The following is a 57671-nucleotide window of genomic DNA, read 5'->3' on the forward strand; positions in this document are numbered from 1 at the left end:
TTTTCTGCTTTGTTACTTCATCTTTCTGATAGTCGCGGTAGAAAAATACCACGTCTTTTCCTCCATTGAGGTATTGTGAAAAGAGATAATCGCTGTTTACCCATTTTGATTTTTCTTTTTCAAAGACCTGTACATTTTTTACTTTGAAGTCTTTATCTGTATAGATATAAACAAGGTCCGTGGTTTTAGGAGCATTATATTGTCCTGCAGGTTTATATTTTTCAGACAGGATACCCACACTTCCATCGTTCATGAAGTACATGTCTTTGGTCTGAAGCATGTAACCACTTTCTACCATACCATTTCTATTGAGTTTTGGAAGGAAAGCTGAAATATTCGGCTCATAATTGATTGTTTTGGTATCTGCAGTAAAGTTTTTTTTGTCTACCAGCATTCTTGCAAATCCTACTGATTCAGAATCATCATAGTTTCTTCCCAGCAGAACCACTTTATCATCAAAATTTTTATCATTATCAATCTTTCTGTAATTGGAGTAGAAAGATTCAATATTGTCTATGGTATCATCAGATAATCCGGTTACCGGCTTGTTGGACGTTTCTTTTCCGGTTTTCATATCAAGAACCAGGAGACTGAATGATTTCTGCTTTTCATTCACTTTCTTCATGATGCAGTACATGTAATTCTCATCTCTTTCCAGAACAGATAGGGTAGAATAAATTTTCTTACTTCCGTCAGTATTGTATTTATATCTCCAAACCTCCTTTTTGTTTTCATCAAATCTCATGAGGCTGTTGTTATTTTCATACTTTCCGTAATCTTTATACTCCACGGCAAAGTAGCCGCCTTCTTTCAGCTCACCTACGGCAGAAACGTAGTTGTACCCTTTATCTTTTTTCTCATCACGGTTTTCCTTACGCTGTTCTTTCCAGCTCTTCGGTTCGTTGATTTCTTTGAAAGTACCGTTTTCCAGATAGTCATAATATATTTTTCTGGTAATAGAGTTTGTTTTAGGATCAATCACCATAGAAACAGGAGTAAATACTTCCCGGCTTTTTACCAGAGAATAATCCATCATCGAAGGTTTTAAAATAATCTGTCCTTTAAAATCGACATACCCTAAATAAGATGCAGCAGTGATATCACCTTCAAACTCTTTATTGGCAACAGGGTTGAGGTTTTTGTCCAGAATCACATATTCAAATTTTTTGGTCTTATCACCGGATTTTCCGTAAGAATATAGAGAAACGTAGCCGTAAAGATTGTCTTTATCATCGAATAAAGCATTCATTCCAACGTGATCCCCAGCGGCAAGTGTTGTCAGATCCTGGGTTTGGGAAAATGCAAATGTCTGGATCAGTCCAAACACTATGAGTGTTATTTTTTTCATGGTTAAAATTTGAGGGATAAAAATAATAAATTAACCCATATGTTGATAAAAATAAAAAAGCCCTGAACAGGGCTTTTTTTATTATAATTGAGAAAGTAAATTTCTGAAGTTCGTTTTTTCATCAATGATTCGTCTCAACTCTGAAACAGGAACTCTTTCCTGCTGCATTGTATCTCTGTCTCTGATGGTTACGGTATGATCAGTAAGAGAGTCGTGGTCAATAGTGATACAGTATGGAGTACCGATGGCATCCTGTCTTCTGTAACGCTTTCCGATAGCATCTTTTTCTTCGTAGAACAGATTGAAATCATATTTCAGATCATTGAAGATCTTTTCTGCATATTCTGCTAAACCGTCTCTCTTCATCAAAGGAAGAATGGCTGCTTTAATTGGTGCCAATGCCGGAGGTAAAGATAAAACTGTTCTTTCTGAACCATCTTCCAGTACTTCGTCTCTTAAGCAGTGAGAGAATATAGAAAGGAATAACCTGTCTAAACCTACTGAAGTTTCCACTACATAAGGAACATAGTTTTCGTTTCTTTCAGGATCAAAGAACTGAAGCTTTCTTCCTGAGAATTCTTCATGCGCCTTTAAGTCGAAATCTGTTCTTGAGTGAATACCTTCCAACTCTTTAAATCCAAATGGGAAGTTAAATTCAATATCCGCGGCAGCATTTGCATAGTGAGCCAGTTTCTCATGATCATGGAATCTGTAATTATCATTTCCTAGACCTAAAGCCAAGTGCCAGTTCAGACGTTTTTGCTTCCATTGCTCATAGAATTCAAGTTCTGTTCCCGGAGCCACGAAGAACTGCATTTCCATCTGTTCAAATTCACGCATTCTGAAGATAAACTGTCTTGCAACAATCTCGTTTCTGAATGCTTTACCAATCTGCGCAATACCGAAAGGAAGTTTATGACGTGACGTTTTCTGTACGTTTAAGAAATTAACGAAAATACCCTGAGCCGTTTCCGGTCTAAGGTAAAGATCCATAGCACTGTCTGCAGAAGCTCCCAGTTTTGTTCCGAACATCAGGTTGAACTGTCTTACTTCCGTCCAGTTTTTAGAACCTGTATCAGGATCTGCAATTTCAAGCTCCTCAATCAAAGCTTTTACATCAGCAAGATCTTCATTTTCCAGAGATTTTGCCAGTCTTGAAAGAATAGTTTCCCTTTTCGCTCTGTATTCCAGAATTTTTGGATTTGTGGCAACAAACTGATCTTTATCGAAAGCATCTCCGAATCTTTTCGCTGCTTTTTCGATTTCTTTGTTCTCTTTATCTTCAATTTTAGCGCAGTAGTCTTCCACCAAAACGTCTGCTCTGAAACGTTTCTTGGAATCTTTATTATCAATCAATGGATCGTTGAAAGCGTCTACGTGGCCTGATGCCTTCCATGTTGTCGGGTGCATCAAAATCGCCGAATCAATACCCACAATATTCTCGTTAAGCTGTACCATAGCTTTCCACCAGTATTGTTTGATATTATTTTTAAGTTCGGCCCCGTTCTGTCCATAATCATACACAGCGGATAAACCATCATAGATCTCACTCGATGGGAAAATAAAACCATATTCTTTAGCGTGAGAAATCACTTTCTTGAAAACATCTTCTTGCTTTGCCATAATTTTTACATCTGATGTGCAAAAATAATGTTTTTTATTGGGAAAATATTAATACCTGTAAGATCCTACATTAGAGATGGTCATTAAGAAGCATCCTCCTATACCAATAATAAATAAAATACCTGCAATAACAAACAGTAATATCTTTGCTATCCTGTATTTTTTTAAGGGTACAAAAAGAATTGTAGCAATCGTTATAAGAACAGCGATTACGATCAATTTTACAAAAAAACCAAAATAGTCTGTCATTTTAAAAAAAATTAAGGTAAAACCTTTTACTAATATAAACCTTTTATTTGAAATTTAATAGCGGAGCCGGGAACCTGCTTTTGCTACTCGCTTTTCTGGATTTTGCGGCGGCGAAGCCGCCGCAAAATCCAGAAAAGAGCTCAAACATACCGCTCAATCAGGGCTAAATCGGTCGAAAATTTCTACTTTTGCACCATGTTAGAAATTCTGTATCGCGACGAGCATATTATTGCCATCAACAAACCCAGCGGACTATTGGTTCATAAATCTTTCTATGCGGGAGAAGCAGATGCATATGCTATTCAGGAGTTGAAGAAACAAATTGGACAAAAAGTGTTTCCTGTACATCGGTTAGACCGGAAAACTTCGGGGGTGCTGCTGTTTACTTTAGATAAAGATACGCTTAGAATCATGAGCGAACAGTTTGCATCACGCGAAGTGGAGAAGAAATATCTGGCAATTCTCCGGGGTTGGGCAAAAGAAGAAGAGACGATTGATTATGATTTAATTAATGAAAATGAAGTTAAGCAAAATGCAGTTACATACTATCGCCGTTTGCAAACTTCGGAAATAGATTTGCCTTTTTTAAAACATCAGACTTCGAGATATTGTTTGGTAGAAGCAATCCCTGAAACGGGAAGATTTCATCAGTTGAGAAAACATTTTAAACATATTCTGCATCCCATTTTAGGCTGCAGAAAACATGGCTGCAATAAACAAAATAAGCTGTGGCTTCAAACATTTGAGATCAATAAAATGACGCTTCACGCTCATCAATTGATTTTTAACCATCCTATCTCTAACGAAAGAATTACGGTAAATGCGACTATAGATGAAGAGTTCAAAAGCATAGGGGACATCCTGAATTTTGATCTGAGTGCATACTCTTAGTTTAAAAATAAACTATTAAATCTACTAATTTCACCTGATCTCACTCCATTCAGTAATAGCGGAGATATTTCTCCACTCATTTTTTAACGCAATGTTCGCAAAGTTTAACTAATACTTGTTTTCTATTTCCGATTGCAAAGGTGCTTCGTTCAGCAAAGACTGTTGCGCGCACTTCGCTAAATGAAATGCCCTTACAAACAAAATGTTTTCAGGATGATCGGAACTTTTGCGATCATGGCGTTTTAAAAATTTATTTTACCGGTATTTTATTCTTATAGATATCGTATATCAAACATTTTGATAAAATATCATACATCAATCGAGCATTAATTTTAAAATGAGTAATTTTGTAAAACTTTTTTTCAATGTACAAATCGCTCATTCGTCCGATTCTTTTCAAATTTGATCCTGAAGATGTTCATCACTTTACATTTTCAATGCTTAAGAATTTTGGATTTCTCACTAAATTATTTTTCCCAAAACCTATTGAAGACAAACGTCTGGAAAGAGAAGTTTTCGGATTGAAATTTAAAAATCCTGTCGGATTGGCAGCTGGTTTCGATAAAAATGCAGTGTTGTTCAACGAATTGGGAGACTTAGGTTTCGGGTTTGTAGAAATTGGAACGGTAACCCCAAGAGCACAGGCCGGAAATCCTAGAAAAAGATTGTTCCGTCTTATTGAAGATGGAGGAATTATCAACAGAATGGGATTCAACAATGATGGTCTCGAAGCGGCAATTGAAAAACTGAAGTCCAACAAAGGAAAAATAATCATCGGGGGGAACATCGGAAAAAATACAGATACAAGCCCGGAAAACTATACTCAGGATTATCTGGACTGTTTTGAAGGTCTTCATCCTCACGTAGATTACTTTGTACTCAACGTAAGCTGTCCGAATGTAGGAAGCCACGCCAAACTTGAAGATGTAGAATATCTGAGAGAGCTGATCACAGAAGTGAAGAAAATAAACCTGTCAAAATCTGTACAGAAACCCATCTTACTGAAAATTGCACCGGATCTTAACAATAATCAATTAGATGAAATCATTGAACTGATCGCGGAAACAAAGATTGATGGTATTGTAGTGTCCAATACCTCAGTGAACAGAGAAGGTCTGAAAACCTCCCCGGAAGTTCTAGAACAGATAGGAAACGGAGGATTAAGCGGAAAACCTATTCGTGAAAGAAGTACAAAAATGATTAAGTACCTTTCTGATAAAAGTAACAGAGCATTCCCAATCATTGGAGTAGGAGGAATACATTCGGCAAAAGACGCTATGGAAAAAATAGATGCAGGAGCCACATTGGTTCAGTTATACACCGGATTTATTTATGAAGGCCCGGAACTGATCAACGAAATCAATCAGGAAATTCTGAAAAGAGCCAGCAGATTACCAAGATAAAAATATAGAGAGAGTTATTGTGACTCTCTTTTTTATTTTGACTTTACCACGGATGCGTTTTTGATATCTACAGTAAGTGTGTGGGCAGGGCTGCTTTCTGACTTGCCTATTTTATATTGTATTGTCTGTCGGTCTTTAGATTTTGTTTTGGTAACATCATAAATATTTTCCAGGCAGCTTTCAATTAGAAATTCCTCATAATTTTTATAATTCCAGTCTTTTGTGAAATAAAGGACTCTGTAGCCTTTTTCTCCTTCACTTGCTCCACATCTTCCGCAGGCATTGAGGTTGGATGAATGCTCAAAATACAGTAATATCCGGTTTCTGCTTTCACCTGATGAATAGGAAATCAATTCATTTCCTCCATGCTGATTAATAAAATCAAAGGTATTGATCTTTTTATGATTGGGTAATATCAGATAATTGTTATAGCGGTAGATCATATCATTTCCGGTAAAAAGCTTTGCAGGCTGCTTTTTTTTATCCAGATAAAAATTTCCCTGAATTGTGGTTTCTTTGGTGTCATTTTGATTGAAAATGATTGATTCTTTGGGAGCTAACGATTGTGCTGTTTCATTTGCTTTTTCTACGGTTTGTGGCGATGTGATTTGCTCTTTCAATATTTTTGAATTCATTTTTTGCTTAGTGCCGAAGTTATATAAGGACAATTTCCCATAATCATAAACTCCCGTAACAGCAATTTTCTTCTGATACTTATCATAGTAATACCATCCGTCTACAAAATACTGATAGAGACTGCAGTCAGCGATTCCTGAAAACTGAAGCTGCATGGTAATGGGAACACCTGCAATTTCTCCTTTGAAAATTTGCGAAGAATCTGTTATTTTCTTTAATTCTACTTTCTGACCGAGAAAAAATGTGAGAAAAAAGAAAAAGAATACAGCAAAAATTTTTTTCATGGTTGGGGTATTGTGGATTTTAGTTTTTTAAATGAAAAAGTGAGCAATGGTGTAGATGATCAGTCCCACCAGGCCCCCTACCAGTGTTCCATTGACCCGGATAAACTGCAGATCTTTTCCCACTTCCAGTTCCAATTTTTCACTGAGTTCTTTTCCCTGCCAGTTTCCAACGGTCGTACTGATGAGGTTGCCGAATTGGTGGGTGTTTTTCAGAATGTATTTATAAGCCGTTACCCGAACCCAATGGTCAATTTTGTTCTGAAGATTTTCATCTGTCTTTAAGTTTTGTGCAAACTCATTCAGGTTTTTAGAAAGATAGTTTTTTAATGCAGAATGCTCTTCCTGAAGCTCTTTCATCAGTGTTTTTTTGATAGAAACCCAGATGTCATTGGAATACTCATCCAGTTTATCATTTTTCAGAAGTCCGTTTTTGATCGTTTTAAACTCTTCATCCCATTTTGGATCTTCTTTCAGATCAACGGAAAATTCATAAATTTTCTGTGTAATCAATTCTCTTACTTCATGCTGAGGATCTTCTTCTATTTCTTTAAAAAAATCAGAAAGTCCGTCGGTAATTTTATCCGCAATTTTATTATCTACAAAAGATGGAATGAATGAATAACTGCCTTTCTTTACACGTTCCTGAATCATTTCATCATTTTCAATGATATATTCTTTGATTTGTTTTGAAAGATTGGTGATGATTCTCTGATGATCGTTTTTTTCCAGAATATAACCTATTCCGTTTCCAACTACTTTATTAAGCTTAATATCATCGGTCATTTCAGACACCTTTTTGCTGATGAACTGGCTTACCGTGGAGTTATCCAGTTTATTGAGAATATCAAGAACAATATCTGAAAGGTTTTTAATCAAAATTTCCTGGCTTTTTTCCTTTGCCAGCCATTCTCCTACAAAATTGGAAACTTTAAGCTTTTGGATGTAAGGACGTATATTTTGAGGAGAGAGGAAGTTACCGACTACAAAACTTCCAAGATTGTCTCCCAGTCTCTGTTTACTGTTTTCAATCAGATTGGTGTGAGGAATAGGAAGCCCCAGAGGATGACGGAATAATGCAGTTACTGCAAACCAGTCCGCAAGTGCACCTACCATAGCAGCTTCAGCAAAGGCTCGCACATAACCGATCCAATGAGAGTTATTAGACTTCTGTAAAATAGTGGTAACAATGAAAATAACGGCCATCAGAACAAATAATCCGGTGGCAAATGCTTTATATTTTCTCAGTTGTTTTCTTTTTGCTTCGTCATTCATATTCTCAAATTTACTAAATTTGGTTATGAAACCGTTTAATCTTAATAAAAGCTTTTAAACCTCAAAACTTTTGGGATTAAAGAATGAAATTTACGATGAAATTTTTAGTTTCAATCACCTTATTATTTTTTCTGCAGGCTTGTACGCAGAAATACGAACCTATTAAAACCTCCTCTATGGAAAATACAGAAGCAAAAAACAATCCATACTATTCCAGAACTGATACTGCAAAACTTAATATTTCCAACGAAGAATGGAAAAAAATCCTTGCGCCGGATTTATATGCAATTGCCAGGGAAGCAGCAACAGAAAGAGCTTTTACAGGAAAATATAACGAATTTGATGAGATAGGAGAATATTATTGTGCCGTTTGTGGAAATCACCTGTTCCGTTCTACATCAAAATTTTCCAGCAGCTGCGGCTGGCCAAGTTTTTTTGAAGCGGATAAAGAAGGAGTCTATTATATAAGAGATCAGTCTTATGGAATGGATCGGGTAGAAGTGCTTTGTAAAAGATGCGATTCCCATCTGGGACACGTTTTCGATGACGGTCCAAAACCTACAGGATTAAGATACTGTATGAATTCCGTAAGCCTTGAGTTTGTAGCTGATTCTAAGAAGTAAACATGAAATGAAAGAACCGGAGTTGTTTGAGGAACGTAAACTTGTATGGCTGGCGCTTTCTGATTTATATCTGGATACAGAACTTCAGGAATGGCAATTTCAGTATATGACCGGAATTTTTCTTAAAAGTCCTTTTAGTTTTGAAAAGATTAAAAAGATAGATCAATATGAAATTTTTCCCGTTCTTTTTTCTAATCTGCTGAATCCGGCTGGCGAATGGGCTGGCTTTGAAGAAAAAAGATTAGTTAAAAATATTATGAACTGGATGGAATCCCGAAGTGAGCTGGATATTCTTGCTATCAAATGTATTTATCCAATATATGAACAGGTAAATAGAGATTATTGGAAAAGACTTGAAGAAATCTATAATCAGATAGGTTTCTGACTTTCCAATGGAAGGAAACCTTGAGTGTTTATGAGCCTTGATGTATTTCGAATTCTCAAAAATGAGTGCTTTAATTCAAAGAATCAGGACGTTAAAGTTTCTTAAATAGCGTTAAACTTTTTAGAGTTATAACCCCTTGGTAATTATGTTTTTATAATTTTGCCCCACTAATTTGGATTTATATAGTATTGAATGAAAGGATTTTATAGCGTATTAGGCCTTGTTTACATGGTGACGACTTCATTCTACATTTCCCCAAGAGTAGCGGCGAAAAGTGAGAATGTAAAAACAACGAAAACTGAAAAAGTAGCTGAAACGAAATCTGAGAAGAGCACAACAGCTGTATCTTCATCAGAAGCACTGTACCAATCAATTGCATTTGACCCTGAACACGAATTGAATTATGAAGTGTTCTCTAAAGCATTGACTGGCTATGAAAATTTAAAAAAAGCAGGATTGCTTACCCAAGATTCGCATTTATTAACCATCTGCGATTTTTCTATGTCTTCTAATACAAAAAGACTTTGGATCATTGATCTGGAAGACAAAAAAGTTCTGTTCAACTCTTTAGTAGCACACGGAAAAAATACAGGCGAAGAATTTGCGACGAATTTTTCTAACAAGGAAAGTTCGCTGCAGAGCAGTCTGGGATTTTATATCACGGATGCAACATATCAGGGTGATAACGGATACTCTCTTAAGTTATTGGGAATGGATAAGGGCTTTAATGATGCTGCATACAGAAGAGCAATTGTAATGCATGGTGCGGATTATGTAAGTGATACATTTGCTACGATGCACAAAAGAATCGGAAGAAGCTGGGGATGCCCTGCCGTCCCAAGAGAGCTGACGCAGTCTATAATCAATACGATTAAAGGAAAAAATTGTCTGTTCATCTATTATCCTGATCAGAATTATCTTTCTTCCTCAGAATGGTTGAAAGCATAAAAATAGAATCGGCTGTCTCGCTTTTGAGACAGCCGATCCTATTTTAAGGCTGCGTACAATTACTCCCTACAAGCGGAGTGTATGTTGTCTGGGATTGTGTGGTATGAAATTTAAAATAACATCCATTATAATAAACCCCCTCCATATATCCCTGCAGATAATTATTGGCATGAGATATATCTAGATCTACCACTTTTGTTTCGTACAGCAGAGTAATCGTATTATTAAGAATTGTATGGCCAATAAAAGCCCGTTCAGCATTTAAAGCAGTAAGGATCGAATTTACCTGTGTTTGTGTAAGTGCCTGCTGAGCCATACCACGGTACCAGTATAAGCCATAAGTACTGCTGGTTGCTGTTTTGCAGTCTGGCGATGTACACATTTTGTTGATAACAGGATTTACATAGGTATTGAGTGTGGTGACAGACTGATTGAGTGCTATCACTTCCGGACTTATTCCAGCATGCAGAAATAGAGTGTTCCCGGCACGTTCAATCATATTTTTGCTGCGAAGCCATTTGCCCAGCTCACTGTTTGCATCATATAAAGTGGTTAGTGTTTCTCCTAGCACAAGAGTGTTGGCAGAGTATTTAGGATTTACATACTTGAAATTACCAATTAAATTCATAATATCATGGTTGCCAAGTATAAAATGTACTTTTCCTCCTGCTGCCATGGCTTCCTGCTCCAGCTTGTAAATCAGCCAGAGACACTGTGAAACATACTGTCCACGGTCGAAAACGTCTCCCATAATAAAAAGGTGGCCACCGCCATAGCTCCACTTATAGTTATCATTAATGATACCGGCTTTTCTAAGCATCAATATAAAGCCCATTATCCCCCCTTCAATATCAGAGGTGGCAAAATATTTAGCTGGCAGAGTAGGGTATTCGGCTTGTTCACGGTTGACTAACTGCGGCTGCAGGCTTACAGGGAAAGAATTTCCGTCAGGTAGCTGTATATTTAGGGCAACCTGGTTACGCATAGGAAATGTCTGGGTGATAAATCCCTGTGTAGGATCAATACTTTTTACGATATAACTGTTGTTCCGGAAAAATACATAGGGTCCGTCTGGATCCTGTTGCACGCTTTCACTGATCTTACAATCAAACGAAACATCACTACTGCTGGCATTTTGGTTATGTACTTCTATGGCAATGACATTGTCGCCGGTGTTAAAATAAGACGATGGGATGTTATAATTAAAGAAGTTATTTTCCTGCGCTGTAGGTAGAAATTCACTGGTGCCGGTGGTGTAAGTGATGGTTCCCGACTGTGGTAGCAGCATTGTTCGCAAAACTTCTGTTCCATTGATATATACAACAGCTCCATCATCATGAATCATTGATAAGATCACCGATTGTGGAAGCGCATTAACATCTGGAATAGTAATGTGTTTTCTGAAATAATAGGTAATATGTCCTGATTGCAGTTCAGTAGCCTCATCTCCATCACCAAAACCAAACTGTCCGGAACCGGTGGCCCAGCTGGCGTCATTAAAAGTTGTTGTACGCCAGGCTATGCCTTGGTCTGATCCATTATCAAGATATTTCCAGCTGGAATTCGGCATTAATAACTGATTGTTAGTTGTTTGCTTTATTAGGCTTCCGGAAGTTGTATCGTCCGTAGTTTCCGGGGCTGCGGGATTTAAAATACCGTTCTGACAACTAATTATCAGAAATAATAGTATAATAAAGTTACCTTGGATTATTTTTTTCATATTGGGTGTGGATTTGATTGATTGAATATTTATGAAGTCTAAGTATTTTTTTATTACTGATTGGGCTTATGTTTTTTGTTTGATATCCATTTTTCAAAATGAAATGGAGACTTTTATGATGAATAAAAATAATGTAATTTAATGTTAAAATGCTGTTTAAGTAAAAAATAAACAATATTTTACATTTACAAATGTGTATATGTTATTAAATATTGGTTTTAATTAATTTTTTCAATATTAATTGACTGAGTTAAGATACCAATCTAAAGATGATAGGGTGATTTTTGTGCATAATAATACAAGAGAAAAGCAAAGTTTGCAAAATCTGGCTGATTAGTAAAAATAAAAACCCCTGTACTGTGCAGTACAGAGGTTCAAATTTATATCATTTAAATGCTATCTAAATTTCTTGAAAATTAAAGTCGCATTATGCCCTCCAAAGCCAAAAGCATTACTTAAAGCATAGGTAATATCTTTTTCTTTCGCTTCTCCAAAGACAATATTGATATCTTGTGGAATATTCTGGTCAATACTGTGAAGATTGATCGTTGGCGGAATAATTCCGTTTTGAATCGCTTTAATAGAAATTATGGCTTCCACAGCTCCCGCAGCTCCCAACAGGTGGCCTGTCATGGATTTTGTTGCGCTGATATCAAGATTTTTACTTCCTTTAAATAATTTATTAATTCCATTGAGTTCCACGAGATCTCCAAGCGGAGTAGAAGTGGCATGAGGATTAATATAATCAATATCATCTGCATTGATTTCTGCTTCGTTAAGAGCCAATTGCATTGCTTTGATTGCTCCGACACCATCAGGATGTGGCGCCGTCATGTGATAAGCATCCGCTGTCATGGCTGCTCCTACCAGTTCTGCATAGATTTTTGCCCCTCTTGCCTTAGCATGTTCATATTCTTCAAGAATCAATGTTCCCGAACCTTCACCCATCACGAAACCGTCTCTCTCTGCATCATAAGGACGGCTGGCGGTCGCAAAATCATCATTTCTTGTAGACATGGCTTTCATAATGGAAAATCCTCCGATTGAAGCCGGAGAAATAGCCGCTTCAGAACCACCGCTTACAATCACTTTTGCTTTTCCAAGACGGATATAGTTGAAGGCATCCATCAATGCTGTATTTCCGGTTGCACATGCTGAAACAGTAGTATAATTGATTCCCTGAAGACCATATTTCATAGAAATCATTCCCGATGCCATATTGGCAATGAATTTCGGGACAAAGAAAGGGTTGAATCTTGGTGTTCCGTCACCAGCTGCGAAGTTCATGACCTCGCTTTCGAAAGTCCACATTCCGCCTTGTCCGGTTCCCCAGATGACACCCACATCAAATGGATCCATATTTTCAAGCTCAAGACCGGAATCTTTTAGAGCTTCCGCGGTGGAATACATGGCATATTGTGAAAATAAATCACTTCTTTTGATTTCGTTGTGTGCTAAATGTACCTTTGGATCAAAATTTTTAACCTCACAAGCAAAATGTACTTTAAACTTTTCTGTGTCAAAATGGGTGATTGTATTTGCTCCACTCACTCCATTGATGCTGTTTTGCCAAAATTCTTCGACATTATTTCCCAAAGGCGTCACCGCGCCAAGACCTGTAATGACAACTCTTTTCATACTTAGTTATTGATTTTGAATAAATTCGAGGTTCCTCTTGCGATTAAGCGTGTTTTGTCTGCATTCCATATTTCGCATTGTGCATTTACGAATTGCTTACCTCTTTTAATGATTTTAGTTTCAGCTACAATATTATCATTTTCTTTTGCAGTTGAAAAATAATCTATGACATTATTTATGGTAGTAATGAAAGAATTTTCATTTAAAGAAAACATGGTGGCGCCAATGATATCATCTACAATCGCTGCGGTAACTCCGCCGTGAAGATTTCCTATAGGATTCAGCCACTCTGCTCTTACTGTATATTGAAATTCCAGCTGGCCTTCTTCCACAGAAAGAACAATAGGATTGAGCCATTTCATAAAAGGAGATGGTGACTGGTCAAATTCCTTGCCGACGAACTGTTGTAATTGTGCTAATCTATCCATACTTTCAATTTTTATTTCTCTAAAATCATGGTTACTCCCTGTCCGCGGGCTGCACAGATGGATATGAATCCTTTTCCATTGCCTTTTTCATCAAGTAATTTTGCCAAGGTAGCGATAATTCTTCCTCCTGTTGCTGCAAAAGGATGTGCGGCTGCAAGGCTTCCTCCCTTTACATTCAGCTTACTTCTGTCAATCTTGCCAAGCGCCTTTTCCAATCCGAATTTTTTAGCAAGCTCTTCATTTTCCCAGATTTTTATGGTGGCTAAAACCTGTGCCGCAAATGCTTCATGGATTTCATAATAATCAAAGTCTGAGAGATTCATACCTGCTTTCTTCAGCATCCTCTCTGCTGCGAAAACCGGGGCAAGAAGAAGATCCTGTTTATTTTCTACATATTCTATTCCTGCCAGTTCAGAAAAGCTTATATAAGCCAAAATTGGAAGGTTGTTAGCTTTTGCCCATTCTTCACTCGCCAGCAAAACGGCAGAAGCTCCGTCTGTAAAAGGGGTGGAATTTCCAGCGGTTAAAGTTCCGTTCTGTTTATCAAAAGCGGGTCTTAGCTGTGATAGTTTTTCAATGCTGCTGTCACGTCGCAGATTATTATCTTTATCTAAACCAAAAGCCGGAGTGATCATATCATCAAAAAAACCTTCATCATACGCTTTGGCCATGTTCTGATGGCTTTTTAAAGCGAGTTCGTCCTGTTCTTCTCTTGATATTTTATAATATTTGGCAGTGATTTCTGTATGTTCTCCCATGACAAGCCCGGTTTGAGGTTCCTGACCTTTGTAAGGAATGGGCATCCAGTCTTTCAGTTTCGGATTTAGCAGTTGTTTTAATTTTCCAAATGCTGATTTTTCTTTATTGGCCTTTAACAGGGCTTTTCTTAATCTTGGAGAAGATTCAAACGGAATGTTGCTCATGGCTTCCACTCCGCATGCAATTCCGCATTCTATCTGGCCTAACGCAATTTTATTTCCTATATAAATAGCTGCTTCAATACCCGTGTCGCATGCCTGTTGAAGATCACATGCAGGAGTTGCGGGGTCAAGAGTCGTATTCATCACGGTTTCTCTGATGAGGTTGCTTTCTGAAATATGTTTTATCACTGCACCGCCGGCAACTTCTCCGAGCCGTTTTCCTTTAAGGTGATAACGATCTATCAATCCGTTTAGTGAAGCGAGCAGCAGATTCTGATTGCCCTGCTCCGAATAAGCGGTATTCATTCTGGCGAAAGGAATTCTGTTGTATCCTACAATAGCCACTTTTTTTGTTTCCATATGGTATAATTTATGATGGAAGAATATTGAGTTCATGATCAATCATGTGAGTGATTTTATCTAATGCATGGTTTAGAAAGCTTTGATCACCCATGGTTTTTGAGAGCAGAATCCCACCTTCAATAAGCATGATGAATAGGGATGCATATTGCTCAGCATTTACTCTTTTATCAATTTCACCTTTCTTTTGCCCTTCCAGAATAGCAGTCGATATTTTTGACATCCATAGTTCAAAAGACTTTTTAACCTGGTTTTTTAAAGCAGGGAAAGAGTCATCCGCTTCCGTTGCTGCATTCATGATGGGGCAGCCTCCGTTTGAGAAGACAAACTTCCAGTTTTTCCGGTAAAAATCTACAAAAGCATGAAGTTTATCCAGGGCTTTAGGATATTCATCGCTAAAAGAGCGGCTGAGTGTCTTGCCCAGCAATCCGGCATTGTATTTATAGACTTCAATGGCTACTTCATCTTTGTTTTCAAAATTTCCATAAATACTTCCTTTCGTTAATCCGGTTGCTTGTGTAATGTCGGACAGCGATGTGGAAATATACCCTTTCGTATTAAAAAGAGTTGCTGTTTTCTCTATGATATGCTGTTTTGTTTTTTCGGCCTTCGACATTATAAATGTTTAATGATATGCAAATATACAAAAATATACCACTCGGTATATTTTATTTAAAAATTTACCGACTACAGATGTTAGGAGGTTTAAGTTTTGGCTAAAGCCAATGGAATTATTTTAAAAAAGAAAACGGGCTAAAGCCCGTTTCTATTGATATTGATATGCATTCTTTGATTCTTAGTTTTCTAAGGTTGCACTCAAAGTAATCTCAAAATTGAATGCAGCGCTTACCGGGCACCCTTCTTCAGCAATCTTAGCAAACTTCTGGAATTCTTCTTCTGAGATTCCCGGAACTTTAGCAGTTAAAGTCAGTTCAGATTTTGTAATCTTACCAATATTTGGATCAAGAGTAATTACAGAAGTTGTTTTTAATTCTTCAGGATTGTAGCCTGCCTGTGATAATTCCGCATCAAGTTTCATAGTGAAACATCCAGCGTGGGCTGCTGCTAGTAATTCCTCAGGGTTCGTCCCTACACCATCCGCAAATCGGCTGTTGAAAGAATATTGAGTCTGATTTAAAGTTGTACTTTGAGTAGTTAAGTGCCCTTTCCCTTCTTTGATGGTACCGTTCCAAACGGCTGTTGCGTTACGTCTCATAATGTTTGTTTTTGTATTTAATGTTGTTTGATTTTGATATTACAAAGGTATGTCGGTTATAGAGTGTATTCAATAGATAAAAAGACTTAAATATTGTACTTTTTTCCCGACGAGTAATTTTTTTTAAAATTGGAAGGAGTGCTTCCTGTTTTATTGGTGAACAGCCGGTTAAAATAAGCCGGATCTTCATATCCCAGATTGTAGGCAATTTCTTTCACGGGTTTATCTGTGTAGAAAAGTAATCTTTTTGCTTCTAATAAAATTCTGTTGATGATAAACTGATTAGGAGAATCGAGATTTAAATTTTTAAACTTATGAGTCAAAGTTTTCGGAGCCATATGAAGTAATTCGGCGTAATCTGTTACATTATGTTTTTCTCTGAAATGAATTTCCAGATGTCTGCTGAAATCTCTGAAGATATCAAGTTCGGTGCCGGGTATTTTTAGTGTTTCATTATCTATATTCTGTTTTTTCCATTTTCGGGTAGCCCTGATGATGATTTGTTTTACATAGGTCCTGATCATTTCCTCAGCAGACGAATCCTTCCATTCAAGTTCATCCTGAATATTCTGAAACAGACCTTTTATAAGAGTCGTTTCCGATGTGTCAAGCTCTACGAAAGGAATTTCAAATACATTATGAAAGAGAAGTCCATCACAGGCTACTTCTTTATCATGAATCTGGATACAGTAGAAATCACGGTTGTAGAAAAGAAGGATCGATTCATCTTTTCCTTTTTCTATGTTTAAATGTTGGTTGGTCAAAAAAAACAGTGAAGGTTTTTTTGTTTTGTAATGATTAAAGTCTACTGAAAGTTCGTATCCTGAAGGAATGAAAAATACTTTAATATCAGTTCTGAAACGATTCCCATTGAAGTTTTCGAGATTTTCTGCTGAAAATACTTCGAGTCCGAGTCTTTTATAGTGATCTTCAAAAATAAGCTGTTGCGGCATACTTTAACTTTAGTTTAAAGATACAAAAAAGCATGATTTGAACTGGATTAAATTATTGAAACCCAAATTTCTGGTGTCAGACATATAGAATTAGAATAAAATAAATCGGAAATATGTTTTTACATTGATATTATTTTATCATTTTTACAAAGATTTGTACTGCGACCTAAATTATTAAACTTTTTTTAAACTGCCTGCATGAGCGAATTAGAAAATATTCTGAGAGAAATAACTCCACTATCTCCTGAGGACAGTTTTCTCGTGTTTGACAGGATTAAAGCGTCATTCGACTTTCCGTATCATTATCATCCGGAAATTGAAATCAACTTTATCTACAAAGGAAAAGGATACCGCAGAATGGTTGGAGATCACACCGGAGAAATAGGAAATATAGAACTGGTTCTGGTAGGGCCTAATTTACCGCATTGCTGGGCCAATTACAGATGCAAAAACAGGAAAACCCACGAAATCACGATACAGTTTAATCAGGATTTCTTTCAACAGTCACTGATGGAGAAAAATATTCTGAAACCCATCAACAATCTGATGAAAGATTCTATCAGAGGAATTCTTTTTTCTTCAGAAACTGCTGAGAAACTAAAAGATTCGTTTCTCAATCTTTCAAAGATGAGCAGCTTTGAATCATTCATAGAAATTATGAAAATTCTGAATGAACTGGCTGTTGCAGAAAACAAGACACTTTTGTCTTCCTATAGTATTGAGCTTGAAACCTTTGCTGATAATGATAAAATGAAGGTAGTTCATGATTTTGTACATAAGAATTTTGAAAATAAAATAACGCTGGACAAAGTAGCCTCCTTGGTGAATATGAGCAATGTAACCTTCAACAGATTTATTAAAAAAAGAACCGGAAAGACTTTCATTAATTATCTGAATGAAATAAGAATCAGCTATGCTGCACGCTGGCTGATGGAAAAGAACCTTACCGTTTTTGAGATCGCTTTTGAAGCAGGGTTTAACAATATTGCGAACTTCAATAAGGTATTTAAGTCAATTAAAAAAACAACTCCCACTGAATTTAAAGAACAATTCAAAGGAGTGAAAAAAATCGAATAATATTCATTTTTTCTGCATTATCAGTTCAAAATAAGACACAAAACCGGGTAGTTATATTCGGTTTTATTTTTATTATAAACGACGATAAATCCTCTTTTTTTAATAGAAATTAATAAGGTGTATTTTGTTGATATATAAAGGTTTAATAGCTTTTAAATAAAATTGCTGAAAAAATAATATCGTTTTATGATAAAATAGTATTATATCAGACTGGCTACAAAATTTAGATTTGTGAATGTGAATTAAATCTTAACAAAACTTTAAATAATTTAATACATAAACGACAAAGTTTTGCTGAAAAAACAATAATTGTTTTTGTATTGAAAAATAAAGCAATGTCATTGATTCTCAATTAAATCTAACGAATCTAAACCTTATGAGAAAAGCAGTTATACCTGTTCTGTTCGTTTTTTCACTTTCTGCGAATGCACAGGAGAAAAAATCGGCCGACACTACGAAGACAAACAGTATTGAGGAGGTCGTAGTCACCTCTTTGGGGATAAAAAGGCAGGCCCGCTCTTTGACGTATTCCAGTCAGCAGATTGGTGGGGATGAGCTTACAGAAGTGAAAACTCCCAATCTATTAAATTCGATCAATGGAAAAGTATCCAACGTACAGATCAACAGAACCAATGGTGTAGGTAGCTCCGTAAGGGTGATTATGAGAGGTAACAAGTCTGTGAACAATACACAGCCATTGTATGTAATTGATGGTATTCCTATTATCAACGGAACAGGGAAATCTGCAGATATAGGACAATATTCCAATATGCCGGATCCGGGAGATGTACTGAGCTCCATCAACCCTGATGATATCGAAAGCATCAACTTCCTGAAAGGCGCGTCTGCTTCTGCATTGTACGGTTCTGCCGGAGGTAACGGAGCTATTTTGATTACCACCAGAAAAGGACGTGCAGGGAAAAGTTCAATTACTTACAGTTCCAGTCTTACCGTAGACAGAGCCTATAGCCTTCCAAAACTGCAGCACAGCTATTTGTCTTACGATCCGTCTGTAGCAGGATCACAACCTGGCCAGGCTGTAGACAGCTGGGGTGCAAAAGGGTCTTCTAAGGATTATCTGAAAGACTTTCTGCAAAACGGAACGACATGGGTAAACAGCCTTTCTTTCCAGTCCGGAAATGAAAGATCAACCAGCTATTTCTCTATTGGGAATACCACCAATAAAGGAGTGATTCCAATGTCGTATTTTGATCAGTATAATGTGTCTTTTAGAAATTCAAGTAAATTTTTGGATGATAAACTGACATTGGACGCGAACTTCATTGGATCATTACAGGAAAGTAAAAACAGACAGACTCCGGGAGCTTCTTTTTCTCCTTTAACGAGTTTATATTGGCTACCGAGAGGGGTAGATTTTGACCAATATGGAGAGAATAATTATTCTTATTTAGATAAAACAAGATTTTTGCCGGCTCAAAACTGGTGGGAAGTAAATCCAGACGGAAGCTTCAAAGGAAATCCGGTGACACAGAATCCTTACTGGATTTTAAACAGAAATCCTGTTACAGTCAGCAACAAAAATACATACGGAGCTCTTTCATTATCTTATCAAATTAATCCTTGGTTAACGGCAAGAGTAAGAGGAAATTATAGCTGGAATATTTCAGACAGCCAGCGTGATATTGCCGCTTTCTCAGCACCAAGTTTATTGGCAAACGGGACTAATGGTAGAATGCTTAAAAATACCTACGAAAACACGTCTACTTATGGTGATGTTTTGTTAATCGGTAGTCCTAAAATTAGTGAGACCATCTCATTAGATTTTACCGTTGGAGGAAGTATCAATACGACAAGAAATAAAATAGGACAGATTGATAACGCTTATCTGGCGAATCCTAACCTTTTCACGATGAACAACCTTCAGTGGAATATCAACAGATCACCGGGAGACGGATATCATAATACCTATACCAATATGAAAAAGCAGGTACAGTCTGTATTTGCAAGTGCTTCAGTAGGGTATAAGAACATGTTTTATGTAGATATGACGTTCAGAAATGACTGGGATTCTACTTTAGCATTAACAGGAAGAACTGGATTCGACTATGAATCTGTTGGGGCTAATGCTATTTTATCATCTATCTTCAAGCTTCCGGAAGTGATTAATTTCTGGAAAATAAGAGGTTCATATGCTACTGTAGGGTTAGGATTACCTACCAATATTTCCAATGCAATGCTTGAATACAATAAAGGTTATACCTATGGAGTAGATGCAGGAACTATTGTATATCCTAAGAGTTCTTTTGCTACAGGGGCAGGTTTTGAAGCCCTGCTTCCAAGACCGGAATTGAATAAAACATTTGAAGCAGGTACAGAGTTGAGGTTGTTAAATAACAGATTAAACTTTGATATTACTTATTATAACTCGAATACAAGTAACCAATTATTAGAAACAACCGTGTTTTCAAACTTAGGAGGTTTAGCGCCGGGATCTTATTACCTGAATGCAGGGAAAATCCGAAATACAGGTTTTGAATCTTCACTTTCTTACAAGATTTTTGGAGGAGAAAAATTCGGATGGACGGCTACTTTGAACGCTTCTGCCAACAAAAATAGAATTGTTGAGCTATTCCCGCCAAGCTTGAGTATTCCACAAGATCAGCTTTTCTCATTAACCGGAGGTGGAGATTATACAAGACTTAAACTGGGAGGTTCTTTTGGAGATCTTTACGGAATTAAATTCAAAAGAGATGATCAGGGACGTATTTTAGTGAATGAAAAAGGAGTTCCTTTAGCTGAAAATACCCCTTCTTATTTAGGAAATCCGAATCCTAAATTTATTCTTGGATTTAATAACGTATTCAATATCGGTAAATTGGGAATCTCTTTCCTTATTGACGGTAAATTCGGAGGAAAAGTTCTTTCTCTTACAGAAAAAGCAAATGACCTGTATGGGGTAAGCCAGGCTACTGCTGATGCAAGAGATGCTGGTGGTGTAGCCATTCCAAATGCAGTATATGCACCGGGAACTCCAAATGCAGGACAGGCTTATACAGGTTTAACGAACGCAAAAGATTACTATAAAGGAGTAGGAACTACTGAAGGATACGGAAAAGGAGTAGACGAAGCTTATCTGTACAGTGCTACCACTGTACGTTTACGTCAGGCATCCGTTTCTTATACCTTTGATGTGGATTCAAAATATCTGAAAAATGCAACGGTAAGTTTAGTAGGAACCAATCTGTTTTTCTTCTACAAAAAAGCACCGTTTGATCCTGAGCAGGTATCAGGAAATACACCTGGTGGGGTTGGGGTAGATTCATTCGGACTGCCAGTTACCAGATCTATCGGATTATCATTAAAAGCTAACTTCTAACTTTTACAATTACGAAAATGAAAATCAATACTATAAAAACATTGGTATTCGGAGCTGCAGTGCTGTTTTCCGCATCAGGATGTACCAATGACTTTGATCAATATAATCAGGAAAAGCTGGGAGGCCCTGAAAACTTTTACGCAGATTTTATTGCGGTTGTAAACCCTATGAAATCTATTCAGAGAGGGCTGCAGTCAGATTATCAGCTATATCCTAACCTGAGTGCAGATATGTACAGTGGAATGTTCAGTACAGCAACACCATTCAATGGAGGAGTCAATAATCTTACGTACTCTATGATGGACGGATGGAACAACAGAATTATTGCCAGACAACAGGACATCTTCAACTATTCTATCATTATTGATAACGCTGCTAAAAACAACTATCAAGGCATAGATTTTACAGGTACATTTGCCGTGAAAAAAATCCTTAAAGTGATTACGGCAGCAAGAGTGTCAGACAACCATGGTCCTGTAGTATATAGTAAATATGAAACCCCAAATCCTAACGGAGTTACAGATTTCGATTCTCAGCAGGATGCCTACAACTATTTTATTGCCGATCTTTCTGCGGCTATTACAGATTTGCAGAAAGTCATTGCAATGCCGGCAACAAAGAATGTGGAGGACAGATCTTCCCTGAAAAATGCTGATTTAGTATACGGTGGAAATATGGCTCAATGGGCAAAATTTGCCAATTCATTAAAACTGAGGTTAGCCATGAGAATGAGCTATGCAGATCCTGCAAAATCAAAACAATATGCAGAAGAGGCTTTGGCTTCATCAGCAGGTTTGATTACTGACAACGCTGACAATGCTTTGATCAGTGTAGGACAGTCAGAATTGAGCTTCATCATTTATTCATGGGGAGACTGTTTGATCGGTGCACCTTTGATGGCTTATATGAACGGTTATAATGATCCAAGACTTCCGGCATATGCTATTCCTGCATCTGACCCAGGTCTTCAAGGAAAATATATAGGAATACGCCAGGGAATTGATTTATTAAATGGTAAATCAACATACGGAGGATTCTCACAGCCACAGGCAAAATCTGCCAACGGAGATTATTTCTCAGGAACTGATGGTAAAATGAAATTATTCACGGCTGCAGAAACATGGTTCCTGAAAGCTGAAGCTGCTTTGAGAGGATATGCCGGAGCAGGTGATATTCAGACCAACTATACAACCGGGGTTCAGCAGTCTTTCGGAGAATGGGGGAAAAGTGCCAATGTTGCCACTTATCTTGCTGATACAACTTCTACAGAAGCACCTTATCTTGATCCGAAAAATGCGGACAATAACATCCTTGCCGGAAACCCTCAGTTAAGTACCATCACTATCGCATGGAATAATGGGGATACCAATGAAAGAAAATTAGAAAGAATTATTACCCAAAAATGGCTTTCCCTTTATCCAAACGGACCGGAAGCGTGGGCTGAGCAGAGAAGAACTGGCTATCCGATTCTTTTTAAAGTAAGAAAAAATGACAGTGGTGGAGCAATCAGTACAGAAGCTATGATCAGAAGAATTCCTTTCACTATTGATACCAAAACTTCATTATACAATTACCAGCAGGCATCTCAAATGTTAAACGGTCCTGATACCGGAGGTACAAAGCTTTGGTGGGATAAGAAATAAAAAATATTCAGAATCACTCATTAATAAAGAGACATCTCAACATCAGATTTTATCTGACACATTCATTGAGGCGGGAGAATAGAGTAGAATCTCCAAAAAGTTTATAGTTTCGTTTTTTTTAGCCTGAATGAATCTTTGAGATGTTCTCTTTTATTTGGAATCTTATTTTTAAATATGGGAAAAAACAACTCCGGAATCCGTCGGATCCAGCCAATTCTCTGGATTTCCACATTATACTTTGCAATGGGAGTTCCCTTTGTAACCATTAATGCGGTTTCAGGAATCATGTATAAAGATATGGGTGTTTCGGATTCACAGATCACATTCTGGACAGCCCTTATCCTGTTCTCCTGGACATTAAAGCCACTTTGGAGCCCGTTTCTGGAGATCTATAAAACAAAAAAATTCTTTGTTGTTTCTACTCAGTTTGCTATAGGAATTCTGTTTGCTTTGGTGGCCTTAAGTCTGCCAATGCATGATTTTTTCAAGTACAGTATTGCACTTTTTGCAGTAATCGCATTTTGTGGAGCTACCCATGATGTGGTAGCAGACGGAACGTATATTGGTTTTCTTACCAATAAAGAACAGGCGAAATATATTGGCTGGCAGGGCGCTTTTTACAATCTTGCCAAGATTATCAGCAGTGGAGCATTAGTTTATTTTGCTGGTTTTTTAGAAAAAACAAAAGGAGTTACTCATGCCTGGATGATCATTATGGTGATCTATGCACTCCTGTTTTTTGTATTGGCTATTTACCACTATTTCATTCTTCCAAAAGAAAACAAAGAAGAACAGAAAGATGAGAAAACGGCCGGAAATGTTCGTAAGGAATTGTTGGAAGTGATTACCTCTTTCTTTACCAAAAAGAAGATTCTATGGTGTATCCTTTTCATTATTCTTTACCGTTTCGCAGAAGGATTTGCGATCAAAATAGCACCATTGTTTTTTAAAGCTCCAAGAATATCAGGAGGATTAGGATTATCAACTTCTGATATCGGACTTATTTATGGAACATACGGTTCTGCAGCATTTATCTTGGGATCCGTACTGGCAGGATATTTTATCTCAGCCCGCGGACTAAAGAAATCTTTGATCTGGCTATGCTGTGCATTTAATATTCCATTTGTGGTCTATGCATTATTAGCTCATTATCAGCCTTCAGATCTATTGCCTGTAGGAATTGCGGTGGTAGTGGAATATTTCGGCTATGGATTTGGTTTTGTAGGGTTAATGCTCTACATGATGCAGCAGATTGCTCCAGGAAAACACAAAACAGCGCATTACGCATTTGCAACAGGAATTATGAATCTTGGTGTGATGATTCCCGGAATGTTCAGCGGGATGATCAGTGACTGGATTGGCTACAAAATGTTCTTTATCTGGGTGTTAATTGCTACCATTCCTGCATTCTTGGCCACTTTATTCGTTCCTTTCCCTTATCCGGAAAACCAGAAAGAACAACAAATCAATTCATAATAATTAAAAATAAAAAGTAAAAAATACTTTATGACAGCTCAATCAGTAATGATCCCTTGGCAGGATCGCCCGGAAGATTGCAATGATATCATGTGGAGGTTTTCCGAAAACCCGATCATTAACAGATATGCGATACCAACATCCAACAGTATATTCAACAGTGCAGTAATTCCTTTTGAGGATGGATTTGCAGGAGTATTCCGTTGTGATAACAAGGCAGTACAGATGAATATTTTTGCTGGTTTCAGTAAAGATGGAATCAACTGGGACATCAATCATGATCCTATTGAAATGCAGGCAGGAAATACGGAGATGATTGAATCCGATTACAAATATGATCCCCGCGTAACGTTTATAGAAGACCGCTACTGGATTACATGGTGCAACGGATACAACGGTCCAACCATCGGAATTGGATATACTTTTGATTTTAAAGAATTTTTTCAGTGCGAAAATGCATTCCTTCCATTCAACAGAAACGGAGTTTTGTTTCCTGAAAAAATCAACGGTAAATATGCCATGCTGAGCCGTCCGAGTGATAACGGACACACGCCTTTCGGAGATATTTATATCAGCTATAGCCCTGATATGAAGTACTGGGGAGAGCACCGCTGCGTGATGAAAGTAACGCCTTTCGAAGACAGTGCATGGCAATGTACAAAAATAGGAGGAGGACCCGTTCCTATCAAAACAGAAGAAGGATGGCTGCTTTTCTATCATGGAGTGATCAATACCTGCAGAGGATTCAGATATTCAATGGGAGCAGCTTTGCTGGACCTTGAAGATCCTACAAAAGTATTGTACAGAACGAAGCCTTATCTGTTGGCTCCGGCTGAATTGTATGAACTGACAGGAGATGTACCGAATGTGGTTTTCCCTTGTGCAGCGCTCACGGAAGGAGACAAAGTAACAGTATATTATGGTGCCGCTGATACTGTAGTTGCTATTGCCTTTGGATATATCTCAGAAATCATTGATTTTATGAAAAAGAATTCAATTTAATACAGTAATATAAAGTTTAGGAAAATAGGTTAATCATCTTAATTTTCCCTTTTTCTGGGAATTTTATAATGGTTTTCCTATTTTTAAACCAACTTTTAAACAAAAAAATCTCCGATACCTCTCTTATCATGAAAAAAGAACTGTTAATCTGCTTTTTTACCACCCTGATTTCTGTAGCTAATGCCCAGCAAAATAAAAATGATGTTTTATCCTGGGTAGACCCTTTCATAGGCACAGGAGGACATGGGCATACATTTCCGGGGGCAACTACACCATTCGGGATGATACAGCTGAGTCCGGATCAGAATACAAAAAGTGGCGACTGGGACTGGTGTTCCGGATACCACTACAGCAGCAAAACGATCATGGGATTCAGTCATAACCACCTTAGCGGAACAGGATGGGCAGACCTTGGAGATATTCTGGTAATGCCTACCGTAGGACAGGTGAAAATGTTGCCGGGATCAGAAGAAAATCCTGAAACAGGTTACCGTTCAAAGTTTACGCATGATAAAGAAGTAGCGTCTCCGGGATATTATTCTGTAATGCTGGACAGCTATGGAATTAAAGCAGAGCTTACTGCTTCCCCAAGGGTCGGATTTCATAAATATACTTTCCCAAAGAGTAATGAGGCCAATATCATTATTGATCCTACTAATAAAATCTTCGGTAATATCTACCATACTTTAGTAAGTGTGGAAGGCAATAATAAAATCAAAGGTTACTGTTACAGCAACGGCTGGGGAGGTAAACGATTTGCTTACTTCGTGATGGAGTTTTCCAAACCGTTTAAGTCTTACGGCGTGTATGCTGACGGAAAAATCAAAAATGATGAAAAAATTGCCCTTGCCAAGGATGCTAAAGCTTTTGTAAGATTCTCAACAGAAGATCAGGAAAGCATTGAAGTAAAAGTTTCTTTATCCCCGGTGAGTACAGAAAATGCACAGGAAAACTTTGATACTGAAGCAACAAATGTTGACTTTGCAAAAGCAAAAGAGACTGCACAGAAGACATGGAGAGATCTGATCGGCAGATTCCAGGTAACAGGAGGAACCGACAGCCAGAGAAAAATTTTCTATACAGGCGTTTATCATACTTTCATTGCACCGAACCTTTATATGGATGTGAATGGAGACTATGTTGCCGCTCAGGAAAATATGAATACGAAATGGTTCACGAACTACAGTACATATTCTTACTGGGACGGATTCAGAGCAACGCACCCGCTTTTGACCATTATGGATCAGAAACATACAAAAGAATTTGCCAATTCCTTAATCAGCAGATATACAGACCGTAAAGATCATATGCCGATCTGGGAACTTTGCGGATATGATAACTTCTGCATGTTGGGTTATCACAGTGCTTCGGTAATCTGGGATGCCATTTCAAAAGGAGTTCCGGGTATTGATGCTGAAAAAGCATTTGCTGCGATGAAAGATGCTTCTTTAACGGATAAAATGAGCAGCAGCGATGGTGGTGGAGGTCTTAATGATTATATCAAGTTAGGCTACACTCCATCAGAAAACGGAGCTTCAGTTTCTGCAACATTAGAATATTCATATGACGACTGGTGTATCCAGAAGCTTGCTGAAAAATTAGGAAAAAAAGAAGAATCAGAAGTGTATAAAAAACGTTCTATGAACTTTCTGAATACCTTCAATAAAGAAAATAATCACTTCTGGCCAAGACAGAAAGACGGAAAATTCTTAGCAGATTTCAAGCTTAATGACTGGAAAAAACTTCAGCCCCACTGGGTTTCCGGAAACATCTGGGCGTATGATTTCTTTGTGCCGCATCAAATTGACGAAATGATGAATCTGTACGGAGGAAAAAAAGGATTTGAAGAAAAACTGGATAAAACCTTTACAGAAGCGCTTCATATGGAAGGAGAGCAGCACGTAGATATCTCAGGATTTATCGGATCTTTAGGATTCGGAGATGAACCGGGGCATCATGTTCCATACCTGTACAATTATGCAGGAAGTCCTTACAAGACTCAGAAAATGATAAAATATATTCGCGACAATATGTACGCTGCCAAACCTGATGGAATTGTCAATAACGAAGACTGCGGTCAAATGTCAGCATGGTATATTTTTTCATCACTAGGATTCTATCCCGTAACACCGGGGAAACCTGTTTACGCCATCGGAGCACCACAATTCCCGAAAGCTTCTTTAAAACTGGAGAACGGGAAGACTTTCACAGTGATTGCAGACAAGATATCTGATAAGAATATCTACGTACAGAAAATGTTTCTGAACGGTAAAGAATACAAAAGCTGGGAGCTGAATCACAGCGATATCATGAAAGGTGGCGAGCTTAGATTCGTCATGGGAAGCAAACCGGTAAAATAAGACTCATAAAAATAAACGAAACAAAAGTATCAATGGAAAGGAGAAATTTTATTAAAACAAGTGCACTGGCAGGAGCCGGATTGCTGTTCACTCAGAATGTTTTTGCTAAAAATTTAGTGCTGGATGATTTTCCTGTTGTCCGTGTTCCTAAAGATAAAAGACATTTTACCAGCGAATCCGTAGAAAATGCTATCGCTGCTTTTAAAAAGAAAGTAAAGAACAAAGAGCTAAGCTGGCTTTTTGAAAACAGCTTTCCCAATACATTAGATACTACTGTTTTCTATAATGAAATCAACGGAACACCGGATACATACGTAATCACAGGGGATATTGATGCCATGTGGCTTCGTGACAGTTCCGCACAGGTTTTCCCTTATTTGCAGTTTTCGAAAAAAGATGAAAAACTACACAAGCTTATCTCAGGAGTGATTCATAAACAGACGACATTCATCCTGAAAGATCCTTATGCGAATGCTTTCTATAACGACGATCAGAAGATCAGTAAGTGGAAAGAATACGACCATACTGATATGAAGCCGGGAACCCATGAAAGAAAATGGGAAATCGACTCGCTTTGCTATCCTATCCGTCTGGCCTATCACTTCTGGAAAACAACAGGAGATACAAAACCTTTCGATGCCAACTGGCTGAAAGGTATTAAACTTACCCTGCAGACTTTTACAGAACAGCAGAGAAAAAATGATCTGGGACCTTACAAATTTGAGCGTACAACAGCTTGGGCAACAGATGGAGTTCCTATGGGAGGATATGGTTATCCGACGAAACCTGTAGGGCTTATCAGCTCTATGTTCCGTCCAAGTGATGATGCTACCATCTATGGATTCCTGATTCCTTCCAACTTATTTGCAGTAGTAAGCTTACGTCAGGCTGCGGAAATGGTTGCTCAGATTAAAAATGAAAAAACACTGGCTCAACAGCTGAACAGCCTTGCTGATGAGGTAGAGACGGCCATCAAAAAATACGGAATTTACAATCATCCTGAATTTGGAAAAATCTATGCTTTTGAAGTGAATGGCTTTGGAAGCTACAACCTGATGGATGATGCAAACTGTCCAAGCCTGTTGGGACTGCCTTATCTGGATGCGGTGAAAGCTGACGACCCTGTGTATTTGAATACAAGAAAATTTGTGTGGTCAGAAAACAACCCGTTCTTCTTCAAAGGAAAACTGGCAGAAGGGATAGGAGGTCCGCATATCGGACTTGACATGATCTGGCCAATGAGTATCATAGTGAAGGCACTCACTACCAATGACAAAAGTGAGATCAGATGGTGTATAGATACCTTACAGAAAACGCACGGAGGAACAGGCTTTATGCATGAATCCTTCCATAAAGACGATGCCAAAAAGTTCACCAGAGAATGGTTTGCATGGGCAAATACCCTGTTTGGCGAATTGTTATGGAAAACCTTTAACGAAAACCCGGAACTACTGACATAGCCAACCTTTTTATATGGTTTATTCATCTGAGATTCCTTCCCGAAAAAGAAGGTGTCAGGGGAATGCTATATAAAATTCAGACACCAAAACACCTTAAAAAAATTATACAATGAAAAAAAAATCCATCTTTACCGCACTGATTGCCATGATGCTTCAGTCTGGTTCTCTGATTAGCGCGCAACAGCTTAGTCCTACCGGAATATGCTACGTGGAAGTGAATAACAACAACCTCCTGAATGCAGGAGCGTACAAACTGCAGACATCGAACAGCTATCTGTTCAATGTTGTGAATATTTTTGCGGCTAATATTAATTATGATACCAGCCGTGGAAGAGCCTATCTGTATTCCAATAATAACGTTACCAAAGTGCTTACGAATGCAGATACCTACATAAAGCCACTTCAGCAAAAAGGAATGAAAGTAGTACTGACTATTTTGGGAAATCACCAGGGAGCAGGAATCTGTAATTTTCCTACCCGTGAAGCCGCAAAAGACTTTGCATTACAGCTTGCCAATACAGTGAACACCTATGGTCTTGATGGAATTGATTTTGATGATGAATATTCAGAATATGGAAACAACGGAACAGGGCAGCCTAATGACAGCTCTTTTGTAATGCTTGTTCAGGAGCTCAGAGCATTATTACCGGATAAAATTATTTCATTCTATTATTATGGACCTGCAGCTTCAAGACTTTCCTGGAACGGAGCCAGAGTAGGAGACAACGTTAACTATAGCTGGAATGCCATGTACGGAACATTCTCTGCCCCAAATGTACCTCCTCTTACCAAAGCGCAAATTTCTCCTGCAGCCGTATGGATGGGAAATACTTCCAATTCTACAACCACGAGTCTGGCCACCCAAACCAAAAATGGAGGGTATGGAGTATTCATGTGGTATGATTTACACGGAACTAATGAAACATCCCAGCTTTCAGCAGGAACTCAGACATTATATGGGGAGCCGACAGTTCTAAGCGGTACTTTACAATCATGGACACAAGGAACCAATTGTGATGCACCTATTGGTTTATACACAAGCAATCTTACAGGAACAAGTGCAAAACTAAACTGGTCAGCCGTAGGAACTAATACTTACGATATTGATTATAAGCCAGCTTCTTCAACAACATGGACGAATGCGGTGTCAGCGACCAGCTCAACTTCCATAACCGTTTCCGGATTAACAGCCAATACGGAATATGACTGGAGAATCAGAACAAACTGCAGTGTGAAAAGCGCCTATATGTTTGCGCCAAGATTTACCAGCACTTCAGGAACAACTCCGACAGGTTCCTATGCATTATCTTTAGATGGAAGCACAGAATCAGGAGCTGCCGGAAGTATGAATCTGAGTGGTTCTGCCTTATCTTTTGAAGGATGGATCAAACCTTCATCATTTAAATCAGCATCTCCGTATATCTCTTCCATTATGGGAACGGAGGTAAGCGACAGCAATTCTGCATTCTTAAGATTAGGAGATGCCGGCCTGGCGAATAATAAGCTTCAGTTTGTGGTAAGTATTAATAATGTACAGCAAAAACTGGCTTCTGCAACTGCTTTGAATGCCAATACATGGTATCATGTGGCTGCGACCTATGATGGTGCCAATATGAAATTGTATATCAATGGTGTTCTGAATGCAACTAAAGCACAGACCGGAAATGTAAATTCAACAGGAGCATTTAATGTAGGATATTTATATAACACATCAAGAAACTTCAATGGAAAAATAGATGAGGTAAGAGTATGGAAACGTGCATTAAGCCAGACAGAAATCAGTCAGAATATGTGTAATATATCCGTTCCGGCTACTTCATTGGCTGCTTACTGGAAGTTTAATGAGGGAAGTGGTTCTACTGTTCAGGATACTTCAGGAAATGGTGTGACTTTAACGTTAACAGGGGTAGATGCTTCCAATTGGGGAACAGATCTGCCATGTGCGGCTGGGAGTTCACTGGCAGCAAGAAATGCTTCGGGTCAAAAGGCAGTAGATGCAGGACAGATAAGCATTAAAAATCAGATAAAATTATATCCTAATCCGGCAAGCAAATCTTCATCACTTACAGTATCTGTTCCTGATGAATACAGTAAAGGAAAATTAACAGTTTATGATCTTAATGGAAGAATCATAGATACAAAATCACTGAACTCCGGAAATAACCCTTATGAATTGACCAGGCTGTCAGCAGGAAACTATATCCTTCAGTTTGAATCTCATGATGGAAGCTTAAAACAATCCGAAAAACTAATTGTAAAATAATAACCCCAGTCATTGGGCTTCGGCCCAATGATTTTCTACTACAAAATTGATATACTATGAGAAAAAAATCCTTTTTTATTCCCCTGATGGCCCTGATGCTTCAGACAGCTCCGTTGCTCAAAGCACAGCAGCTTGATCCTTTAGGAGTCTGCTATGTGGAAGTGAACAACAATAATATGCTGAACGCAGGTTCATATACTCTGCAGAATACCAACAGGCAGCTTTTTGATGTTGCCATTATTTTTGCAGCGAATATCAACTATGATGTTTCCAAAAACAGAGCTTATATTTCAAACAATAACAATGTCACCAAAGTTCTGAATGATGTCAATACCTACGTAAAACCTTTACAGCAAAAAGGAATGAAAGTGTTGCTGGATCTTTTAGGAAATCACCAGGGAGCAGGAATTTCTAATTTTCCTAACCGTGAAGCAGCAAAAGATTTCGCTCTGCAGGTAGCTCATACTGTTTATACTTACGGTTTGGACGGAGTAGACCTTGATGATGAATATGCAGGCTATGGAAACAACGGAACGGGACAGCCCAATAACAGCTCTTTTGTAATGCTTTTACAGGAATTGAAAGCAGCAATGCCGGATAAACTGATTACATTCTATTACTACGGTCCGGCTACTACAAGACAAGCTTATAATGGAGATTTAGCAGGAAATTATATAGACTATACATGGAATGCGATGTACAGCACATACAATGCACCTGTGGTTCCCCCACTTAATAAATCCAAAATCTCAGCTGCAGCAACCTGGATACAAAACTCGAATCCAAGTTCTACGTCTGCAACTACACTGGCAAGCTTAGCGACCAGCACAAAAAATGACCAATACGGCGTTTTCATGTGGTACGACCTGGCAGGAACAAATGTTGCCAGCTATCTGAGTACAGGATCTAATATTCTTTACAACGAAAATACGCTCTTAAGCGGTCAATTATATTCCTGGTCTCAGGGACAAACCTGTGATCCCCCATTAGGACTTGATGTTTCAAATGTGACAGGAGCTTCAGCAAAACTGAACTGGACTTCCAATGCTTCCCAGTCTTATAATATTGATTACAAACCAGCCAATTCTACAGTATGGACGAATGTGGCCAATAACTATTCAGGAAATAACATTATCATCAACAACCTTACCCTGAATACAGATTACGATTGGAGAATACAGTCGAACTGTTCTCCAACATTAACAAGTACTTATATTTTTGCACCAAGGTTTAACTCCGGAAGTGGCTGCACTACGCCATCAGGATTAACTTCCGGAAGTTTCCTTGGTAATAATGCCCAGCTATCATGGGATGCAGGAAATGCAACTTCATATACTCTGCAATACAAAACAGCGGCGGCAGCAACATGGTCTGAGATTCCTAATATTGCAACCAATTCCTACGCACTTCAAAATCTTACCCCCAATACAAACTATGTATGGAAAGTACAGGCTTCATGTGCGGGAGGAACTACAAGCACCTATTCAGGAGAAGGATCATTCAACAGTGGTTTCGCTCCTGTTACAAGTCCTGGTGCCAGATCTCTTTCTTTCAATGGAAGCACACATTATCTTAACGCAGGACAATTTAACCTGAGCGGAAATGCGATGACATTTGAAGGATGGGTAAAAGTAAATGCTTTCAAAACAGGATTCCCTTATATTTCATCAGTAATGGGAGTAGAAGTAGGAGATAATAACTCCGCAATGCTTAGATTTGGGGACGGAAACCTGGCGAATAACAAAATTCAGTTTATCCTGAGCTTCGGTTCATCACAGGTGAAACTGAATACGAATACAGCATTCAATACCAATACATGGTATCATGTAGCAGCCACTTATGATGGTGCAGCAATGAAAATTTATGTCAACGGTAACCTTGATGCAACCTTTGCAGTAACCGGTAACTTTACAGCAAACGGAATCCTTTATCTGGGCAGAAATTATGACAATTCCCGTACAATCAATGGGTTCCTTGATGAATTCAGAGTGTGGAAAAGGGCTCTGACTCCTCAGGAAATATTGAGTAACAGCTGTAATGTTCCTGCCAATTCTACTGGTCTTGAAGCAAACTGGAAAATGGATGAAGGGAGCGGTTCTGGTGCATTAGATGCTACGGCAAACACTCATTTTGCAACCCTGATCAATATGACAGATGCCAACTGGAGAACAGATGTTGCGTGCGCCTCATCTCTTGCTGTAAAAGATATTGAATCCGTAAAAGACAACAGCGCTGTGTATCCAAACCCTGTGAAAAGAGGAAATGACATTCACTTTTCGATTAGTGATAGCTCAGCAGGTGAAGTGGCATTGTATGATGTTTCAGGAAAATTAGTCAAAAAACAGGATATTCATCAAAATAATAATGCAGTCAATACACAGGATTTAATCAGTGGTACTTATATTTACAAAATTACATCCGCAAACAATAAAGTAATATCCACAGGTAAAATTATCGTGAAATAAGATTCAGATAATAAAATAGTTAATGGAATTCATAAAATAAAGTCTGAAATACAAAGGCAGACAGACGGAGGTATACTTTCGTTTGTCTGTTTTTTCAGTCACAGGGATGTCTAGAATTTAAAATAAAAAATAATGCAGAATATAGTAGGAATAGATATCGGAGGGTCGCACATTACACTGGCTCAGGTAGATCCGGAAAAACGTGAAATCATTTCATCAACCTATGTGAGAGAACATGTAGATGCTTTTGAAAGTAAAGAAGTTATTTTTACCGCATGGGTGTCAGCTATTGAAAAAGTGGCTCATCATCTCATAAAAGAAGATCTTCTAATCGGTGTTGCAATGCCTGGACCTTTCGATTATGAAAACGGAATATCGCTGATGCAGCAGGGAAAATTTATTGATATCTATCAGGTTAATATTAAAGAGGAACTGGCGAAAAGACTGGATATTTCTCGGGAACAGATTCATTTTGTAAATGATGCGGCAGCATTCATGGAGGGAGAAGTATTCGGAGGTTGTGCCCAGGGATTCAACAGTGCTTTTGGAGTCACTCTCGGCACAGGATTGGGGACAACCTTCTTCAACGGAGAATTTGCTGCCGATGAAGACTTATGGGATTCTCCTTTCAGAGATTCCATCAGTGAAGATTATCTGGCAACACGCTGGTTTGTGAATCATTATAAAGAACTGACAGGAGAGGAAATTTCCGGAACCAAAGATTTGCTGGATAAACCCATAGAAATACAAACCAGAATGTTTGATGAATATGCAGACTCTTTTTCAGAATTCATCATGAAATATGTAGCTCATTACAAACCGGAAGTTTTAGTTATAGGGGGTAATATTGCCAAAGCATATCCTTATTTTGAGCAAAGATTTATTCAGAATTTAACAAAGAATAATATTAACTTGCAGGTGAAAATTTCGGCCATATTCGAAGATGCGGCCATTCTTGGAGCTGCCAGCTATGCATTAAAAAAGCTTATATAAATTAATAAACGAAAAGATACAATGAAGTTTATATTTTCTACCTGCTTACTGCTATTACAGGCCTGGGCATTGGGTCAGAACATATCTCCCGTAGATTATGTGAATCCTTTGATGGGAACTCAGTCCAAGCCCTCCCTATCCAACGGAAATACCTATCCGGCAGTCGGACTTCCTTGGGGAATGAATATCTGGACTCCACAGACCGGTAAGATGGGCGACGGATGGGCATACACCTACGATGCAGATAAAATAAAAGGATTCAAACAAACCCATCAGCCCTCTCCATGGATGAATGATTATGGCGCTTTTGCCATCATGCCGGGAGTAGGAAAAATGAAATTTAAAGAAGACGAAAGAGCAAGCTGGTTCAGCCATAAAGCTGAGGTTACAACGCCTTATTTCTATAGTGTCTACTTGGCTGACATCAATGTTACAACAGAATTTACCCCTACAGAAAGAGCATCATATTTTAAATTTGATTTTCCTAAAACAGACAGTGCTTACATAGTTGTGGATGCTTTGAACAAAGGTTCCTATATTAAAATTTTACCCAAAGAAAGAAAAATCCTCGGCTATACAACGAGATATTCTACCGGGAAATATGAAAATTTTAAAAACTATTTTGTCATTCAGTTTGATAAAGATTTTGAACTGACAAAAACCTGGAAAGACGATAAACTGGTGAATGATCAGTTAGAAATTACCAGTGATCATACAGGTGCTGTAGTAGGGTTTAAGCTTAAAAATAAAGAAACGGTTTATGCAAAAGTAGCCTCTTCATTCATCAGCTTTGAACAGGCAGAACTGAATCTTAAAAGAGAAATCGGAACCAAAAACTTTGAACAGGTAAAAACGGATGCTAAAAATATCTGGAACAAGACCTTAGGGAAAATAGAGGTAAAAGGAGGAACAGATCAACAGATGAGAACCTTTTATTCCTCTTTGTACAGGACTTTATTTTTCCCACAAAAGTTATATGAAATAGATGCTCAGAACAAAATAAAACACTGGAGCCCTTACAATGGTAAAATTGCAGAAGGAAGAATGTTTGCAGGCACAGGTTTCTGGGATACTTTCCGTGCTTTATATCCTTTCCTGAATCTTGTTTATCCAGGTATCAATGTAGAAATGCAGGAAGGACTGGCCAATGCTTACAAAAAAGGAGGATTCTTACCGGAGTGGAGCAGTCCGGGATATTCTGATATTATGATCGGAAACAATTCTGCATCTGTCGTGGCTGATGCTTACATTAAAGGACTTCGCGGATATGATACAGAAGCGCTTTGGCAGGCTGTAAAACACGGAGCCAATAATGAAGGTCCTATAGAAGCTGTAGGCCGTGCAGGAGTACAATATTACAATACATTGGGCTATGTGCCTTACGATGTAAAAATCAATGAAAATGCTGCAAGAACCCTGGAGTATGCTTATGATGACTTTTCGATCTATCAGCTAGGGAAGGCACTGGGTAAACCCGCTTCTGAGATTGATATCTATAAGAAAAGAGCTTATAATTACAAAAATGTATTTGATAAGGAAACAGGTTTGATGCGTGGTAAAAATAAAGACGGCAATTTCCAGAAACCTTTCAATCCTTTCAAATGGGGAGATGCTTTCACAGAAGGAAACAGCTGGCACTACACATGGTCTGTTTTCCAGGATATTGATGGTCTGGCTGAACTGATGGGCGGGAAAAAGAAATTTGAAGCCAAATTAGATGAAGTATTCTCATTGCCTCCGGTTTTTGATGACAGCTATTATGGCGGCGTAATTCACGAGATCAGAGAAATGCAGATCATGAATATGGGACAGTATGCCCACGGAAACCAACCGATTCAGCATATGATTTATCTGTACAATTATGCAGGAGCTCCATACAAAACACAATATTGGGCAAGACAGGTGATGAATAAATTGTATCATGCAACTCCGGATGGATATTGCGGTGATGAAGACAACGGACAGACTTCTGCATGGTATATTTTCTCAGCCCTTGGATTTTATCCGGTGACACCGGCAACAGATCAGTATGTACTGGGAGCACCATTGTTTAAAGAAGCTACCATCCATTTGGAAAATGGTAAGAAAATTGAAATAAAAGCTCCGGAAAACAATTCCGAAAATTTATATGTAAAATCTTTGAATGTAAACCAGAAACCTTATTCCAAAAACTGGCTGAGCCATAAAGAACTGATGAAGGGAGCTGTCTTAGACTTTAAAATGGACAGCAAACCCAATAAAGAAAGAGGTTCACAGGAAAAAGATTTTCCATACTCAATGTCAAAAGAAGAATCAAATAAATAATTTTTAATTTAGAAATACAAGCTGTATGAGTACAGAAAAAAAAGAAATATTCGATAGAGTAGAAAGCATATTGCAGACGCAGGGTTTTAACATCGCAGCAAAAGATGATACAAGACCATGGGGAGGTTTCTTTGTGATTGATGAAACACAGGCGCAGGATTTTGCCAATCAGTATTTTGATGGTATTGATGTAGACAACCTGAGAATAGGAGGGAAGCTAAGCCCGAAAATTCTTATCGTTGCTCCGGAGGCAAGATTAAGCTGGCAGTACCACCACAGAAGAGCCGAAATATGGCAGGTGGTGGAAGGAACCGTAGGGATCAAGAGAAGCAATACCGATGAAGAAGGAGAATTGGGAGAATATGGTCCGAAAGATCAGGTAAAACTGCAGCAGGGAGAAAGACACAGATTAATCGGTCTTGCAGGCTGGGGAATTGTAGCCGAAATCTGGCAGCATACCGATGCATCCAATCCTTCAGATGAAGATGATATCGTAAGAGTACAGGATGACTTTGGAAGATAAATAAAAAATCCGCTTCATTGAAGCGGATTTTTTATTGGCAGGAAGCTTGAGGCTGGAAGAAGGAAGTTGCTGGAAGTTGTTAAAAACTCATTGTTTTCTTCCATTATTCATGCTGAACCTATATACTGATGATAAAAAATAAACCTTATAGGTCTCACAGGCCTATAAGGTTTTGTTTATTCAGATTTTATTACTTAGCTGTTTATTCCCAATAGCTTCATCGGCGAATAGTACCTCCAGCTTCATTCTTCCGGTTTCCCGCTTTTTTAAAACGTCACATCCAGTCCCACATAGAAGTTGGCCTTCATAATCGGTGCATATACCATTCCTCCGTCAAAATAATTTCCGAAAGGATTTTTAAAATCAACAATCGCGTTTTTCTGATAATAGGAAGTAAGGTTTTCACCCCCTGCATAAGCTCTGATTTTTTTATTGAAATTTCTTGAAATCTGAGCATTAAGAACTGCATACGATTCCGAATAGGTTGGTAACTGAAACTCTGCCGGATTACTTGAAGTATCAGGAAGTCTTTGTTTTCCAACCCAGTTTAAAGTCGTATCAAAGCTCCAGAATCCTCCATTATTATTTTTATTGGTAGAATATGCTAAATTCAGAAATCCTCTGTGTTTCGCCATAAAAGGAACTTCTCTTCTTCCTCCGATATAATCAGCCTGTACATCATAATACTTATAAGCAAGCCTTACATCAAAGTTTTTGAAAGGGGTAAAATCCCATTGTGTCTGAAATGAATTCGCAAAAGATTTACCATCCAGATTATAGAATGTCAGCTGTTGAGGAGATTGGTCAAGATCCACTAACACCTGATCCTGGAAATCTGTTCTGAAGAAATCAGCGATAATGCTTGATTTTCTTCCGAATAATTTGAATTCCTGTTGTAAGCTTGCACCATAATTCCATGCAATTTCAGGTTTTAAACCATAAATATCTCCTCCATTGGATAATATATTGATGGCTCTGTTTGATGCAAAATACTGCTGGCTTTCCGCAAATACGTTTGCTGTTCTGAATCCTCTTCCCGCAGAAAGCCTTAAAATAGTCTGTGGTGTGAAATCATACTTAAAATTTAGCCTTGGTGTAAACTGAGTTCCTGCCAGATTATGAAAATCCACTCTGGAACCTGCTACTAAGGTATATTTTAAACCTGTTAAAGTATATTCGGCAAAGATTCCGGGTACCATTTCATTTCTTTTCAGGTCATTCAATAAATACGTTTCCTTATAACCGTCATATAAGAAGCTTGCTCCTGCTTTATACTTATGGTTGGTATTTCCGATAATGCTTTCAAAGATTAAGTTGGAATAATACGTGTGCTGTTGTCCTGCATAATTTCTCAGTCCGAAGAAACTATCCTGCTGGTGATACACATATTGGTTCATCCATCCGATACTTTGGTAAGGCTTTCCTTTAAAAACATATCCGGTTTTATTCCAAACCTGAAACCTTGAAATATCAATTCCTACTCCATAAAACGGCTGTTTGTCCTGAGCCAGCTTTTTATCAAAACCAACCTGTCCCGCCGTTCTTTCATCTCTGATAAAATTAATTCCGAAGTGAGACCCGAACCCTGACTTTTCAAGGTCGTTATAATTCAGCAAATAGGCGGCATTGATCTGAGTTCCTTTTGGTCTGTCCAGAAAACCGTCATTATTCATATCCGTATTCCCGAAAGTTCCGTTTCCGTGAAGAAGGAAAGTCTGAGACCATTTATCATTGATAGGAGAGACATTGGTAATATTCACTTCTGCTCTTCCATTGAAGTCAGAGAAAAGGTTTAATGAAGTTTCCGGGGTTTTTGCATTTTTCAGAAGTTCAGTATTGATCTGTCCTGTGATGCTTTCATAACCATTTGTTACGGTGCTTCCTCCCTTAGTAAGCTGGATGCTTTCAATCCATCTTCCCGGAATAAAATTTAAACCATAAGCAGAAGCCAAACCTCTGATTTCAGGTAACTGTTCTTTCGTCAGGCTGGTATATTTTTGATCCAGGCCAAGCATTTTCAGCTGTTTTGTTCCGGTAACGGCATTGCTGAAAGAAACATCTACAGTTGCATTGGTTTCGAAACTTTCAGACAGATTACAGCAGGCTGCCTTTAACAGTTCTTTTTTATCAATATTAAAAACAAGTCCTGCTTCTTTCTTGCTTAAAGCTGTTGCCGCCTTAGAGCCTGTTACAATAACTCCGTCAATGTTTTTTTCATGTTGAGAATGATCTTCTTTAGATGCCGGGGTGTTATTGTCTTTATGATCTTCATGCTTTGTTCCTTCTTCGTAATGCACTTTTGGATTGGGTTCGCCGAAAGTAAAGTCTCTGTCATACAGACAACATCCCGGAAGGCCATTGTAAACAGCGTCTGAAGCTTTGTACTTTTCATTGTCATGACCGGCATCAGCAATAGCCTTTAAGATCTTATCTGATGAGGTTTTTGAAGGATCAAAATGTAAAGTAACCGTTTGCTTTTCTGCATTCCATTCTGCGGTATCAGCACCTGCACCTTTTGAAGCCTTTTCAATTCTCGCTTTACAAGAAGCACAGTTTCCCCTTACATAGAATTCGTTTTCTTTTTTATCAGAAACATTAGCATTGGTATGGTGTTCGTGATGGGTTTCCGCTTGGGACGGCTGTAGATCTCTGCTATACAGACAACATCCCGGAAGACTATTGTAAACAGTATCCGGAGCTTTGAACTTTTCATTATCATGGCCTGCTTCAGCTACTTTTTGCAGAATATCATCGGTAGATACCTTGTCTGTTTCTAAAGTTAAGGTCTGAAGATCAACGGAGTAAACGGCTGTTTTTGCACCTGCTTTTTTGGCAGCACTTTCAATTCTTGTTTTGCACATTTCACAGTTCCCTTTTACCTTGAACTGGTTTTTTGAAAGTGTCTGAGCAGATATAAATTGTGTAAATAGGAATAATGCGCCAAGTATAAACCTGGAAATAGGTAATTTCATTTTGTTTAAAAGTTTAAATTAATTAAAAAACAGTCCATTACATAATATTATAATGAACCCATGATATTTTAATTAACTTATCTTAGGCGGCTGCCAGATTTCTTTTAAACGGTCTGAAAGATAAGGATCTGAATATCGAAACTGAGCATTCTTATTCGCTTTGTAATAAGACAGTTCCAAGCGTAGATTTTTTGAGAAAGGGGTTTCAATAAAAGTATAACAGGCAACACATGATGAACAGCAGTCATCATTACATGACTTTGTTTTGTCATGTTGGCTGTCTTTTTTTGAAGAATGATTTTTACAGCAGTCCATTTTCTTGGAAGATTCTGCTTTACAGCATGTTTCCTGCATTCCTTGCACATAGAAGTTATCCTTGGGAATCAAAAAGACTCCCAGGCAAAATACTATTGCAAGTAGGTGAAACAGCTTCATATCTGCAAAAATAAGAAATTTATGGCAAAGGATCACCAACTTTTAGAGAACAGCTGTGCCAAGGTTCTCCGTGTGCCGGGTTTAGCTTTGGTTTTTCACCCATCGCCAGGTTCTGTGCCGCAGGTGAAGGCGCAGGAGCTGGTGTAGACTGAACTACATTTTGTGCCGTCTGAGGAGCTGGCGCAGGTTTACTGTTTAGAGGCTGTCCTACCGGAATGTCACATCGGTGCCCGGGCTGTCCGTGTGGAGGATTCATCCCCGGAGCTGTTTTTGCCTGTTTTCCATTATCAAGGGTGATTTTTCCTGGTGATAGTGAATTAGGATCAATCTGAACAATATTATTTCCGTTTGTATTTATATTTTGTGAAGCAGGTGTTGCTGTAGCAGGTGCACTGTTCAGGGGTTGTCCGACAGGGATATCACATCGGTGGCCAGGCTGTCCGTGTGGAGGATTCATACCGGGGGCAGTAGCCATTGGAGCAGGAGTAGGGCTGGATTGGATTCCTGCCTGATCCATCAGTGCTGTTTTTGAGGTAGTATTTAAGGCTACGTTGGGTTGTCCAGTGTTAGCTTCTTCTTTTAAATAAGTTGCTCTTTCATCTTTTTTACAAGATGCAGCTAGTAGTGATACGGCGATCAAACCTATAAATGTATTCTTCATATCCATGGGTATGAAACAAAATTAGCAAAACATTTTCAATTGTTTTGCTAATTTTATACTTATAATTTGATTTTTGGATTAATTTTTCACCAAAAGTCTAAATCCTTCTCCGTGTACGTTGATAATTTCCAATCCTTCGTCGTCTTTTAATAATTTACGAAGCTTTGCAATATAAACGTCCATACTTCTTGCAGTGAAGTAATTCTCCTTTTTCCAGATCTTTCTTAACGCAAGATCTCTAGGCATGAAATCGTTTCTGTGGATGCAAAGAAGTTTCAATAATTCATTTTCTTTAGGAGAAAGTTTATATTCTTTATCACCTACTTTCAGCTGTCTCAGCATAGAGTCAAAGAAAATATTGCTGATTTTAAACTGCTCCTGCTCCTCATTTTCCAATGTAGAGCTTCTCTGTAAAATAGCCTTGATTTTGTATAAAAGAAGCTCAGTATCAAAAGGCTTTGTGATATAATCATCAGCACCCAACTGGTATCCTTTCAAAATATCTTCTCTCATATTTCTTGCTGTAAGGAAAATGATTGGTGTATTTTTATCAATCTTTTTTACATCTTCAGCTAATGAAAACCCATCTTTTTTAGGCATCATTACGTCAAATATGCAGATGTCGAATTCATTTTCTGTAAATTCTTTAAGTCCCTGCTCCCCGTCCGTGGCAAGCGTTACTTCAAAATTATTGATTGTCAAGTAATCTTTAAGCACCGCCCCAAAACTCTGATCGTCCTCTACTAATAATATTCTGTTGCTCATAACTTTTAATAATTAATAATTAACATTAAGAATGAACTTCCTCACTCTATCTTCTATATTTTGATATTTGGTTTATTTTTTCATCAATGATGGTGTATCGGTCATCAATGACATTTCTCTTTTATCCCATTGGCAGTTTTATCGTGAATGTACTTCCATTTCCTTTATGAGAGTCTACGATAATCTGTCCTTTGTGCAGTTCTACTATTTTCTTTACGTAGGAAAGACCTAATCCCTGTCCTTTTACGTTGTGAATATTTCCGGTTTCTTCCCTGAAGAATTTTTCGAAAATTTTGGTTTTATTCTGAGTATCCATTCCCATTCCTTTATCCGAAATTTCAATGATATACCAGTGTCCTTCATTTCTTGTTTCCACATGTATTTCAGGTGCTTCCGGAGAATATTTATTGGCATTGTCCAGCAGGTTGACCAGCATATTTGAAATGTGGAATTCGTCTATTTTAAAATTATATTGGGTAGCATTGAACTTTTGTGTAAGCGTTCCGTTTCTTTGCTGTACAATAAGATTGAAAGATTCTGTGGTTCTTTTAATCAGTTCCCTTACATTGGTTTCTTTTAAAAACAGTTCTACTTCATTTCTCTCAAGTTTAGACATATTAAGGACGTTTTCCACCTGCTTTTTCATCCTTAAGTTCTCCTGCTTGATCAGCTCTGAATAATATTTTACCTTATCCGGATTGGTGGCGATTTTATCATTAGCCAAAGAATCTGTTGCTACAGAAATGGTTGCCAATGGTGTTTTGAACTCGTGAGACATATTGTTGATGAAGTCTGTTTTTACTTCAGCAAGCTTTTTCTGCCTCATCATATAATTGATGGAGATAATATAAATTCCAAGAATTGTAAGAAGAGAAAGAAATGTTCCTAAAAGCATCGGCCAGTTGTTCATTGCCAGAGAGTATTCTTTCTTAGGGAACACCAATGCAAGACTGTACAGCGTATTTTTTTTGTCTGCAAAGAGAGGGAAGCTGTAGATATTACTGTCTTTTTTCTCTTTGTATGCTTTATTCACAATGCTTGTAAGCTTATTGTTGCGGTCAAGAACACCATATCCGAACTTGGCAGATATTCCCCTTATTTTGAGCTCTTTAGCAATTACTGAATCAAGTGTTTTAGGATCCACTCTTTTGGTGATAGGAAGATTATTTCCATATACTTTCACAAATTCTTTCATGGAGTAATCTCCAGTCTCAATCTCCTGATTGATATCTGTGGTAAGAAGTTCACGGTTGGTGGTGTCTCTTTTTATTTTATAGGCTGCTTCGTCTGTATATAAGGTTGTGAGTTTAATAGAATCTCCTTTCTGAGAAATCGGCAGCTGTGTTTTTTCAATGATGTTTTTAGAGTAAATAATTTGTCTTTGGGTACCAGAGTCTTCTACCTGTTGAATGGTAGTTAAGGAGGGCTGTTTGCTGTTCGCAAGAATATTTTTTCTGAAATCTTTGTAATCCTGATTCAAGTATTTGTCGGCTTCAATTTCTTGAATATTTTGTGAAGTACTTTCCAAAACTGCATATACCTTATTTGAAAAATCCTGTTCCAGGACACCGTAATAGCCTTTCAACCAATAAAATTGGAGCGTCACAAAAACAATCAGTGAGATCGTCATAAACACTGAAATTATTGGGATGAATTTGTTATTCATTATTTAATTATATATGTTTTGGAAAAATGAATGTTAAAATTAATTGTTTTAAGACTACTTAAACAAAAAACGAGCCAAATAATTGTTTTTTTTTTCTTAAAAGAGTGTTTTTTAACAATTATTTATGAATTATCCTTTGCTTGTCATATGAAAAGTCCCTTTCAATAAATAAAGTGCTAACTTTATTAAAAATAAAAATATATGGAATCTACTATCATTTTCAACAAAGATTTTGATGCTGCCAGTACGTACGTCATGAAAATCTATAAGGCTGATGTTTCAACAGTATGGGATCATTTCACTCAATCTGAATTATTGGACCTGTGGTGGGGCCCTAAACCCTGGAAATGTGAAACTTTAAAACAGGACTTCAGAGAAGGTGGAATCTGGATGTATGCTATGGTGGGACCTAATGGAGAAAAGGTACCTATGTATTCTCAGTCTCAGTATGGAGAAATTACAGAACACAGAAGTCTTGACTGGATGAGCGCTTTCTGTGATGAAAAAGGAAATATCATGGAAGATTTTCCAAGGTCAAAATGGCTGATCGGCTTTACCGGAGTAGAAGAGGGAACCAAAGTGACCATTAATATCCATTACCATTCCCAGGAAGTTATGAAAAAGATTTTGGATATGGGATTTGAAGAAGGTTTTAAAATGGGATTGACCCAATTGGAAGAACTGATCGGCTCCTAAATAATTGGGCATCGGAAAAATTTGGAAATGAAAAAATGATTGCGGATACATTTTATAATAAAAAACAGGATACCTGAATGGGCATCCTGTTTTTTTATTAAATCAATTCTTCTTCCTGGAAGTATTGAATGATTGCTTTTTTCATAAGTAAGCTTTGCTCATTGGGCTTTAATTCCGGAAGTTCTTCCAGTTTGTCAAACTGCGGCCACCCGTCTTCATAATGTGTGAATTTATAATATCCAAAAGGCTCAAGCAGTCTGCACACAGCAATATGAATTAGATTTACCTTGTCTTCTTTAGTATATTTTTGCTGGCCGCTTCCCAGCTCCTGTAGCCCGATCAAAAATAAAAGGGTTTCAATGGGCGGATTCTTCTCAGTCTGGAAATTGTCTTCAAAGAACTGTTCTATTTTTTTCCAATATTCGGATTCGTTCATATTATTATAACTGCCATTTTATCATGACAATATCTTTTATAAATTGTTATTTTCTTTATTTCTAATGTCTTCTTCTCTCGCTTTTTTCAAAAGATCCTGTATTTTTTCTTCTTGTTTGGCTTTAAAGTCTTCTCTCTTTTCCATTCGGGTAATTTTCTGCTTTTGAATCAGGTAATAAATGATGGCAATTGAAATGAAAACTAATAATAACATATGCGCTATATTGAAATTTAATTAAGAAAAGAATACAATTATTTTTTATCAATTTTTAGCAGAAATGCATATTCTAAAGCATCTTCTTTCAGAGATTCAAATCTTCCGCTTGCTCCTCCGTGTCCGGAACTCATGTCTGTTTTAAAGACTAAAATATTATCGTCTGTTTTTAATTCTCTCAGTTTTGCTGTCCATTTTGCAGGTTCCCAATACTGTACCTGAGAATCGTGGAATCCTGTGGTGATCAGCATATGTGGATAATCTTTGGCTTCTACATTATCATATGGAGAATAGTCTTTCATATAATGGTAGTATTCTTCATCATTTGGATTTCCCCACTCATCATATTCTCCGGTAGTTAAAGGAATTGTGTCATCCAGCATTGTGGAAACAACATCTACGAAAGGTACCTGTGCTACAATTCCGTTGAATAACTGAGGCTCATAATTGACCACAGCACCTACCAACAGACCTCCGGCACTTCCTCCCATCGCATACATGTGTCTTGATGATGTATAATTCTCTTTGATTAAATACTTCCCTGCGTCAATAAAATCGAAGAATGTATTTTTCTTGAATAACATTTTTCCGTCTTCATACCATTCTCTTCCAAGATATTCTCCACCACGGATGTGGGCAATAGCATAAATAAAGCCCCTGTCCAGAATAGATAATCTTACATTTGAAAAGCTGGCATCAACGGTGTGTCCATAACTTCCATATCCATACAGAAGAAGTGGAGTGTCAGCAGACTTTTTGGTATCCTTATGATATACTAAAGAAATGGGAACTTTTGTTTTTCCATCTCTGGAGTCTGCCCATATTCTTTCTGAAATATAATTTTCATGGAAAAATTTACCACCCAGTACTTCCTGTTGTTTCAGGAGCTTGGTGGTTTTGTCTTTCATGTTATACTCGTAAGTGGAACTTGGCTGTGTAAGAGACGTATAACCATAACGAAGAATTTCAGTGTCAAATTCAAGGTTAATTCCAATATATGCTGTATAAGTAGGATCAGAAAAAGGTAAATAATAAGACTCCTGGGTCTTCTCATCAATAATTTTGATCTGGAGCAAACCTTTCTCTCTTTCTTCAAGGACCAGATAATCTCTGAAAATTTCAAAACCTTCCAGTAAAACTTCCGCACGGTGTGGAATAACATCTACCCAGTTTTCCATACTGCAGTTGTCAATCTTTGCTTTTACAATTTTGAAGTTAATCGCATCATCAGCATTAGTGATAATATAGAATTCATCTTCATAATGCTCTACAGAATATTCCAGATCATCTATTCTTGGCTGTATTACGGTCCATTCTGCAAATACATTGTCAGAAGGAATGAAGCGATGCTCATCCGAAATAGTACTTGAACTTGCAATGAAAATATACTGTAAGGATTTTGTTTTAAATACATTGACATCAAAAGTGTCATCCTTTTCGTGGAAAATCAATACATCATCTGCAGAATCAGTCCCTAATTGATGTCTGTATACCTGAAAAGCGCGGAGGCTCTTGTCTTTTCTAATGTAAAAAACATGCTGGTTATCATTCGCCCAAACTGCTTTTCCTGTTGTATTTGGAATAGTATCCGGCAGAATTTCTCCGGTTTTTAAATTTTTAAAATTAAGCGTATAAATTCTTCTTCCTACATCATCAGAAGAAAATGAAGCCAGTTCATTACCAGGGCTTACTGCTACACTTCCTACTTCAAAAAATTCTTTGCCTTCCGCAATAATATTAACGTCAAGCACAATTTCCTCCTCGTTGTCAAGGCTTTTGTACTTTCTGCAGAAAATAGGATATTCCTTACCTTCTTCATAACGTACAATATACCAGTATTCATTAAAGAAATAAGGCAGAGATTCATCATCCTTTTTATATCGGGCTTTCATCTCTTCAAAAAGCTCTTCCTGAAGAACTTCCGTATCTTTCATGATGAATTCTTCGTAGGCATTTTCCTCTTCAATATATTTGATGACTTCAGGGTTTTCCCTTTCATTCAGCCAAAAGTAATTATCAATCCTTTTGTCCCCGTGGGTTTCTAATATTTTTTCTATTTTTTTTGCCTGTGGAGCTTTCATCCTATATTTTTAATTATTTGCGTCCCGAATATTAAAGGGAGCTATATTCAATGTTAATTCTTGTTCAAATATAAGAAAGGCTATCAAATTTTTGATAGCCTTTATAATTAATATTAATAATGGGGTTATTTTTTTATTGTTTTAATGGTTTTTACAGTTCCGTCGTTGAGTTTTAATATAAATAAATATACCCCTTCTTTTAAATCTCCAAGCTGCAACGGTGATGAAGGTTTTTCAATGGTTTTAACCACTCTTCCCGAAGCATCTGCTATTGAGATCGATTTTATTTCGGCAATATTGGAAATGGTAATTGTATCAGTAAAAGGATTTGGAAATATCTGGTTTTTTTTATTGTTTCCGGAAACTTCATGCGTAGATAATGCCGTATTATCATAGGCTGAAATCTGGAATTCTCCATTGTCTGAGAATGAGTCATATTTCCAGACGCTTACATATAAAGTAGTACCTGGAGTCTGTCCTGTTAATACAATTGGGGAATAAATATCATTACTACAGCTAATTTCTGTCAGAGAACCGCAGGTTCCTCCGTAAACGGCAAGTACAGGGTCATAAAATGAAGATCCTGAAGCATGCTGTACTTCTATTGTTAGATTTCCGCTCTGTGGTACCACTGCTGTAAACCAGACATTGTCAATAGCATCTGAATCGCAGGATGGGAGAGAGCCGTCAGTAGTTGCTTCTGTATTGCTTGCCGTGATGGCTCCTGAAGCGAAATCGGTTCCAACAGTTAATGGTGTTGCCTCTGAACAGTTATCATTAGCGGGAGGAACGGGGTCATAGGCAGAAATCTGAAATTCTCCATTGTCTGAGAATGAGTCATCTTTCCAGACACTTATATATAAAGTAGTACCTGGAGTCTGCCCGGTTAATACGATTGGGAAATAAATATCATCACTACAGCTGATTTCTGTCAGAGAACCGCAGGTTCCTCCGTAAACGGTAAGTACAGGGTCGTAAAATGAAGATCCTGAAACTTCCTTTGCTTCTATTGTTAGATTTCCGCTCTGTGGTACCACTGCTGTAAACCAGACATTGTCAATAGCACTTGAATTGCAGGATGGCACAGGGCCGTCAGTAGTTGCTTCTGCATTGCTTGCCGTGATGGCTCCTGAAGCAAAATCGGTTCCAACGGTTAATGGCGTTGCCCCTGAACAGTTATCATTAGCGGGAGGAATGGGATCATAGGCAGAAATCTGGAATTCTCCATTGTCTGAGAATGAGTCATCTTTCCAGACACTTATATATAAAGTAGTACCTGGAGTCTGCCCGGTTAATACAATTGGGGAATAAATATCATCACTACAGCTAATTTCTGTCAGAGAACCGCAGGTTCCTCCGTAAACGGTAAGTACAGGGTCGTAAAATGAAGATCCTGAAACTTCCTTTGCTTCTATTGTTAGATTTCCGCTCTGTGGTACCACTGCTGTAAACCAGACATTATCAATGGCGTCTGAATCGCAGGATGGGACAGGGCCGTCAGTAGTTGAGTCTGCATTACTTGAAGTGGTGGCTCCTGAAGCAAAATCGGTTCCAACGGTTAATGGCGTTGCCCCTGAACAGTTATCATTAGCGGGAGGAATGGGATCATAGGCGGAAATCTGGAATTCTCCATTGTTTATACTGGAATTATACTTCCAGACGCTTATATACAAGGTCGTACCTGGAGTCTGACCAGATAATGATATTGACGAAAAACCTAAGTTGTCGTCATCATTACAATCAATTTCAGTTAAAGCACCACAATTACCACTGTAAACAGTAAGTATTGAATCATTAAATAATGAGCCGGAGACTTCCCCTGTTTTTATTCTGAGCTTGCCACTTGCCGGTACTACTACCGTAAACCAGACATTATCAACGGCATCTGAACCGCAGGATGGTAAAGAGCCATCGGTTGTAGCATTTAAATTTGTAGAGGTGAGCGCTCCAGAGGTAAAGTCTGTTCCTACAGTTAATGGTATTGCTCCAGAACAGTTATCATTCTGGGCATTTATAAATACAATAGTTAAAAAGAATAGACAGGATAATAATTTTTTCATGTTTTTTTATTTTTCTAAATGTAGTGAAAATTTCAATCCATCAAGAAAAAAAATTAAACATAACTATTTGATTTACAGTTACTAACATGTAATATTTTAACTGATTTTAAAATAAAAAGCCATCTTTTCAATGAAGAAAAGATGGCTGTATTTATTTTATACTAAATTATTTATGAAGAGCTTTAATATATTTTTCTAAAGCCATTGTCATGGAAGGCGTTTCCTTGGTAGGTGCCATTAAATCTACTGTTAATCCGGCTTCTTCTGCGGCTGCCAAAGTCGTGTTTCCGAAAACTCCGATCTTGGTTTCATCCTGCTTGAAGCCAGGGAAGTTTTGTTGTAGCGATTTGATTCCTTGCGGGCTAAAGAAGATCAACATGTCATAATCTTTAACATTGATATCTGTAAGGTCGCTGCATACGGTACGGTACATGATTGCTCTTGTCCAGTCTGCATTAGATGCATCCATGGTTTTCACAATATCCGGACTCAAAACATCTGAAGATGGTAACAGATATTTTTCAGTTGGGAATTTTTTGAAAAGAGGAAGCAGGTCTGAGAAGTTTTTCTCCCCAAAGCTGATTTTTCTTTTTCTGTACACAATATGCTTTTGAAGGTAGTTGGCAATTGCTTCCGACTGGCAGATATATCTCATTGTATCCGGAACGGCAAAACGAAGTTCTTCCGCAAGTCTGAAGTAATGGTCAATCGCATTTTTACTGGTAAAAATAATACCGGTATACTGCGTCAGATCTATTTTCTGTGTTCTGAGCTCTTTATTGTCAACCCCTTCAACGTGGATAAATGGACGGAAATCAATCTTTATTTTTTCCTTCTTTGCTATATCCAAATATGGAGAAGACTCACTAGGCGCTGGTTGAGAAACCAATATAGACTTTATTCTCATCATTGACATTTATTAAAAAAATAACAACTTCCAAAGCAATAATAATGGTGCGATTTGGAGGGTGCAAATATACAAAAATTTATAATACCATTTTTCGGGAAGAATCTTGTTCTTGTGAAATAAATAGAAAAAAACTTTGAAAATGAATACAAAAGAAAAGAAACACAAATAATACAAAAACATTTTATTTCTGTCTATAGGGAAGTAATAATGGGCTACACAAAGAATTATCAGCAAAAATGTAAGAATGAAATAAAATTTTGTGGAGGTAAAATAAAAAATAGTCCATTTTTTTCCGTCTCCTATACTTTGATAAAATAAAAAACCTAATGTTGATTTTATTAAATAAAAAAACAGAACTGCCAGCAAAGTATACCCGAATTTATTAAGCTGATACCCAAAAAGCTGGAGATCGGCAATATATTTCGGTACAATAGGAATATACTGTGAGATCAGAACAGATAAGGTGAGCGTCGTCACACATGAAGTGATAATCCAGCTGGGAAGGTTGTTGCTTGCATCAAAATACTTTTGAAGCAGAAAATCTTTGAGACTGGCATCCCTTTCTATGACGTTCATCATAAAAACATATAAAAATATACAGCCCGCGAGGATAAAGATTACCCAGTCGTTATTCTCAGGTATTCTTACGTGATTGATGAAGTGTTGTGATGATGGCAAAATTTAAGTTTTTATTATTTATTATTTAACTTCTGATAGCACAATCCGGCACAGATTTTCCTGTTACCTGCTTCATGTATCCCCAGTTAAAATATTTGCTCTCATCGATTTTACGTATTGTTCAGACTGTTGAATAAAAGTTTCTGTTTCATCCGCTCAATCCCTGAGAAATATTTTTGCAAAATTATAGATTATTTTGTATAAAATAAAAAGGTTAAATAAACTATCTTTGCAAACTGAAATGAAAAAACTCGTCATTATCCCCACATACAACGAAAAGGAAAATATTGAAAATATTATTTCCGCGGTTTTTGCATTGGAGGATGACTTTCATATCTTAGTAGTGGATGATACTTCCCCGGATGGAACAGCAGAAGTTGTAAAAGAATTGCAGAAGAAACATCCGCATTATCTGCATCTTTCAATAAGACATGTGAAAGACGGGTTGGGAAAGGCATATATTCATGGGTTTAAATGGGCTATCGAAAATAAATATGATTATATTTTTGAAATGGATGCCGATTTTTCCCATAATCCTAACGACCTGCCGAAATTATTTGAAGCATGCAGAAATGCAGATATGGCCATAGGTTCCCGTTACTCAAAAGGAGTGAATGTGGTCAATTGGCCCATGGGAAGAGTATTGTTGTCTTATTTTGCATCAAAATATGTAAGATTCGTATTAGGTCTTCCGATTCATGATACTACAGCAGGATTTGTCTGTTTTTCAAAAAAAGTATTGGAAGAAATAGGGTTGGATAATGTAAGACTGAAAGGTTATGGGTTTCAGATAGAAATGAAATTCAGAGCATTTAAGAAAGGCTTCAGAATTGTAGAAGTTCCTATTATATTTACCAATAGAATTTTAGGAGAAAGCAAAATGAACGGTGGAATTATTCATGAAGCAGTTTTTGGAGTATTAAATCTAAAGTGGAAATCAATCATCAATAGATTATGAAACTGATGAAAAAGCTGATCTTTATTTTCGTTTTGCTGGGCATGTTTTCGTGCAGTGACTATATTGATAAGCCTAAAAATCTGATCGATAAAGACGTCATGGCAGAAATTATTGCAGATCTTGCGATCAATGATCAGGCAATCTTTGTATATCCTGACAAAAATATGGAAGCCGGCACAAGAGCTGTCCTGAAGTCGCATAAAGTAAAATCTGATGACTTTGTAGAAAGTTTCAAATACTATGTGATCAAAGAAGAAATGGATGGGATTACCAATGATGCACAGGAAATATTGCTGAGAAAAGATCCCAAAGCTGATAAATACGTAAAGGATAAACTGAAACAAAACGGGGCTGTAGTACCTTTGGTAAGGTAAAACGTTACTGAAGTTTCTAACCTATAAGAAATCACCGATAACAAGGTGAATTAAAAAAGTAGAGAGATGAAATTTTTTAATATAGAAAAAACCTCTGAAGGAAAAGCAAGAGCAGGGGAAATTACCACAGATCACGGGAAAATTCAAACTCCTATTTTTATGCCTGTGGGAACTGTTGCAAGCGTAAAAACAGTTCATCAGAGAGAATTAAAAGAAGACATTAAGGCTCAGATTATTCTGGGAAATACTTACCACCTATACCTTCGTCCGGGAATGGAGACAATGCAGGATGCAGGTGGTTTACATAAATTCATGAACTGGGACCTTCCTATTCTTACTGATTCAGGAGGTTTTCAGGTGTTTTCACTGGCGAGTAACAGAAAAATGACAGAAGAAGGTGCGAGATTCAAATCTCACATCGACGGAAGTTACCACATGTTCTCCCCGGAAAGATCAATGGAGATTCAAAGACAGATCGGAGCCGATATCTTCATGGCTTTCGATGAATGTACTCCTTACCCTTGTGATTATAACCAGGCAAAATCATCAATGGAGCTTACACACCGTTGGCTGAAAAGATGTATTGAATGGACTAATGATAATCCTGAATTATACGGATACAAGCAAAGACTTTTCCCTATTGTTCAGGGATCTACCTATTCTGACCTTAGAAAAATCTCTGCAGAAGTAATTTCTGAAGCAGGAGCCGAAGGAAATGCCATTGGAGGACTTTCTGTAGGAGAGCCTGAAGAAGAAATGTACAGAATTACAGATGAAGTCACAGACATCCTTCCAAAAGAAAAGCCAAGATACCTGATGGGAGTAGGAACTCCATGGAATATCCTTGAATCCATCGGACTGGGAATTGATATGATGGATTGTGTAATGCCAACAAGAAATGCAAGAAATGCAATGCTTTTCACATGGCAGGGGGTGATGAATCTTAAAAATGAAAAATGGAAGCGCGATTTTTCGCCTTTAGACGAATTTGGAACCAGCTTTGTAGATCGTGAATATTCAAAAGCGTATCTTCGCCACCTGTTTGTATCTAAAGAATATCTGGCAAAACAGATTGCTTCGATTCATAATCTTGCATTCTATCTTGATTTAGTAAAAGTAGCCAGAGAACATATTATTGCAGGAGATTTCTACGAATGGAAAAACTCTGTAGTACCGGTTCTTAGACAAAGACTGTAAGAGAATATGCTTAAAATTGTAGACAGATATATCATTAAAAAATACCTTGGAACTTTTAGTTTCATGTTGGTATTATTGTCTATAGTCGTATTAGTAATTGATGTTCAGCAGAAGATTCCAAGAATAGAAAATGCCAAGGCTATTGATCCGAAACTGGATCTGACGTATTTTCTTATCCATTTTTATCCTTTCTGGATTATCAATCTTGTGGTGACCTTCCTTTCCATTCTGGTGTTTATTTCGGTAATTTATTTTACCTCCAGAATGGCAAATAATACTGAAATTGTTGCTATTATTAGTAGTGGAGCCAGTTTTCACAGGTTTTCCAAACCTTATCTGGTAACCTCCATTTTTATTGGATTAATTGCTCTTGTAGTGTATCATATGGTTCTTCCATGGGCCAATATCAAGAAAAATGAACTGGAAGCGTATACCTATAATGCAGCCAATAAAGAAAAGATTTTAGGGACAGCTCCAGCCTCTTCGCAGCTGAGCAAAACAGAATATATTTTTGTTGATTCCTGGAACAAAAGAGAAAAAAGAGGTTCTAGTTTTGTCTATCAGAAATATGATAAAGACAGAAAAATGACTTATGAGCTTAAAGCAAGCGAAGTGTATTGGGATAAAACCAAAAAGCAGTTTGTTTTAAATAATTATCTGGAAAAAACAATCAATAAAGACAATACCGAAAAACTCGGTAACGGAATAGAATTAAGGAAAAATTATGGACATTCACCGGAAGAGCTTTTCCCTAACGAGCTTTTGGGACAAAATAAAACAACTCCGGAACTTTTAAAATTTATTGAAAGAGAAAAGGCAAGAGGAAACAGTAACCTGAACTCTTATCTGAATGAGCTTCATCAAAGAACATCAATGCCTGTTTCTATCATTATTCTGACATTCCTGGCACTTTCACTGTCATCACAAAAGAAAAGAGGAGGATTGGGGATTAACCTGGCAATAGGAATCTCATTGGCCTTTATTTTCGTGTTTTCATTTGAAGCCCTGAAAGTGGTTTCGGAAAATAAAAGTTTATCTCCTGCTGTAGCAATGTGGCTGCCAAATATGGTGTTTCTGCCGCTTACCCTTTATCTTTACATTAAGAGAGCCAATCAGTAAAGTAATTTTACTTCCTTGTGATAGAAGGAACGTATTCCGTCTTCCAGTTCGATCCAGAGTTCACCCTTTTCGTCTGCATTTCGGATGATGCCATTTTGTCGCTCTTTTTCAATTTCAAAGACAGAGATCATATCTTTTCTGAAAAGATTTGCATTGTATCCGTCCAGAATTTCCTGATCGGAAGGAATATTTTTCAGTTTCTCAGACAAATATTCATGAAGGTTTAATGAAACTTCTTCCAGGTCAAATTCCATACCTGTTTGCGTCAGGAGTGATCCTGCATTGGATATTTCATCAAATTTATCCTGAAGAATATTGATGCCTGCCCCTATGATGAAATAATTATTTTGATTAATTTTTTTCTTTTCTATTAAAATTCCAACGATTTTTTTACCTTTAAGGATAATATCATTCGGCCATTTGATTTTTACCTCTGATTCAGACAAATTGGCAAGGAAATCCCGGATAACCATTGCGGTATAATAATTGAATATAAAGTCGGAGCACACGATGTTCTGAGTATTCACTGCCAGCGTATAAGCCAGGTTTTTTTCCGCAGTTTGAGTCCAGACATTTCCATACTGACCACGGCCTTTAGTTTGATTAAAAGTATGCAGTCCAATAAAATCTGAATTTTCGTAAAGTAAAAACTTTGATATTTCGTCATTAGTAGAAGAACATTCTTTCAGGTAGAAGAGTTGGCTCATTTAAGAAAACTTTAAGACATTAAGAGGGTAAAAGTAAGGTTAAAGTAAAGAAAAAACAATAAATTTGCAGATTATAGTATTTTTTTAATGAATAAAACAGCAGAAAAACAAGCGTTAATAGATAAAATCGTTGAAGCTATCCAGGATGTAAAAGGAGAAGACATTATGATCTTCGATCTTTCCAACATCGAAAACTCCGTAGCAGAAACGTTCGTGATATGTAGTGGAAACTCAAATACACAGGTAGCAGCTTTGGCAGGAAGTGTTGAGAAAAAAGTAAGAAACGAACTTCAGGACAGACCTTGGCACGTAGAAGGTACTGAAAATGCAATGTGGGTATTGGTGGATTACGTTTCAGTGGTGGTTCATATATTCCAAAAAGAAGTACGTGAGTACTACGATATAGAAGAGCTTTGGGGTGACGCAGTCATTACCAAAATTGAAAATGAATAATAAAAATTTTAAAAAGTCTAAATGAATAATAAAGGATTCAACTGGTTTTTTCCAATTGCAATCATAGCTCTTTTGCTCTTCTTTGGCTCCAATTTCCTTGGAGGCGATAGCGCAAAATCTATTGATGAAGATGGTTTCTTTAGAGAAATGCAGGCAGGGAAAGTCCAGAATATAATTATATACAAAGACATAGAGAAAGCTGATGTTTTCCTAACAAAAGAAGCAAAATCGGCAATGGTTTCCAAAGCCGGAAAAGAAAATAACCCCCTTTCTGCCTTTGAAATGGCTCCCAAAGCAGACTTTTCTGTGAAATATGGAGACCTTCAACTTTTCCTTCAGAAATTTGAGCAGGTGAAAGCCAGTAATCCGGTGATTAAAACAACTAAAGATTACGGAACAGGGAAAAGCGCACTAATGGATATTTTAATCCCTGCGCTGGTTTGGATTTCCATTCTGGGATTATTCTACTTCCTTCTTTTCAGAAAGATGGGCGGTGGTGGCGGTCCTGGCGGACAAATCTTCTCTATCGGTAAATCTAAAGCGAAGCTTTTTGACGAAAAAGAAAGAATTCAGGTGACATTTAAAGATGTTGCAGGATTGGAAGGAGCTAAAGAAGAAGTTCAGGAAGTTGTGGATTTCTTGAAAAACTCTGAAAAATATACTAAATTGGGAGGTAAAATTCCTAAGGGTGTTCTTTTAGTAGGACCTCCGGGAACAGGTAAAACCTTATTGGCAAAAGCTGTTGCAGGGGAAGCTAAAGTTCCGTTCTTCTCACTTTCTGGTTCAGATTTCGTTGAAATGTTTGTTGGGGTAGGGGCTTCCAGAGTAAGAGACCTTTTTGCTCAGGCCAAAGCAAAATCTCCGGCGATTATCTTTATTGACGAGATTGATGCTATCGGACGTGCAAGAGGAAAGAATAATTTCTCTGGTGGAAACGACGAAAGAGAAAATACATTGAACCAGCTTCTTACCGAAATGGACGGTTTCGGAACAGATGTCAATGTCATTGTAATGGCGGCTACCAACAGAGCGGATATTCTTGATAAGGCATTAATGAGAGCAGGACGTTTTGACCGTTCTATCTATGTAGATCTTCCGGAACTTCACGAAAGAAGACAGATCTTTGATGTTCACTTGAAAAAAATCAAGCTTGATGATAATGTAGACAGAGATTTCCTGGCAAAACAAACTCCTGGATTCAGCGGGGCAGATATTGCGAATGTTTGTAATGAAGCAGCATTGATCGCAGCGAGATATAACCATACTTCTGTTACAAAACAGGACTTCCTGGATGCAGTAGACAGAATTATTGGTGGGCTTGAAAAGAAAAATATGGCCATTAAGCCATCTGAAAAGAGAAGAGTTGCTTATCATGAAGCAGGTCACGCTACAATCTCTTGGTTGGTAGAACATGCATCACCACTTTTAAAAGTAACGATTGTTCCAAGAGGACGTTCTTTAGGGGCAGCATGGTATCTTCCGGAAGAAAG

The 57671-nt window shown here is 37.7% G+C and carries 47 protein-coding genes (2 of these 47 cut by a window edge); 24 read left to right on the plus strand and 23 right to left on the minus strand.

The genetic code is table 11. From position 1 onward, the window contains the following. From FW781_RS11570 to FW781_RS22435, 3 genes are all read right to left on the minus strand, one after another. Window positions 1-1348, minus strand: the 5' portion of a protein-coding gene (locus tag FW781_RS11570) for a hypothetical protein (protein WP_077413417.1). It extends 182 nt beyond the left edge of the window; the window shows 1348 of its 1530 coding nt (coding positions 1-1348); the start codon lies at window positions 1346-1348; its stop codon lies beyond the left edge, outside the window. A gap of 81 nt (window positions 1349-1429) precedes the next feature. Next, window positions 1430-2971, minus strand: coding sequence for a glycine--tRNA ligase (locus tag FW781_RS11575; protein WP_149387579.1), 1542 nt, complete (start codon window positions 2969-2971; stop codon window positions 1430-1432). Window positions 2972-3019: 48 nt separating this feature from the next. After that, window positions 3020-3220 (minus strand): hypothetical protein, encoded by a 201-nt coding sequence (locus tag FW781_RS22435; protein WP_172625712.1) that lies wholly within the window; start codon window positions 3218-3220, stop codon window positions 3020-3022. 195 nt (window positions 3221-3415) lie between these two features. On the opposite strand from FW781_RS22435, the gene FW781_RS11580 reads away from it, so the two are divergent. Then, window positions 3416-4111, plus strand: a complete 696-nt coding sequence (locus FW781_RS11580) for a pseudouridine synthase (protein ID WP_149387580.1) — start codon at window positions 3416-3418, stop codon at window positions 4109-4111. Window positions 4112-4476: 365 nt separating this feature from the next. Then, window positions 4477-5514, plus strand: coding sequence for a quinone-dependent dihydroorotate dehydrogenase (locus tag FW781_RS11585; RefSeq protein WP_149387581.1), 1038 nt, complete (start codon window positions 4477-4479; stop codon window positions 5512-5514). 32 nt (window positions 5515-5546) lie between these two features. Here FW781_RS11585 and FW781_RS11590 read toward each other — a convergent pair whose 3' ends face one another. Together FW781_RS11590 and FW781_RS11595 are read right to left on the minus strand one after the other, a co-directional pair. Then, a complete protein-coding gene (locus FW781_RS11590) occupies window positions 5547-6434 on the minus strand; it encodes a hypothetical protein (RefSeq protein WP_149387582.1) in 888 nt (295 codons plus the stop codon). Between the two features lie 27 nt (window positions 6435-6461). After that, window positions 6462-7706: a DUF445 domain-containing protein gene (locus FW781_RS11595; protein WP_149387583.1), complete on the minus strand. Its 1245-nt coding sequence runs from the start codon at window positions 7704-7706 to the stop codon at window positions 6462-6464. A gap of 95 nt (window positions 7707-7801) precedes the next feature. Between FW781_RS11595 and msrB the strand changes: the two genes are divergently transcribed. From msrB to FW781_RS11610, 3 genes are all read left to right on the plus strand, one after another. Further along, entirely contained in the window at window positions 7802-8329 is a 528-nt protein-coding gene (msrB, locus tag FW781_RS11600) for a peptide-methionine (R)-S-oxide reductase MsrB (protein WP_149387584.1), read from the plus strand. Between the two features lie 7 nt (window positions 8330-8336). Beyond that, a complete protein-coding gene (locus FW781_RS11605) occupies window positions 8337-8714 on the plus strand; it encodes a DUF7079 family protein (protein WP_149387585.1) in 378 nt (125 codons plus the stop codon). A gap of 192 nt (window positions 8715-8906) precedes the next feature. After that, window positions 8907-9662 (plus strand): murein L,D-transpeptidase catalytic domain family protein, encoded by a 756-nt coding sequence (locus tag FW781_RS11610; RefSeq protein WP_047380252.1) that lies wholly within the window; start codon window positions 8907-8909, stop codon window positions 9660-9662. Between the two features lie 43 nt (window positions 9663-9705). Here the strand turns inward: FW781_RS11610 and FW781_RS11615 are convergent, their stop codons facing one another. The 7 genes from FW781_RS11615 to FW781_RS11645 all read right to left on the minus strand — a co-directional run bounded on the left by FW781_RS11615 (window position 9706) and on the right by FW781_RS11645 (window position 16897). Beyond that, the gene (locus FW781_RS11615) at window positions 9706-11382 is read right to left on the minus strand and encodes a metallophosphoesterase (protein WP_149387586.1); all 1677 of its coding nucleotides are present in this window, start codon (window positions 11380-11382) and stop codon (window positions 9706-9708) included. Between the two features lie 396 nt (window positions 11383-11778). Next, entirely contained in the window at window positions 11779-13020 is a 1242-nt protein-coding gene (gene fabF, locus FW781_RS11620; protein WP_149387587.1) for a beta-ketoacyl-ACP synthase II, read from the minus strand. 2 nt (window positions 13021-13022) lie between these two features. After that, on the minus strand, window positions 13023-13448 hold the full coding sequence (locus FW781_RS11625) for a PaaI family thioesterase (RefSeq protein WP_149387588.1): 426 nt from the start codon (window positions 13446-13448) through the stop codon (window positions 13023-13025). A gap of 11 nt (window positions 13449-13459) precedes the next feature. Continuing rightward, window positions 13460-14728 carry an acetyl-CoA C-acetyltransferase gene (locus tag FW781_RS11630; RefSeq protein WP_149387589.1) on the minus strand — a complete coding sequence of 423 codons (1269 nt, stop codon included), beginning with the start codon at window positions 14726-14728 and terminating at the stop codon, window positions 13460-13462. A gap of 10 nt (window positions 14729-14738) precedes the next feature. Further along, a complete protein-coding gene (locus FW781_RS11635; protein WP_149387590.1) occupies window positions 14739-15344 on the minus strand; it encodes a TetR/AcrR family transcriptional regulator in 606 nt (201 codons plus the stop codon). A 180-nt stretch (window positions 15345-15524) separates the two neighbouring features. After that, a complete protein-coding gene (locus FW781_RS11640; protein WP_047376298.1) occupies window positions 15525-15944 on the minus strand; it encodes an OsmC family protein in 420 nt (139 codons plus the stop codon). 86 nt (window positions 15945-16030) lie between these two features. After that, window positions 16031-16897: a helix-turn-helix domain-containing protein gene (locus FW781_RS11645; protein WP_149387591.1), complete on the minus strand. Its 867-nt coding sequence runs from the start codon at window positions 16895-16897 to the stop codon at window positions 16031-16033. Between the two features lie 198 nt (window positions 16898-17095). Here FW781_RS11645 and FW781_RS11650 point away from each other — a divergent pair, with 198 nt between their 5' ends. The 12 genes from FW781_RS11650 (at window position 17096) to FW781_RS11705 (ending at window position 37800) form a co-directional block, all read left to right on the plus strand. Next, the gene (locus FW781_RS11650; protein WP_149387592.1) at window positions 17096-17974 is read left to right on the plus strand and encodes an AraC family transcriptional regulator; all 879 of its coding nucleotides are present in this window, start codon (window positions 17096-17098) and stop codon (window positions 17972-17974) included. Window positions 17975-18350: 376 nt separating this feature from the next. Further along, window positions 18351-21311 (plus strand): SusC/RagA family TonB-linked outer membrane protein, encoded by a 2961-nt coding sequence (locus tag FW781_RS11655; RefSeq protein ID WP_149387593.1) that lies wholly within the window; start codon window positions 18351-18353, stop codon window positions 21309-21311. A gap of 17 nt (window positions 21312-21328) precedes the next feature. Next, on the plus strand, window positions 21329-22954 hold the full coding sequence (locus FW781_RS11660) for a SusD/RagB family nutrient-binding outer membrane lipoprotein (RefSeq protein ID WP_149387594.1): 1626 nt from the start codon (window positions 21329-21331) through the stop codon (window positions 22952-22954). A 174-nt stretch (window positions 22955-23128) separates the two neighbouring features. Then, window positions 23129-24430 (plus strand): MFS transporter, encoded by a 1302-nt coding sequence (locus FW781_RS11665; protein ID WP_149387595.1) that lies wholly within the window; start codon window positions 23129-23131, stop codon window positions 24428-24430. 30 nt (window positions 24431-24460) lie between these two features. After that, complete coding sequence (locus FW781_RS11670) at window positions 24461-25432, plus strand: glycoside hydrolase family 130 protein (RefSeq protein ID WP_149387596.1); 972 nt, start codon at window positions 24461-24463, stop codon at window positions 25430-25432. 128 nt (window positions 25433-25560) lie between these two features. Further along, window positions 25561-27792, plus strand: a complete 2232-nt coding sequence (locus tag FW781_RS11675; RefSeq protein WP_149387597.1) for a GH92 family glycosyl hydrolase — start codon at window positions 25561-25563, stop codon at window positions 27790-27792. A 32-nt stretch (window positions 27793-27824) separates the two neighbouring features. Then, entirely contained in the window at window positions 27825-29252 is a 1428-nt protein-coding gene (locus FW781_RS11680) for a glycoside hydrolase family 125 protein (RefSeq protein ID WP_149387598.1), read from the plus strand. Window positions 29253-29361: 109 nt separating this feature from the next. Further along, complete coding sequence (locus FW781_RS11685; protein ID WP_149387599.1) at window positions 29362-31515, plus strand: endo-beta-N-acetylglucosaminidase H; 2154 nt, start codon at window positions 29362-29364, stop codon at window positions 31513-31515. A 56-nt stretch (window positions 31516-31571) separates the two neighbouring features. Further along, window positions 31572-33980, plus strand: coding sequence for an endo-beta-N-acetylglucosaminidase H (locus FW781_RS11690; RefSeq protein ID WP_149387600.1), 2409 nt, complete (start codon window positions 31572-31574; stop codon window positions 33978-33980). 132 nt (window positions 33981-34112) lie between these two features. Then, window positions 34113-34973 (plus strand): ROK family protein, encoded by an 861-nt coding sequence (locus FW781_RS11695; protein WP_149387601.1) that lies wholly within the window; start codon window positions 34113-34115, stop codon window positions 34971-34973. 21 nt (window positions 34974-34994) lie between these two features. Then, a complete protein-coding gene (locus FW781_RS11700) occupies window positions 34995-37277 on the plus strand; it encodes a GH92 family glycosyl hydrolase (protein ID WP_149387602.1) in 2283 nt (760 codons plus the stop codon). Window positions 37278-37302: 25 nt separating this feature from the next. Then, complete coding sequence (locus FW781_RS11705) at window positions 37303-37800, plus strand: cupin domain-containing protein (RefSeq protein ID WP_149387603.1); 498 nt, start codon at window positions 37303-37305, stop codon at window positions 37798-37800. 266 nt (window positions 37801-38066) lie between these two features. On the opposite strand, the gene FW781_RS11710 is transcribed toward FW781_RS11705, so the two are convergent. The 5 genes from FW781_RS11710 to FW781_RS11730 all read right to left on the minus strand — a co-directional run bounded on the left by FW781_RS11710 (window position 38067) and on the right by FW781_RS11730 (window position 44299). After that, window positions 38067-40772 (minus strand): TonB-dependent receptor domain-containing protein, encoded by a 2706-nt coding sequence (locus tag FW781_RS11710; protein ID WP_149387604.1) that lies wholly within the window; start codon window positions 40770-40772, stop codon window positions 38067-38069. A gap of 72 nt (window positions 40773-40844) precedes the next feature. Beyond that, window positions 40845-41207 (minus strand): hypothetical protein, encoded by a 363-nt coding sequence (locus tag FW781_RS11715; RefSeq protein WP_172625713.1) that lies wholly within the window; start codon window positions 41205-41207, stop codon window positions 40845-40847. A 19-nt stretch (window positions 41208-41226) separates the two neighbouring features. Then, on the minus strand, window positions 41227-41868 hold the full coding sequence (locus FW781_RS11720) for a polyadenylate binding domain-containing protein (protein ID WP_228720190.1): 642 nt from the start codon (window positions 41866-41868) through the stop codon (window positions 41227-41229). A gap of 78 nt (window positions 41869-41946) precedes the next feature. Next, the gene (locus tag FW781_RS11725; RefSeq protein ID WP_002982671.1) at window positions 41947-42633 is read right to left on the minus strand and encodes a response regulator transcription factor; all 687 of its coding nucleotides are present in this window, start codon (window positions 42631-42633) and stop codon (window positions 41947-41949) included. A 121-nt stretch (window positions 42634-42754) separates the two neighbouring features. Next, the gene (locus FW781_RS11730) at window positions 42755-44299 is read right to left on the minus strand and encodes a sensor histidine kinase (protein WP_149387606.1); all 1545 of its coding nucleotides are present in this window, start codon (window positions 44297-44299) and stop codon (window positions 42755-42757) included. A gap of 201 nt (window positions 44300-44500) precedes the next feature. On the opposite strand from FW781_RS11730, the gene FW781_RS11735 reads away from it, so the two are divergent. Then, window positions 44501-44995 (plus strand): SRPBCC family protein, encoded by a 495-nt coding sequence (locus FW781_RS11735; RefSeq protein ID WP_149387607.1) that lies wholly within the window; start codon window positions 44501-44503, stop codon window positions 44993-44995. A 97-nt stretch (window positions 44996-45092) separates the two neighbouring features. On the opposite strand, the gene FW781_RS11740 is transcribed toward FW781_RS11735, so the two are convergent. The 5 genes from FW781_RS11740 to FW781_RS11760 all read right to left on the minus strand — a co-directional run bounded on the left by FW781_RS11740 (window position 45093) and on the right by FW781_RS11760 (window position 51373). Next, complete coding sequence (locus FW781_RS11740; protein WP_047376348.1) at window positions 45093-45431, minus strand: hypothetical protein; 339 nt, start codon at window positions 45429-45431, stop codon at window positions 45093-45095. A 251-nt stretch (window positions 45432-45682) separates the two neighbouring features. After that, the gene (locus FW781_RS11745; protein ID WP_149387608.1) at window positions 45683-47725 is read right to left on the minus strand and encodes a S9 family peptidase; all 2043 of its coding nucleotides are present in this window, start codon (window positions 47723-47725) and stop codon (window positions 45683-45685) included. Between the two features lie 125 nt (window positions 47726-47850). Further along, on the minus strand, window positions 47851-49785 hold the full coding sequence (locus FW781_RS11750) for a T9SS type A sorting domain-containing protein (protein ID WP_149387609.1): 1935 nt from the start codon (window positions 49783-49785) through the stop codon (window positions 47851-47853). A 166-nt stretch (window positions 49786-49951) separates the two neighbouring features. After that, window positions 49952-50692 (minus strand): uroporphyrinogen-III synthase, encoded by a 741-nt coding sequence (locus FW781_RS11755; protein WP_149387823.1) that lies wholly within the window; start codon window positions 50690-50692, stop codon window positions 49952-49954. Between the two features lie 12 nt (window positions 50693-50704). After that, the gene (locus tag FW781_RS11760; RefSeq protein WP_149387610.1) at window positions 50705-51373 is read right to left on the minus strand and encodes a DUF4271 domain-containing protein; all 669 of its coding nucleotides are present in this window, start codon (window positions 51371-51373) and stop codon (window positions 50705-50707) included. Between the two features lie 241 nt (window positions 51374-51614). Here FW781_RS11760 and FW781_RS11765 point away from each other — a divergent pair, with 241 nt between their 5' ends. From FW781_RS11765 to FW781_RS11780, 4 genes are all read left to right on the plus strand, one after another. After that, window positions 51615-52331 (plus strand): polyprenol monophosphomannose synthase, encoded by a 717-nt coding sequence (locus tag FW781_RS11765; protein WP_149387611.1) that lies wholly within the window; start codon window positions 51615-51617, stop codon window positions 52329-52331. 5 nt (window positions 52332-52336) lie between these two features. Further along, a complete protein-coding gene (locus FW781_RS11770; RefSeq protein ID WP_149387612.1) occupies window positions 52337-52705 on the plus strand; it encodes a DUF4296 domain-containing protein in 369 nt (122 codons plus the stop codon). 66 nt (window positions 52706-52771) lie between these two features. After that, complete coding sequence (gene tgt / locus FW781_RS11775; RefSeq protein ID WP_047380269.1) at window positions 52772-53902, plus strand: tRNA guanosine(34) transglycosylase Tgt; 1131 nt, start codon at window positions 52772-52774, stop codon at window positions 53900-53902. A gap of 6 nt (window positions 53903-53908) precedes the next feature. Continuing rightward, on the plus strand, window positions 53909-55021 hold the full coding sequence (locus FW781_RS11780; RefSeq protein WP_149387613.1) for an LptF/LptG family permease: 1113 nt from the start codon (window positions 53909-53911) through the stop codon (window positions 55019-55021). On the opposite strand, the gene FW781_RS11785 is transcribed toward FW781_RS11780, so the two are convergent. Then, window positions 55015-55728: a biotin--[acetyl-CoA-carboxylase] ligase gene (locus FW781_RS11785; protein ID WP_149387614.1), complete on the minus strand. Its 714-nt coding sequence runs from the start codon at window positions 55726-55728 to the stop codon at window positions 55015-55017. The genes FW781_RS11780 and FW781_RS11785 overlap by 7 nt on opposite strands. Window positions 55729-55815: 87 nt before the next feature. On the opposite strand from FW781_RS11785, the gene rsfS reads away from it, so the two are divergent. Both rsfS and ftsH read left to right on the plus strand, forming a co-directional pair. Beyond that, window positions 55816-56181 carry a ribosome silencing factor gene (gene rsfS / locus FW781_RS11790; RefSeq protein WP_124532485.1) on the plus strand — a complete coding sequence of 122 codons (366 nt, stop codon included), beginning with the start codon at window positions 55816-55818 and terminating at the stop codon, window positions 56179-56181. 21 nt (window positions 56182-56202) lie between these two features. Beyond that, window positions 56203-57671: the 5' portion of an ATP-dependent zinc metalloprotease FtsH gene (gene ftsH / locus FW781_RS11795; protein ID WP_149387615.1), read on the plus strand. Its footprint extends 550 nt past the window's final position; only the first 1469 of its 2019 coding nucleotides appear in the window; it begins with the start codon at window positions 56203-56205; its stop codon lies off the right edge, out of view.

Source organism: Chryseobacterium panacisoli (assembly GCF_008274625.1).
GTDB classification, from domain to species: Bacteria; Bacteroidota; Bacteroidia; order Flavobacteriales; family Weeksellaceae; genus Chryseobacterium; species Chryseobacterium panacisoli.

Excerpts from the sequence above, each read along its gene's own strand:
- FW781_RS11785 (WP_149387614.1), bottom strand. The coding sequence starts at position 55,728 with ATGAGCCAACTCTTCTACCTGAAAGAATGTTCTTCTACTAATGACGAA.
- FW781_RS11575 (WP_149387579.1), bottom strand. The coding sequence starts at position 2,971 with ATGGCAAAGCAAGAAGATGTTTTCAAGAAAGTGATTTCTCACGCTAAA.
- FW781_RS11710 (WP_149387604.1), bottom strand. The coding sequence starts at position 40,772 with ATGAAATTACCTATTTCCAGGTTTATACTTGGCGCATTATTCCTATTT.
- FW781_RS11720 (WP_228720190.1), bottom strand. The coding sequence starts at position 41,868 with ATGAAGAATACATTTATAGGTTTGATCGCCGTATCACTACTAGCTGCA.
- FW781_RS11740 (WP_047376348.1), bottom strand. The coding sequence starts at position 45,431 with ATGAACGAATCCGAATATTGGAAAAAAATAGAACAGTTCTTTGAAGAC.
- rsfS (WP_124532485.1), top strand. The coding sequence starts at position 55,816 with ATGAATAAAACAGCAGAAAAACAAGCGTTAATAGATAAAATCGTTGAA.
- FW781_RS22435 (WP_172625712.1), bottom strand. The coding sequence starts at position 3,220 with ATGACAGACTATTTTGGTTTTTTTGTAAAATTGATCGTAATCGCTGTT.
- FW781_RS11700 (WP_149387602.1), top strand. The coding sequence starts at position 34,995 with ATGAAGTTTATATTTTCTACCTGCTTACTGCTATTACAGGCCTGGGCA.
- FW781_RS11765 (WP_149387611.1), top strand. The coding sequence starts at position 51,615 with ATGAAAAAACTCGTCATTATCCCCACATACAACGAAAAGGAAAATATT.
- FW781_RS11660 (WP_149387594.1), top strand. The coding sequence starts at position 21,329 with ATGAAAATCAATACTATAAAAACATTGGTATTCGGAGCTGCAGTGCTG.
- FW781_RS11640 (WP_047376298.1), bottom strand. The coding sequence starts at position 15,944 with ATGAGACGTAACGCAACAGCCGTTTGGAACGGTACCATCAAAGAAGGG.
- FW781_RS11735 (WP_149387607.1), top strand. The coding sequence starts at position 44,501 with ATGGAATCTACTATCATTTTCAACAAAGATTTTGATGCTGCCAGTACG.
- FW781_RS11625 (WP_149387588.1), bottom strand. The coding sequence starts at position 13,448 with ATGGATAGATTAGCACAATTACAACAGTTCGTCGGCAAGGAATTTGAC.
- FW781_RS11605 (WP_149387585.1), top strand. The coding sequence starts at position 8,337 with ATGAAAGAACCGGAGTTGTTTGAGGAACGTAAACTTGTATGGCTGGCG.
- FW781_RS11725 (WP_002982671.1), bottom strand. The coding sequence starts at position 42,633 with ATGAGCAACAGAATATTATTAGTAGAGGACGATCAGAGTTTTGGGGCG.
- FW781_RS11745 (WP_149387608.1), bottom strand. The coding sequence starts at position 47,725 with ATGAAAGCTCCACAGGCAAAAAAAATAGAAAAAATATTAGAAACCCAC.
- FW781_RS11635 (WP_149387590.1), bottom strand. The coding sequence starts at position 15,344 with ATGTCGAAGGCCGAAAAAACAAAACAGCATATCATAGAGAAAACAGCA.
- msrB (WP_149387584.1), top strand. The coding sequence starts at position 7,802 with ATGAAATTTTTAGTTTCAATCACCTTATTATTTTTTCTGCAGGCTTGT.
- tgt (WP_047380269.1), top strand. The coding sequence starts at position 52,772 with ATGAAATTTTTTAATATAGAAAAAACCTCTGAAGGAAAAGCAAGAGCA.
- fabF (WP_149387587.1), bottom strand. The coding sequence starts at position 13,020 with ATGAAAAGAGTTGTCATTACAGGTCTTGGCGCGGTGACGCCTTTGGGA.
- FW781_RS11680 (WP_149387598.1), top strand. The coding sequence starts at position 27,825 with ATGGAAAGGAGAAATTTTATTAAAACAAGTGCACTGGCAGGAGCCGGA.
- FW781_RS11670 (WP_149387596.1), top strand. The coding sequence starts at position 24,461 with ATGACAGCTCAATCAGTAATGATCCCTTGGCAGGATCGCCCGGAAGAT.
- FW781_RS11685 (WP_149387599.1), top strand. The coding sequence starts at position 29,362 with ATGAAAAAAAAATCCATCTTTACCGCACTGATTGCCATGATGCTTCAG.
- FW781_RS11690 (WP_149387600.1), top strand. The coding sequence starts at position 31,572 with ATGAGAAAAAAATCCTTTTTTATTCCCCTGATGGCCCTGATGCTTCAG.
- FW781_RS11610 (WP_047380252.1), top strand. The coding sequence starts at position 8,907 with ATGAAAGGATTTTATAGCGTATTAGGCCTTGTTTACATGGTGACGACT.
- FW781_RS11770 (WP_149387612.1), top strand. The coding sequence starts at position 52,337 with ATGAAAAAGCTGATCTTTATTTTCGTTTTGCTGGGCATGTTTTCGTGC.
- FW781_RS11675 (WP_149387597.1), top strand. The coding sequence starts at position 25,561 with ATGAAAAAAGAACTGTTAATCTGCTTTTTTACCACCCTGATTTCTGTA.
- FW781_RS11750 (WP_149387609.1), bottom strand. The coding sequence starts at position 49,785 with ATGAAAAAATTATTATCCTGTCTATTCTTTTTAACTATTGTATTTATA.
- FW781_RS11630 (WP_149387589.1), bottom strand. The coding sequence starts at position 14,728 with ATGGAAACAAAAAAAGTGGCTATTGTAGGATACAACAGAATTCCTTTC.
- FW781_RS11580 (WP_149387580.1), top strand. The coding sequence starts at position 3,416 with ATGTTAGAAATTCTGTATCGCGACGAGCATATTATTGCCATCAACAAA.
- FW781_RS11655 (WP_149387593.1), top strand. The coding sequence starts at position 18,351 with ATGAGAAAAGCAGTTATACCTGTTCTGTTCGTTTTTTCACTTTCTGCG.
- FW781_RS11645 (WP_149387591.1), bottom strand. The coding sequence starts at position 16,897 with ATGCCGCAACAGCTTATTTTTGAAGATCACTATAAAAGACTCGGACTC.
- FW781_RS11755 (WP_149387823.1), bottom strand. The coding sequence starts at position 50,692 with ATGAGAATAAAGTCTATATTGGTTTCTCAACCAGCGCCTAGTGAGTCT.
- FW781_RS11715 (WP_172625713.1), bottom strand. The coding sequence starts at position 41,207 with ATGAAGCTGTTTCACCTACTTGCAATAGTATTTTGCCTGGGAGTCTTT.
- FW781_RS11590 (WP_149387582.1), bottom strand. The coding sequence starts at position 6,434 with ATGAAAAAAATTTTTGCTGTATTCTTTTTCTTTTTTCTCACATTTTTT.
- FW781_RS11730 (WP_149387606.1), bottom strand. The coding sequence starts at position 44,299 with ATGAATAACAAATTCATCCCAATAATTTCAGTGTTTATGACGATCTCA.
- FW781_RS11595 (WP_149387583.1), bottom strand. The coding sequence starts at position 7,706 with ATGAATGACGAAGCAAAAAGAAAACAACTGAGAAAATATAAAGCATTT.
- FW781_RS11705 (WP_149387603.1), top strand. The coding sequence starts at position 37,303 with ATGAGTACAGAAAAAAAAGAAATATTCGATAGAGTAGAAAGCATATTG.
- FW781_RS11780 (WP_149387613.1), top strand. The coding sequence starts at position 53,909 with ATGCTTAAAATTGTAGACAGATATATCATTAAAAAATACCTTGGAACT.
- FW781_RS11615 (WP_149387586.1), bottom strand. The coding sequence starts at position 11,382 with ATGAAAAAAATAATCCAAGGTAACTTTATTATACTATTATTTCTGATA.
- FW781_RS11650 (WP_149387592.1), top strand. The coding sequence starts at position 17,096 with ATGAGCGAATTAGAAAATATTCTGAGAGAAATAACTCCACTATCTCCT.
- FW781_RS11665 (WP_149387595.1), top strand. The coding sequence starts at position 23,129 with ATGGGAAAAAACAACTCCGGAATCCGTCGGATCCAGCCAATTCTCTGG.
- FW781_RS11585 (WP_149387581.1), top strand. The coding sequence starts at position 4,477 with ATGTACAAATCGCTCATTCGTCCGATTCTTTTCAAATTTGATCCTGAA.
- FW781_RS11695 (WP_149387601.1), top strand. The coding sequence starts at position 34,113 with ATGCAGAATATAGTAGGAATAGATATCGGAGGGTCGCACATTACACTG.